This window comes from Streptomyces sp. NPDC002701 (assembly GCF_042889045.1).
GTDB lineage: Bacteria > Actinomycetota > Actinomycetes > Streptomycetales > Streptomycetaceae > Streptomyces.
In genome coordinates, this window is record NZ_JBIAQL010000007.1 from 115344 (window position 1) to 170835 (window position 55492).

Consider the following 55492-nt stretch of genomic DNA (forward strand, 5'->3'; position numbering starts at 1 on the left):
TGCCGCGCCAGCATGGTCAGGCCCAGGCGGAACCGGGCGAGGTTGCGCTCGCCGATGGCGGCGGAGTCGCCGAACTGCCGGTCGGCGCAGAGCATGGTGTCGGCCTGTGCCACCCGGTCGGTGACCGGCTCGGCGGCGGAAGGTGAAGCGGGCAACGGCAAACCGTCCTTCGGGGGCGGGCAGCGGACAGGGACGTGACGCGACGGCGCCGGGCCCGTGCAGGGCCCGGTGCCGCGTCGGACGCGTCGCGGTCAGGCGGTCCGGACCGCCTGGTACGACGGGAGCCAGGCGCGCTCCTCCGGTGCGTCGACGGCAACGTCCGGTGCCTCGTCGTCGAGGTACGTCTGCGGAGCCAGCTCGGGGGTCTCTATGAGGTCTACCAGCATGTCCGGTCCCTTCGGTCGTCATGGGGCGAAGCGGGCCCGGCAGGAGGACACCCGGCCCGGAACATCATCTTCCGCTGCTCCCCGTCCCGCACCGATGGGACCGATGTCCCGAATTTTGTCCCACACCCCGTCAGGACGTGCGGAAATCCGGCCGGTCTCGTCCGACCGGTCCCCCGGTCCGGCCGTGGGGCCTGCCGAGCTGCGTGCTGCCTGTCACCACCGGTCCCCCGTGGCCAGTGGTGTACGGACACCGTAGGTCCGCCGGTCGGCCCGCGGTCCCCGACATAGGTCAGGGGGCTCAAGGCGCCCCACGGCGGGAGCCGCCGCGTACCCCGTCACCGGTGCCTGTCGCCCAGTTCCTCCGGGCGGATCCCGGCCCGGTCGGCGCATCCGCCGACCCGCAGGCCGGACCGCGGGAACGGCGCGGCCACGGGTGGCCGCGTCCGCGTGCGACCGGGCCAGCCGGCAGGTTTCGTACCCTGGTGGCATGCGCACGCGTCCCACTCTGAGCTGGACCCCGACCAAGGACCTGCCGCCCGGCACCACGGATCCGCAGCCGGTCGCCGACGCGCTGCGCACCGGCGGTGTGCTGGTGCTCAGCGGGGCCGGCATCTCCACCGAGTCGGGCATCCCCGACTACCGGGGCGAGGGCGGAAGCCTGAGCCGGCACACGCCGATGACGTACCAGGACTTCACCGGCGGCCCCGGGGCGCGGCGCCGGTACTGGGCGCGCAGCCATCTCGGCTGGCGTACCTTCGGCCGCGCCCGTCCCAATGCCGGACACCGGGCGGTGGCCGCACTCGGAAGGCACGGCCTGCTCGCGGGTGTGATCACCCAGAACGTCGACGGCCTGCACCAGGCGGCCGGCAGTGCGGACGTCGTGGAACTGCACGGGGCCCTGGACCGGGTGGTCTGCCTCGGCTGCGGCGCCCGCAGCCCGCGCCGCGAACTCGCCCGTCGTCTGGAGGAGGCCAACGCGGGGTTCGAACCGGTGGCCGCCGGCCTCAACCCCGACGGTGACGCCGACCTCACCGACGAACAGGTCGAGGGCTTCCGCGTGGTGCCGTGCACGCTCTGCGGCGGCATCCTCAAACCGGACGTGGTGTTCTTCGGCGAGACCGTGCCCGCGGCGCGGGTCGAGCACTGCCGCGAACTGGTCCGGGAGGCGGCCTCACTGCTGATCCTGGGGTCCTCGCTGACCGTGATGTCCGGACTCCGGTTCGTCCGCCAGGCGGCCCAGGCCGGTAAGCCGGTACTGATCGTCAACCGTGACCCGACCCGGGGCGACGAGTACGCCGTCACCCGGGTCGCGCTCCCCCTGGGACAGACCCTCACCACCGTGGCCGGCCTGCTGGGCGTCCCCCTCGATCACGCCGGCTCCTCGCTCTCGTCACCCTGAGCGGTGGGGCCGGCGGTCACGCGAGGGCCGGCCTGCCCCGCACGGTCGTCAGCCGGCGGGCCGCCGGCCGCGCCGGCTCCTCGGTCGCGCTCCACGTGCCCAGGGTGATCTCGGCGGTGATACCGGGGCCGAACCCCGCGATGACCCCCTGCGCCGCGTGGTCGGCACCGCCGTCGTCGAAGAAACGCTCCAGGGCGTCGAAGATGACCGCGCTCGCGATGTTGCCCCGCTCGGTGAGGGTGGCCCTGCTGTAGCGGAACATCGCCGGCGGCAGGTTCAGATGCGTACACAGGTCGTCCAGGATCCTGGGGCCGCCGGCGTGCACGATGTAGAAGTCGAGCTCGGAGATGTTCCACTTGCGCAGGGAGGCCATGTCGCGCAGGGCGGGGGCGAGGTCGGCCATGGTGCCCGGGACTCTCTTGTCGAGCATGAAGTGGAAGCCGGTGTCGCGGACCGCGTAGGAGATCCAGTCCTCGGTGCCGGGCACCAGGTGTGAGCCGTTGTGGTCCAGTCGTACGCCCGTGCCGCCCCGTCCGCGCACGACCGCGGCGGCGATGGCGTCGCCGAACAGGCCGTTCGACAGCAGGTTGCCCACCGCCAGGTCCGTCGGCTGGTAGCACAGCGAACAGAACTCGCAGCACACGATCAGCACGTTCGCCTGCGGATAGGCGGTGCAGAAGTCGTGGGCCCGGTTGATCGCGGCGCCTCCCGCGGCGCAGCCGAGCTGTGCGATCGGCAGTTGTCTGGTCTGCGGCCGGAAGCCCATCGTGTTGATGAGCCAGGCGGTCATCGACGGCATCATGAACCCGGTGCAGGACACGTAGACGATCATGTCGATGTCCCGGGGGGTGAGTTCGGCGTGGGCCAGTGCGCGGCACACGGCCTCGGGCACCCGGGTCTTGGCCTCCGACTCGTACCGGGCGTTGCGGGCGGTGAAGCCGGGGTGGCGCAGGGTCTCCTCGATGGGCCGCACCAGATGGCGGGTCTGTACGCCGGTGTTGGCGATCAGGCGCAGGGCGAGCGGTAGTTGGGGGTGGTCCGCGTGCAGTTCCCTCGCCAGGTCGAGGGTCTGCTCGCAGGTGATGACGTGTTCGGGCACGGCGATGGCCGGCCGGCACAGCGTGGCCATGTCCGCTCCCTACCAGCTCACCGGGAGGGCGAGTGGATAGCGCCAGATCGACACGGTGTTCCACCGCACCTCGTCCTTGGGCACGGCCAGCCGCAGGGTGGGGAACCGGGTGAGGAGCGTGCCGACGGACACCTGCAGGACCATGCGGGCGAGGTGGGAGCCGAGGCAGTGGTGGCTGCCGTACCCGAAGGCCATGTGTCCCGCGGGCGCCTGCCGTTCGAAGTCCAGCTCGTCGGGCCGGTCGTACACCAGACCGTCGCGGTTCGCGGTCAGGTACGACACCTGCACGGTGTCGCCCGCCCTGATGATCCGGCCGCCCAGTTCCACGTCCTCCAGGGCCACTCTGGGAATGCCGACGCCCTGCCGGAAGGGGATGTACCGCAGCAGTTCCTCCAGGGCCTGGGGCAACAGCTCGGGCCGTGCGCGCAGTTGGGCCAGGTGGGAGGGGTGGGTCAGCAGGGTGTAGACGATGTTGCTGATGTCGTAGGTGGTGGTGTCGTGTCCGGTGACCACCAGGAGCATGGCGAGTACGGCCAGTTCTCCCTCCTCCAGCATCTCGTCGCCGATGCGGGCGGTGGCCATCGCGCTGATCAGATCGTCACCCGGCGCGCGGCGCCGCGCCGTGGTCAGTGCCGTGAAGTAGGCGCGCAGCGCCGACTTGGCCTCGACGGCCGAGGACCGGTCGTCGGCGCTCATCGACATCATGGCCATCGCCCAGCGGCGCAGCTGCGGGCGGTCGGCCTGCGGTACGTCCATCAGCTGGCTGATGGTCATCAGGGGCAGTTCGTTGGCCAGGTGGGCGGCGACGTCGGCCGGCGCACCGTGCTCGGCCATCGCGTCGAGGAGCGTGTCGGCGGTCCGTTGGGTCCACGGGCGCAACGCCTCGACCTGGGGAGTGGTGAACGCCTTGATGACCAGCCGGCGCACCCGGTTGAGCGCGGGCGCGTCCATCAGGTTGATGGCCTCGGACTGCGCGATGGGCACCGGAGTGATCCGGGGGAAGTCCCGTCCGACCAGCGCGGCCCGGCTGAACCGCCGGTCCGAGGTCACCTTCTGCACGTCCTCGTAGCGGGTCACCAGCCAGCAGGGACCCGTCCCGTACGGCATGCGGACTCGGGCCACGGGCTCCTCGGTCCGCATCCGCGTCATGAACGGATCGGGCTCCAGAGCGTCGTCGTGGCGAAACGGACACACCTTCTCGGTGTCGGTATCCGCAATGGTCATCGCGGTGCTTCCCCCTCTGTCGCGAGGCCCGCCGTGGCGCGTGCCTCCCGAGCCGATACCCGCCCCGGCACGGGACGACCTCGACAGGGGGTAAACCCGCTCTTATGAGGGTTTTTCACCCCCCTGCGACACCTCACTCGGAGGGGCCACCAGCCGCCGGGCCCGGCCGTCGCCGTCCCGTTCGATCTCCCTCAGCGCGACGACCGCACCGCGGTTCACGGGTCCGCGGATCCGCGGCACCAGCACCGCGGACGAGGGCGCGCCGACGGCCGCCTCCCAGCTGACCGGCGCGTCGAGCCTCGTCTCGTCGATGAGCAACGCCAGGAGCGGGCCGTCCACTTGCCTGAGGAACCGGGACACGACGGCCAGCAACGCCTCTTCGCTGGCGGAACAGTGCACGGTCCCGTCGGTGCGCAACGTCGCGGCGCTGTAGGGCCGGTGCGGTTCGGCGAGCCAGTTCTGCAAGGAGACCGCGTGATAGAGCATGCGCCCGTTATAGCGGGGTGGCGCGAAGACCGGACACGGCCAAACGGGTGATCGGACGTCGGCTGCCGCCTCAGGCCGGTGTCGCACCACCGTGCTGGACGCTCACACCGCCCGTTGCATGGCGTGCCGCACCCGGTCGACGGACCGTGGCGGTGCCGTGGGTTGCTGCGCCCCGGCGGGCTGGTGTCCCTGGAGCAGGGCCTGACCCAGCGGAGTCACCGTGTGCCGCACGGTGTTGGCGACGCGGTGGGTGGAGATCAGGCCGGTGCTGCGCAGGACCGCGGCGTGCTCGCTCGTCGACGCGGCCGACATACCGAGTCGTTGGGCCACCCCGCCGCCGGTCGTGGGGCCGGACACGGCGATGTCCTGGAGGACGGCCGCTCGGCTGCGTCCCAGTAATCGGGCCAGTCCCGTGCTCGCGAGGTGCTCCGACGCGGTGGGCGGCACCAGCGGCAGCAGACCGCGGTTGGCGGGGTAGACCAGCACCGGCGGCAGCTGCGGGTCGCGCAGCGTGATGGGATTGCCCCAGCAGAAGTACGAGGGGATCAGCAGCAGTCCCCGGCCTTCGAGACGTATCTCGTGCCGCACCGGATAGGCGACCTTCAGCACCGGCGCTTCCCACCGGATCCCGGGATGGATGCTGCCGAGGAGTCGCTCGACGCCGCCTTCGAGGAGATCGCGGACCCGCATGGCCTGTTCCGCCATGGTGATCGTCCGGATGCGGCCCCAGTGACGGACCAGCGCCTGCTGGTGGTACCGGCGCAGGGCCGCGCCGAGGTGGCGCAGGGAGTCCAGGTCGCCGTCCGCGAGCGACCGCATCCAGGTGGGGGGCCTGCGGGCGCCGGCCAGCAGCGCCAGTTCGGTACGGATCCGGTCGCGGTCGGTGCCCAGGACGGCGTCGGTGAGTGAGGACGCGTCGCCGACGCCCGCCGGGGTGAGGAAGTCCGGTGAGTAGCCCCGCGGTGGGGCCAGGGCGAGCAGGTGGCGGGTGGCGGGGTCGGGGCTCCTCGCGTGCTGGTCACGCCAGGAGCCGAACACGGCGTGTTCGGAGGGAGCCCGCAGGGCGTGCAGGCTCAACAGGAGTTCCCAGGCCGGATCGGGCTCCGCCGCCACGCGTACCCGGCCGATATCAGCTGCGGAGAAGTGGATGTGCAGCACAGACAGCCCCCTTGATCAACCCGCTGTCCATAAAGGGTCCCATGAGTCCCACTTGAGGCAGCCGTCTCTTTTGCGCCGTGCCGGAAGTGGCGCGCCTTTTTCGGCTGAGCCCGAAAGTGACTGCGCGCTCCACCCCGGTCGACGAACCTGGGGAGCGCAGCGGATGTGGCCTGCGAAGCGGCTTCCCGGCCGTCAGGGACGGGAGTACATCCCGGTCGGCCGCGAAGGCATTCCCGCCTGGAGTGGCGAACTCCGCTTTTCCGGCTCATTACTTCCTTCTTCGCAGTGAACCAGTTGTCCGTTGACCACGTCCTCAGTGGCGTCAGGAAACCCTTCGGCACCTCGTTGCCAGCCGTAACGGAACACATGAAAGAGGATTTGTGAAATATCGTATGCGTGTCATGGCACCGGCAGCACTTCTCGGTACCGGCGCGGCTGCGGCGCTGTCGTCGCCGGCCGCCCACGCTCTGGGCGCCGGCTCCCCCGCCAAAAGTGGCCCCGGCGGGGGCAGTCTGGGCGACCCCGTCTTCCCGGTCCTGGGCAACACGGGCTATCGGGTGTCCGCGTACGCACTCGACTTCACCTATCTCGCCGACACGAAGCTCGTGGAGGCGAAGGCGGCCGTCACCATCCGGACCACCCAGGACCTGTCCAGCTTCTCGCTCGACCTGCTCGGCCCGGAAGTGCACGAGGTGTGGGTGGGCAAGAGAAGGGCGGCCTTCGAGCAGCAGCCGGAGAAGCTGGTCGTCACTCCACGGACCACCCTGTACGACGGAACGCGGGTCACCGTACGCGTCCACTACAGTGCCGACCCGCGCAAGCTGAGCTTCCCCTACAACGGCTGGGTACCGACCGACAACGGTTTCGCCACCGCCCCGCAGCCCGACCTCGCCCGGACGATCTTCCCTTGCAACGACCACCCCAGCGACAAGGCGGATTTCACGATCCGCGTCACCGCCCCGGACGGTCTGCTGGGTGTGGCCACCGGCTCACTGGTCCGCACGGACAACAACGCCGGCACCACCACGTACACGTACCGCTCGAAGCATCCGGTCGCCACCGAACTGATCCAGGTCACCGTGGGCGACTACAAGGTGGTCCAGAGAACGGGCCCCGGCGGGATGCCGCTGCGTGACGTCGTACCGGTCGCGCGCGCCGAAGCACTGGAACCGGCCCTGTCCCTGACGCCCGGCCAACTGGGCTGGATAGAGCGCCATCTGGGCCGCTTCCCGTTCGAGACCTACGGCATCCTGCCGGCCGACACCGATGCCGCGGACGCCTTCGACTTCACCGGCCTCGAGACGCAGACGCTGACCATCTACAAGCCGAACTACCTCCTGCAGAAGGAGAGCGCGATCGGCTCGCACATGATGCACGAACTGGTCCACAGCTGGTTCGGCAACCTGGTCTCCCCCGCCACCTGGGCCGACCTGTGGCTCAACGAGGGCCACGCCGACTACTACGGTCTGCTCTACCGCTACGAGCGCGGCTGGCCGGACAGCCTCGGCCTGACCAGCCTGGAAGCACGGATGAAGGACGTGTACTCGCGCGGCGACCAGTGGCGCAAGGACGGGGGCCCGGTCGCCTCCCCCACCGCCGCGAACCTCTTCCACGGCCAGCGCTACACCGGCGGCGTACTGGTTCTGTACGCGCTGCGGTCCCTGGTGGGCGAAGAGGTCTTCCAGCGCATCGAGCGCGCCTTCCTGGACCGCTACCGCCACTCCTCCGCCTCCACGAGGGACTACATAGCGCTGGCCACGGAGGTCTCCGGCCAGGATCTGTCCGGCTTCCTCACCGAGTGGCTGTACGGCACGAAGACCCCGCGGATGCCCGGTCACCCGGACTGGACCGTGACCCCGCCGACCCAGGCCGCCCGCCGCGAGGCGTCCGGCGCGAAGGACGGGGCGAGCGCGACCCTGTGCTGCTCCTCCCACGCCTGACGGCACCGGGTGTGCGAGGCGGAGGGCGTGCGGGGTCGAGGGGGGCCTGAGCGGGCGCACCCCTCGTCATGAGGACCGCCGGCCGGGGGCGTCGCCCCCGGCCGGCGGGAATGTCTCGCCCTGCGGGTCAGCAGGCGATGGCGTACCAGACCGGGGTCCAGTTCACCTCGCCCTGGACGGGTGCGTTGATGGAGAACATCCAGTAGCCGTCCTCGTCGTAGAAGTGCGCCCAGGTACCCGGCGTCTGGTTGTTGTTGACGGGGCCCCAGCCGACGAGGTTGGGCAGCGTGTAGACCGTGTCGCACACGGTGTAGTCGAACCTGTTGCCGTTGCCGCCCTGTCCGCACACGTAGGTGTAAGAACAGTTCAGCGCGGCGGCGGACTTGGCGCCGGACCTGGCTTCCTTCGGCTTGACCGCGTTCCGCATCTGAGCCTTCGTCAGGGGTGCCTGCCGGGCCTCCTCCGAGGTGACGATCGTGCCGGTGGCGTCGGGTCCCGCGGCACCCGCGGGCGAGGGAGCGAGTCCCACTCCCGCGGCGGCGAGGACGGCCACCGTCGCGCTGGTCAACGTTGCTCTCATGCTTCGTCGCATTGTCTCCCCCTGGTTCGGTCATCGGTCCGGTTCGGTCGTCGAACCGGACGAAGGCCGGCGGGCGCAGCTGCCGAGGGCGGTTCCGTCGTAGGCCCGAACTCGGCGACGAGCGCTGCCTGGCCCTTCATTGCAGTGTGCCGACCGGCCAGAGTATTCGCACACCCTTTCGGGCTGAGCCGAAATCACGGCGCGGGACCGGGTCCCGCCGCCGACGAGGGGGCGAGTCCGTGCGCCGTAACGGCGCCCTCCGCACAACCGCGGTGTGCGAGCGTCCGGCGCACTCCCGCCTGCGGAAAGGTGGGGTACTTCGGCTTCTCGCGGGTACTTGCGTCCGCGGCGGCCGGCCACGGCTCGCCCGGGGCATCCGTCCCTTGACGTTGACGCGGTGGGAGAGGGAATGAGGCTTCGTGAGTCGGCCCGGGCCGTGGTTTCCCGGTCTTCCACAGAGATACTGGGCGGCCGGTACCGGCTGGACGCTCTCCTCGGTTCGGGCGGCGCCGCGGACGTCCATCGCGGGTTCGACCTGAGGATGCGGCGACCGGTGGCGGTCAAGTTCTTCCGGCCGGACACCGGCTTCGATCTTGAGGAGAATCTGCACAGCGAGGCCGTGATCCAGGCCCGGCTGCACCACCCCGGGCTCGTCACGGCCTATGACACCGGGCGGCACGACGGACGCGCGTTCCTGGTCATGCAGCTGGTCGAGGGCAACACGCTGCGGGACCTCATAGCCGGCGGCCCTCTGTCACCCGGCACGACTGCCGCGCTCGGCGCCGATCTCGCCCAGGCGCTGGCGCACGCGCACGACGCGGGAATAGTCCACCGGGACGTCAAGCCGTCCAACATCCTCCTCGACGCCTCCCGGCGCCCCTACCTGACCGACTTCGGCATCTCCCAGGTGCTCGACGCCACCACGCGCACCGCCACCGGCACACTCATCGGTACCGCCGCCTACCTCTCCCCCGAGCAGGTCCTCGGCCGACCGGTCGGGCGGCCCGCCGACGTCTACGCCCTCGGCCTGGTGCTCCTGGAATGCCTCACGGGCAGGCTCGAGTACGACGGCGGTCCCCTGGAGGCCGCGATCGCGCGACTGCACCGCCGACCCGTCGTGCCGGACGGCCTGCCGGGACAACTGACCGGCCTGCTGCGGGACATGACGGCGCTGGACGAGCAGATCCGCCCGACGGCCCACGACTGCGCCCGCGTCCTGGCGGCGTCGGTGGAGGCGGCGGGCGAGGCGGCCGGCGGCGAAGTCGGCCCCTCCGTGCCCGCGACGAGCCTCGTCGTCCCCGTCGGCTCGTCGCGGACGGCCGGCCGCACGCACCTGAAACCGCTGTCCCACCATGGACGAGCCGCTTCCCGCAGCATGCCCGCGCGAGGCCGCACCCTCGTGCTCGGCGCGAGTGCCGCCCTCGTCGCCGTCGTGGCGACCGGCCTCGCCCTCGACGACAGTTCCACCTCGCCGGGTGACGACCGCAACGCGACCCGGGCGACCAGCGCCCCCACCGTGGAGGAGACCGACTCTCCTGACGACGCGGGGCGGCGGAGGGCGCCGGCGACATCCGCGACTGCGCCGTCCTCGGCCCATGACGCCTCTGTCGGCACGCTCTCCGACGACGCGTCCGGGCGGGGCGCCCACCCCGCCCCCGGTCACCCGAACCGTCGGTCGACCGTCGATACGGCCACGACGGCACAGGCCGCACCCGTCGACAGGGGTACGTCCGCCCCGCCCTCCGCGGCACCGCGGAACGGAACGGCGCCCACCACACCTGCCCTGCCGCCCGGCCTGTCGGAGAAGACGGAGCCGGCCGAGAAGGCGAAGAAGGCGAAGGACCAGGCTCAGCAGAAGAAGGTCGGCAGGACGATCACGGACCGCTGACCGCTGGCCTCTTGCTCAGCTCCTGGCCTCTGACCCTGACCGGCGGCCTCACGCCTGGACCTGGACGGACGACCGCACAGGTGTGGACTCGCAGGACCGTGTGGGTGGCACCGCCGGCGCGAGGCGTGACGCGGCCGCGTCGCCGGTAGGAAAAGTGCGCGGCACGTCCCGTGTGCCGCCCGGCCCGTGACCGGACCGGCTCCTCCTGCACGAAGGACCTCGTCATGCGCGTCTCCCCGACCACGAAGGCCGCGTCACCGCGCGGGGCCGGCGCTGTCGTCTGTGCTCTTGCCTGCGCTCTCGTCTGTGCCCTTGCCTGCGAAGGACTGCTGTTCGCCGACACCGCGAGGGCCGAAGAGGGGCGGACCTTCGACTGCCGGTTGGTCCACCTTTTCGGCGACGGCTCCATGGAGGGCCACGAGTGCGGCGAGCCCACCACGTACGACGGGCCGGGGACGATCCGGGTCCTCAACGGTGCGGGCGGCTGGACGTGCAGGACCATCAGCGCGCGGCCGGACCCCGAGAAGGGCGGCGCGTCGTCGTTCCTCAAGGCAACAGGCTGCACGTCTGCCCAGGCATCCCACTGAACCGGCGCGACCGGCTCGTGCGCTTCGTGCGGCGCGACCGGCTCGTGCGGCGCGACCGGCTCGTGCGGCGCGACCGGCTCGTGCGGCTCGGTCGGCTCAGCCGGCCGCACGCGTGAACGTCACATGCGTGACTCCGCTGGGTGAGGGGGCGGTCTCGACCGCGTACTCCTTCTCGATGCCCTCCAGCCCGTCCCACAGGCGTACGCCTCGGCCGAGCAGGATCGGGACCACCACGACATGCATGCGGTCGATGAGCCCGGCGGCCAGGAAGTCGCGGACCACGGTGGGCCCACCGCCGATCCGTACGTCCTTGCCGTCCGCGGCCGCACGGGCCGCCTCCAGCGCCTTGTCCGGCGAGGCGTCGAGGAAGTGGAACGTCGTGCCGCCCTCCATCTCGACCGACGGGCGCGGATGACGGGTCAGGACGAAGGTCGGTGTGTGGAACGGCGGGTTGGGCCCCCACCATCCCTTCCAGTCCGCGTCCTCGTGCCAGCCGGGCGGGCCGAACTTCCCGGAGCCCATGATCTCGGCACCGATCCCGGGCTCGAACCGCCGCGCGAAGGCGTCGTCGAGGCCACCGGTCCCGCCGGGCCGGCCGGTCATCTCGTGCCAGAACCCGGTGGTGAACATCCATTCGTGCAACCGTTCGCCCGCGTGGCCGAAGGGCGCGTCACGGCTCAGACCGTCACCGGTGCCGAAACCGTCGAGGGAGACGGAGAAGTTGTGGACGCGGGCGAGTGACATGGCTGGCGTTCCCTTCCACCGGCCGAGCTCCGTCGGATGGGCTCGGTCATGAGGTGATGATGGGCGTCCCGATGTCATGACGTCCAATGCCAATCCCGCGTGTGTCCCATAGATAAAATCGATCGATGCTGAACCTGACGCACCTCAGAGTCCTGGAGGCGGTCGCCCGCCATGGATCGGTGACCTCGGCGGCGAAGGAACTGCACTACTCCCAGCCGTCGGTCAGCCACCATCTGGGACGGCTGGAAGCGGCCACCGGAGCCCAGCTCGTCCAACGGGTGGGCCGCGGCATCCGGCTCACCCCCGAAGGCGAACTCCTGGCGCAGCGGGCCACGGAGATACTCGGGCGAGTGGACGCCGCCTCCGTCGAACTGGCCGCCCGCGTGGGACTTCGGGCCGGGCGCGTGCGACTCGCCGGTTTCCAGACCGTCCTCAGCACCCTGGTGCCGAAGGCGGCCGTCGAGCTGTCCAGGACGTACCCGGGAATCGAGTTGAACCTCGTCGACGCCCACCCGGTCGAGGGCCTGCAGATGCTGCGTTCCGGGCACGTCGACATCGCGTTGGTCTTCCGGCACGCCGACACTCCGCTGGAGGAGGAGGGTGTGCGTCTCACCCATCTGCTGGACGACCCCCTCCACCTCGTCAGCGACCGGCCCGGTCAGCGTCTCGAGGACCACCGTGACTCCGCCTGGGTGGGCGGTTGCGAGCGCTGCCGGGCCGCCACGACCACGGCGTGCGAACGCGCCGGCTTCGCACCACGCATCGCGTACTCCTGCGACGACACGGTGGTGGCCCAGGCGCTGGTGGCCGCCGGTATGGGGGTCGCCATCCTCAACGGCCTGGCGCTGCGGGCCCACCGGGCACCGGGCATCCACACCACACAGCTCGCGGGCAACGTCCGCCGGATCTACGCCGCCACCTACGGCAACCCGCCGGACCCGCCCGCCACGACCGCACTGCTCGGCATCCTGGCAGCACAGTCCCGTGGGTCCGGACGGGAGTGACGCCCGTCCAGGTCGTCGGCCGGGACCCGGCGGAACCCCGTCGTCCCCGGATCCTGCGGACCGGCGCCGCCGCGCGGTGGCACGCGGGACGGCCGCCGCCCGGCACACATGCCGGGCGGCGGCCGCCGTGAACGGAGGTGCGGTGGGTCAGCGGGTGAAGGTGACCCGGTTCTCCTTCAGCGCGGCGCAGTTGGAGCCCGTCACCTGTACGTACGTGTTGTTGATGTGGCCGCCCCAGTCGACGCAGTGGCCCTTGCCGTACACGTAGGCCGGGCCCGCGAACGACGTGTACTGCCCGTAGTCCTCGGCGCCCTCGTCCGTGTCCGGGATGTAGATCCAGGTGGACATGTCCACGGCCGTGCCCGGGTTCTTGCGGATGGTCGCGACGCAGTTCTCGCCGTTCGAGGCGTTGTACGTCAGGTAGACCGTGCCCAGCGAGCCGACGGGAGTCGAGTTCACGGTCTTGTAGGCGCTTCCGCAGACCTTCTGCGGCGTGGTGTTGGGCGCGGCGGAGGCGGGCGCCGCCAGGGCGGTCGTGGCCCCCACCGCCAGCGCGGCGAAGGCGGCGGCGGTCAGGACAGATCGGTTGAATCTCATATTTCCCCCTTGTGATCTTTGGAGTCGGTTGCTCCTGTCTGGTGTGACACGCGGGACGCCGGAACGGTTGTGCTCGTCCGTAGAAGTGATGTGGCCCGAGAAGCCGGGCGGCACGGTGGGCACGGGCCGTCCGGCGAACCGCCTCCGGGGCACAGCGGAGAAGGCCCCGCCGTCCCCCGGGTGATCCGGGTGACGGCGGGGCCTTCGCGCGATCAGGTGCCGGTGATCGCGGCCTGCGAGGGCTGCTCGGGTGGTCAGTACGAGGAGCGGTCGCCCTGGAAGTAACCCTTCCAGTGGGCCTCCGCGCAGCTGGCGCCGTAGTTGGCCTCGCCGTCGCCGGCGCTGGCGGACTCGGCGCACACCCGGAAGCCGCCCTCGTGGCGGTTCTCGTCGTGGTCGTCGGCGAGCGCCGAGCCGGCGCCGCCCAGGACGGCGGTGACGGCGAAGACGCCGGCGGCAAGAGTGGTACGCATACGCATGGTTGCTCCCGATGAAGAGGTGATGGAGACATGAGCGGGAGATTCGGCCACGCGATCGCGTACCCTCGCCGCCCTTGCACTCATGATCACGGCGGTCGGCGTCGTCGGCGAGCGGTCATCACCCATCCGTGGGTGCCGCGCGGGATGCCCTCGCGGCAGCCCCTCACGTACGGCTTCTCGTTACTCCGGTTGTGTCACGGTCAACGACCACCGGATCTCCTCGGAGGAGGCGTCGACCCCGATGGTGAACGAGCCGGGCCGTACCACGCCGGGATCCATGGTCACCGAGCCCACTCCGGCACTCCCCACCGGGCACTCGACCGGGAACGCGGCCACCTCCGTCCCCTGCGACTGCATCGTCACCCGCACGGCGCCTCCGCCCTCACAGGCCACCGTGAGGACGGTCGGCAGCCTGTCCCATGCGCCTCCCGACGCGACTCCGCCGTCACCGGTCCGTTCCTCCACCCACACCAGTCCGTCCGGGCCCGGGTGGGGCAGCAGCAGCTCTCCCGTCGCGGCGGCGGTCCCCGCTCCGGCGCCCGCCAGCACACAGGCCGTCAGTACGGTGACGGCCAGGGTTCTTCTCGTCCGGTCCACGTCTGCTCCTCGCTGGTCTGTCATGGACGCCACAGTCTGCCGGGGTGATCGTCCCCGGACCTGAGTACGCGTACTCACGACGGCCGGTTCGGCCGAAAGCCGTCCGGAACGGCTGCGGGCGGCGCCCACGCGAGCGCGGGCCGTGCGCCGTTCGAGTCGCGCTCGATCGGGCGAGGAGACGATGGGAGGTGCGGCGGAACTCCTGCTCCACACCACGTCACCGAAGAGGAGGCTGTCCCATGGCCGCACTTCCCCTGTGCAAGCATCAGCCGCTGTGCCCGTCGGCGGACCGTCCCGACCACGAGGCCGCGCAGATCGTCGCCCACCACCCCGAGCAGGGCTGGTCGCTGCTGTGCAACGGCGTCCTGGCCTTCGAGGACACCGGCGAGCTGCTGCCGGACGGCCGCGCCATCGCGCCGCACCGGATGCTCGGCACCGAGTACGTCACCACCGCCGCCTGACCCTCGCCGACTCCCGCTGCGTCGGCGTCCTGAACCTTCTTTCGGCGTTTCCGTCATCTCCGGGGCCGTACCGCGTACGCCCCGGCCGGTGACCGGGCAGGACCCGGGCGGCGGGTCGTGCGCCCGGCAGGCAGAGACGTGAGCGACAGGGCGGCCGGCTGCGTCGTACGACGGCCGGCGGGCACAATCGCCCTTGCACACCGCCGCTCGCACGGAAGGCCCCCATGCCCCACATGACGCTGCGCCCCCACCAGGCCGAAGCCGTGGACAGCGTGGTCAGGCACCTTCAGTCCCCCGTCGACGGCCGCCTTCCCACCGAGGGCCTGCGAACGCAGGTGATCGCCGCCACCGGGTCCGGGAAGACCCTGATCGCCGTGGCGGCGGCACGCCGTCTGTCCGCGCGGCGCGTGCTGGTCCTGGTGCCGACCCTGGACCTGTTGACGCAGATGGCCGGCGCCTGGCGCGAGGGGGGCCGGCGGGGAGCGATGGTGGGGGTGTGCTCGCTGCGGCCGGAGGACAGCGAGGGCCTCCCCTGCACGACCGATCCGGACGAACTGGTCGCGCTGACACAGGATCTGGAGACGGTGACGGTCTTCGCGACGTACGCCTCGGTCGGGTCGGGCATCCTGCAGCGGGCGCACGAGCGTGGCCTGCGGGTGTGGGACCTCATGGTGATCGACGAGGCACACAGGACCAGTGGGGACGGGGCGAAGCCGTGGGCCGCCGTGCACGACCAGGAGCGGGTGCCCGCGGCGCGCAGGCTGTACATGACCGCCACCGCCCGGATCTGGGAGGCCGGGGGGAACCGGCCGCGGCTGGTGGCGAGCATGGACGAGGACAGTGCGGTCTTCGGGCCGGTCGCCTACCGGCTGAAGCTCAGTGAGGCGATTCGGCGGGGTCTGGTCGCGCCGTACCAGGTCGTCTGCCTCGACATCCGCGATCCCGAGCTGTGCGCGGCCATGGCGACGGAGTCGGGGGCCTCGGACACGGTACGGGGGGCGCGGCTGGCGGCCCTGCAGACGGGGTTGCTGACCGCGGCCGCCGACGAACGCCTGCGCCGCGTCCTCGCCTTCCACAGCAGGGTGAGTGAGGCCGAGGCCATGGCCGCGGGTGTGCGGGGCGTGGCGGCGGAGCTCGCGCGGGCCGAGCCGGAGCGGTTCCCGCCGGCGTCGCGGGTGTGGGCGGACTGGTTGTGCGGCGAGCACTCCGCCGGTCACCGCAGGCGGGTGCTGGCGGAGTTCGCGTCCGATTTCCTCGGTGGTCCCGATTCCGAGGTCCCGGCCGCGGTGCGGGTCCTGGGATCCGTGCGCGTACTCGGAGAGGGGGTGGACACCGCGCGGTGTGACGCGGTCGCCTTCTGTGACGCGCGGGGTTCGATGGTGGACATCGTGCAGATGGTGGGCCGCGCCCTGCGGATGCGCCCCGGCGAGGGGAAACTGGCCTCGCTGGTGGTGCCGGTGTTCCTCGGCCCGGACGGGGACCCGGACGAGATGCTGACCTCGCCTGCGTACGGGGCTCTGGCGAAGATCCTGGCGGCGTTGCACGCGCACGACTCGGACACGATCGAGGCGCTCGCCGATCCGCGGCTCCGCAGCGGCCGCCCCGACCCCGGCGAGGAAGGCGGACCGGATAGGGCCGACGGGGAGTACGGGGACCGGGAACGGGGTGCGCACGGCGCCGAAGCGGTGAGCCGGCCGGCCGCCGGGCTGCTGCGGTTCAGTGCGGACCGCGATCCCGCGGTGCTGGCGCGGTTCGTGCGGCTGCGGGTCATCGACCCGGAGAACGCGTACTGGCGGCGCGGCCTGGAGGCCGCCACGCGCTGGCTGCGCGAGACCGGGAGCGGTGAACTGCGCGTGCCCTTCACGTACGTGGTGCCGGCCGACCGGCCGGGCGGCGTGGGCGGGTATCCCCTGGGGGTGTGGCTGGCCGACCAGCGGCGCCACTACAACGCCGGGACTCTCGGGGCGGACCGCGTGAAGGAGCTGGACGCGCTCGGCATGGTGTGGTCCGCCCACGACAACGCGTTCGAGGAGGGGCTCGCCGTCGCGCGGGCGTGGGCGGCCTCCCACGGCGGCATGTTCCTGCCACCGGCCACCGCCGTCGGCGAGGGCGGGTTCCCGGTCGGTGTCTGGGCGAAGAACCAGCGGGCCGCGGCCCGGCGCACACTGCAGAACGCCGAGCGACGTGCGGCCGGGGAGAGCGTGCCCAGTACCGGGGAGCTGCCGGAGAGTCGCATGGAAGCCCTGGAGGCCATCGATCCCGGCTGGTGCCCGCTCGGCTGGGACGTCGCCTGGCAGCGCGCGTTCCGTCTCGCCCTGGCCCATGTCCGGGCCGGCGGAACGCTGCCCACGGACGCGGGCGAACACGTCGTCCAGGGCGAGGACCTCGGCGCCTGGACGACGGCACAGCGGCTGAACTGGGACAACCTCCTGCCCGCCCAGCAGTGGCTCCTGGAGAGCGCACTCGGGCTCGGGCCCGGCGGGGCGGAGCGGCCCGTGCGGCGCACCCAGGACGACAAGTGGGCCCTCAACCTGCTGGCGGCCCGCCAGTTCCACTCCCGCGAAGGACATCTGACGGTGCCACGCAAGCACGTCGAGACGATCACCCTGGACGCGGGCGACGGCGGCGAGGAGATGTCCGTGAAGCTGGGGTCGTTCGTGGACAACGCACGCCGCCGCGCCGCCAGGCTGAACGCGCGGCGCCGCGCGGACCTCGACGCCCTCGGCATGCGCTGGTAGGACCGTGTCGGACTCGCGCCAGAACCTGTCCGGGGGATCGGTCGTGCGCGCGACAGCGCACGCTCTAATGTCCTCGCTCATGACGGAACCTCTCTCGCACCTCAGTCCGACGGCGGACGCCTACGACTCCGTGGCCGTCCTCTACGCCGACCTCGCCCGCGACGCGCTCGACGCCTTTCCGCTCGACCGCGCGGTGCTGAGCGCGTTCGCGGAACTGGTGCGGACCACCGGTGCCGGGCGCGTCGCCGATCTGGGCTGCGGTCCCGGTCAGGGCACCGCGCACCTCAGGGACCTGGGGCTGGACGTCTTCGGCGTCGACCTGTCGCCGGTGATGATCGGTCTCGCCCGCGAGACCTACCCGGACCTGCGGTTCGAGCTCGGCTCGATGGACGCCCTGAACCTGCCCGACGGCGAACTGCGGGGCATCGTGTCCTGGTACTCGATCATCCACACCCCGCCGGAGAACCTGCTCCCGTACTTCGAGGAGTTCGGGCGGGTGCTCGCGCCCGGCGGCCATCTCCTGCTCGGGTTCTTCGAGTCGGAGGGCGGACCGGTCACGGCGTTCGACCACAGAGTGGTGACCGCCTACCGCTGGCCCGTCGACGACCTCGCGAGGCTGGCCGGCGAGGCCGGATTCGTCGAGATCGGCAGGATGCTGCGGGAGCCGGGCGAGGACGAACGGTTCCGCCGCGGGCACCTGCTGATGCGTCTGCGCCCCGCGGACGCATCGGCCACAGAGGACGCCGAAGCGGCCGAGGACGCCGAAGACGCCGTCGGAGCAGTCGGCTGACGCACCGTGAGCGTGCGGCCCCCGTGTTCGTCACGGGGGCCGCACGGACCGGCGGTGGATCGCCGCCGGGCGCCCCGGCCGCGGAGGCCGTCAGGCCGTCAGGCCGTCAGGCCGTCAGGGCCGGATCACCGGCCTGCCGTGTGTGAAGTCGAGGCCGGCGAGGTGCATCGGGCGTCCGGTACGGTCCGCGTTCCAGGCGTGGAAGACCATACGGTCCCGGCCGTCCGGACCCCTGACGACGTCCTGGCCACCGGGGCCGATCACCTGCCCGCCGAAGAAGGCGGTGGTCATCAGCGGTTCGGCCGCCTTGGTGTACGGACCCTGGAGATCCTTGGCCACGGCGTAGCCGGTCTTGTACCTTGTGCCGTCCTCGATCTCCCTCGCGTAGGCGTCGGCGGAGTAGAGGAGTACGTACCGGCCGTCCCGCTTGACGAGTGTGGGTGCCTCGATGAGGTCGCCCTCCCAGTCACGGTCCTGCTTGATCAGGCCGACGGCTGGTCCGGTGAGGGAGGTGCCGTCCGAGGAGATGGGCTGCAGATGGATCCAGGTGTCCATGCGACAGCAGTTCCCGTCGCTCTTCCACAACAGGTGGCGGCGGCCGTTCTCCGTGTAGCCGGCCGCGTCGATGGCCCCGCCCTGTTCGGTGGGACAGACCAGCGGACCGTCGCCGACCGGCCTGAACGGTCCGTCCGCCGAGGCCGCCAGCGCGACGCCGATGCACTGCTTGCCGCTGGCCCGGTCGTGCGCGGTGTAGTGCAGGGTGTATCCCCGACCGTTGTCGTACACCTCGGGAGCCCACACCCGCGGGCGCTCCGAGTCGACCCAGGCACCGAGCTCGGGCAGTGGGTCCGTCGCCGCGACCGACCAGTGCGTCAGGTCGGTCGAGGTCGCGTGCTGCACGTTCCTGCCGATGTCGCTGGTCGCGTAGGCGTGATAGGTCCTGCCCACTTTCACGATGTCCGGGTCGGGGAAGTTGCGGTCCAGGACCGGGGCCCGGGCCGGGGCCCGCACGGCGGCACCGGTGGGAGCGCCGGCCGCCGGGGCGGCGAGATCGCTCTGGATCCCTGTCGAGATGACGACCGCGAGAAGGCATCCGAGCAGACTCGCGATGCGCGTGTTACGCATGAAGCGGTACTCCTTGTCGGCAGGTCAGCGGTTGGTCCACAGGACCCAGAACGATTCCGGCACGCACTGGTACTGGTCCCAGTCGTCCCGTTCGATCCCGCGTGGGCCGGCCTGTCGGCAGGCCCACGCGGAGACGTAGGTGCCGCGCCGGACACCGTCGGCCGCCGTCGCCGCGGCACCGGCACCGGCGTCGAGGACGGAAGCGGAGACGGCCTCGGAAGCGGCGACGGCCGCGGTCGCGACGGCCGGAACCACCGGCTCCAGACCGACGCCCGCCACGGCTGCGGCGGCGAGCGCGGTGAGGGCGGTGCGTGCACGGGACATGAGGGGCCTTTCGACGTGTGGGTCCTGCTGGTCCACGTCGGCCGCACGCGGCTGCGCCGCAGGCCGGACGGTGACCGGAGCGCTCACCGATGACGGTGGGGAGCGGGCCGGTGACAGGAGCTTGCGCCGGGGCCGGAGCGCGGCGCAATCGCGTCCCGGCCGCTTCACCGAGGACGGGACGGACACCTCGCTGACCTGCGGGGACGCGGCTGTCCCGGGACGGATCGAAGCAGCGGCGGGACGCGGTGGCGGGCACCGCGGCCGGAGCGTCGCCCGGGGCCCGCGTCAGGGCTCGGCGGACGCGGCGGATTCAGGGGTCAGCGGACGCGGCGGATACGGATCGGTCCGCGGGCCTGTGCCGGCTCGACGGGTACGCCGCCCTGGGTGATCTCCACTTCGCCGGCCGTCACCAGCCGCCGGGCGGCGCGGCGGGCCGGTTCCATGAGGGCGCGCCAGCCGTCGTCGTCCCCCGTGTACACCGCCCGTGCGGCGTCGGAGGGACAGATCGTCGCGGTCGGGCCACGGCGGTCGAGCAGTTCCAGGATGGTTCGCTCCAGGCGCCGGTCCGTCTGCCGTTCACTGTCCGTCACTCCGCCAGTGTCGCACCGGCGGAGTGACCGGGCCGAGCACACTCCGCGGCCCCGGTGCCCCGGGCCGTCGGTAGGACTCGCAGTACCACTCTCTTCGCCGGTGCGGCGGCGATACTGCGGGAGTGACCAGGGAATCGAACCAACTGGGTACGGCACTGCGCCGCTGGCGTGACCGGCTCGCACCGGCCGACGCGGGCCTGCCGAGCACGGGGATCCGCCGTACCGCCGGCCTGCGGCGCGAAGAGCTGGCCACGCTGGCCGGGCTCTCCGTCGACTATCTCGTCCGCCTGGAACAGGGACGGGCCAGCCGCCCGTCCGAGCAGGTCGCCGCGGCGCTGGCCCGTGCGCTGCATCTGGAGGCGTCGGAGCGGGACCACCTGTACCGTCTCGCGCACCTTCCGCTGCCGGGTGCCGGACACGTCGCGACCCACGTTCCGCCCAGCGTGCAACGGCTGATCGCCGCCCTGACCGATCAGGCGGTGGCCGTCTTCGCCGCGGACTGGACGCTGATCACCTGGACTCCGCTGTGGTCCTCGCTGGTGGGGGACCCCGCCCTGCTGCCGGCGGACCGGCGCAACCTGGTGCTGGACACCTTCCTGTCCGACTCCCCCGTCGGCAGGTGGGCCGTCCGGGCGGAGCGCGGGCAGGACGCCATGGAGGCCGCGCTCGTCGCCGACCTGCGCGCGACCCGCGGTGTGTTCCCGGACGACCCGCGCCTGCACGCGCTCATCCAGGAATGCACGACCCGCAGTGAGCGCTTCGCGCGGCTCTGGTCTCAGGACGCCGCCGCGGGAGTGCTCGGGCACGACCGCAAGACCGTGGCGCACCCGCTCGCCGGGGACATCACGCTCGACTGCGACATTCTCACCGTCCCCGGATCGGATCTCAGGATCGTCGCCTTCACGGCGGCCGCCGGGACACGGTCCGCGCGGCAGCTGGACTTCCTCAAGGTGAGCGCGATACGCGCGCCCTTTTCGGCCGGCCCCCCTCACCGTCCCGGCACGGGCTCGTAGCCCTGTCCTTCCAGGATGCCCCCGTGACCACGGTGCAGGAAGGTGGACACTGGGGACAGGGGCACTCTGTGCGGGAGCAGCGTGCGGACCCTTCGATGAGGACGGGACGCTGTCGATGAGTGACCGATGCCGGGACGCGCAGGGCCGGCGGATGCTGGCGGGGCTGCTGACCGCGAGCCATCTGATGCCGCTGGAACTGCTGCCGTCCAAGGCTGCTGAGCACGCGTCAGCCGTGGGCTTCAGCCAGGTGCTCATCTACCTGGCGGACCTCCAGCGCAATGTGCTGCGCCTGCTGACCGGTGAGGGCATGGACGCCGGCCGGCACGCGGCCGGCGAGGAGGCCGAGCTGAACATCGAGGGCAGCGTGGCGGGACGCGCCTACCAGCACGGCCGGATCGTCGCCGGAGCGCCGGCCGGTGAGGAGGGACAGCACTGGTGGGTGCCCCTCCTCGACGGCACGGAACGCGTGGGCGTGTTACGCGTCACCACCACGGAGGCCGACGCGCGGGCCTGGGAGGACATGAACCTGCTGGCCGCCATGATCGCTTTGATCGTCGACAGCAAGCGGCGCAGCAGCGACTCCCATGCGCGGCTCACGCGGACCCGGCCGTTGAACATCGCGGCCGAGATGCAGTGGCACCTGATGCCGCCGCGTACCTACGCCGACGGCCGGGTGGTGATCTCCGCGGCGATGGAGCCCGCCTACACGATCAGCGGGGACGCGTACGACTACGCCACCGCCGGGGATGTGGTGCATCTGTCGATCTTCGACGCGATGGGCCACGACACCGCCGCCGGGCTGACCGCCAACCTCGCCATGGGTGCCTGCCGCAACTCCCGCCGTCAGGGCGCCGGGCTCGTCGAGATCACCGAGACGATCGAGGAGGTGTTGATCGAGCAGTACGCGCGGCGGCGCTACACCACGGGCATCCTCGCCGCACTGGACACCCGCACCGGTGTGCTGACCTGGGTGAACCGGGGTCACCATCCGCCGGTGATCATCCGCGGTGGGCGCTGGCACACCCATCTGAACTGCCGCCCCGCGCATCCGATGGGTACCGGCCTGGGGCTGCCCGTCACGCTGTGCCGCGATCAGCTCGAACCCGGGGACCGGCTCGTGCTGTACACCGACGGCATCACGGAGGCCCGTGGGGCGAACGACGAGGAGTTCGGCCTGGAGCGCTTCAGCGACTTCCTCATCCGTTGGCACGCGGACGGGCTGCCCGTGCCCGAGACGCTGCGCCGCCTCGTCCACGCCGTGCTCGACCATCACGACGGCCGGTTGCAGGACGACGCCACCGTGCTGTTCTGCGAATGGCTCGGACCGGTGGCCGCCCCCACCGGCCAGGCCGCCGCCCTGGCCGGATTGCCGCCCGACGAGCCCACCGGACCGACCCACGAAGGCAGGAGCGTCAGCCGATGAGCACCGACCTACAGGTGACCGTCCGTGACGACCACGAGGACCTCGTGGTGGTCACGGTGGCCGGCGCCCTCGACTTCCGTACGATCGCCACCCTGCGGGAGCGGGCGACCGACGCCGCCACCGGGCACCGGCACCTGGTGCTGGACATGTCCCGGGTCACCTTCTGCGACTCCTCGGGCCTCAACACCCTGCTGCGCCTGCTCCGGCACGTCCGGGACAACGGCGCCACCCTCACGCTGACCGGCGTCCCCGCCCAGACGAAGAGGCTGCTGACGATCACCGGTGCGGACGCCGTCTTCACCATCCGCGACAACCTCGGCGAGGCCCTTGAGGCCCTCGGCGGGACAGAGCACCGACAGCCCCCGCCCGCGCCCACCGCCTAGGAGCGGGTGACGTGGACGACGGGGGCGCTGCTGCTCGCGCCGTCGGTGGGCTCTCCGGCGTGCCGGTGGTACGCGACTCCACACGATTGACATGAACACGACTTGAACCGGGAATGCATGCACCGGCCGCCCGCGCAGATCCAGGCCGTCGGAGCGGCACACCTGCGCGCGCTCTTTCCCCAGAGAGGCGATACGTCATGGCAGCACGCCACCACCCCCTCCTCGGCGGACTCCTGGCCCTGTTCCTGGCACTGACCGGCCTCGTCGCCCTTCCCACCCCCGCCCGTGCCGCACCAGCGGTCTGCGCCCTGGCCTGCGACACCCTCGACCCCGCGAAGGCGCGACAGGAGACGTTCCCGGTGCCGGACCGGACCATCGGCGGCAGGACCCTGCGCCTGCACGTCTCCGACCCGGACAGCATGGCCTGGGCGAGCATCGACGACGGCGTGGCCGGCGACTCCGTCTGGCTGGACCGCTCCTGGGACCGTGGCGCCACCTGGGAAGGGCTCCTCGGCAGGGCGAGCGTCCCCGGTTCGTGGACCGGCACCCGCACCCTCATGTACAACATCACCGACCCGGTCGGGCACCGGCGCGGCTGGATCCGCGCCTGCGCCGACGCGGGCGCTGTGGCCTGCACCGACTGGGTCCATCCGCGGGTGTGCGACGGCACGTCCTGCGACGGCGCCGATCCCGCCACCGCGGCCGGCGACGCCACCCCGGTCCCCTCCACCACCCTCTTCGGACGCACCATCAGTCTGCACGTCGACCAGCGGGGCGGCATGGCCTGGGGCGTCATCGCGGGCGGCGGCGCGGGCGACGAGATCTGGCTGGACCGTTCCTGGGACGGCGGCGCGAGCCATCCCGAGGGCTCCTCCCTCGGCCGTACGAGTGTGCCGGCCGGGGCCGCCTCCACCCGGACCGCGATGTTCGCCACCCGGGATCCGCGCGGCCTGCTGTACGGCGGGGCCGTGCGCGCCTGCGGCCGCGAGGCCGCACACCAGGAGGGCAGCTGCACGGCCTGGGCCAGGCCCGCGCCGACCCGGGCCCGCGCCGCGGCGGACGCGCTGATGGCCTCGTACCACACGAACGAGGGCTGGTGGCGCAGCAGTTGGTGGAACTCCGCCGTCGCGCTCACCTCGGTCATCGACTTCGCCGAGCGCAGCGGCCGGCACGACTACGACTGGGTGATCGCCCGTACCTTCGAACAGAACCGGGGTGTCTTCCCCGCGGGCGGGCGCGGCTCGGACCCCATCGAGGGCCACTTCATCAGCCGGGCGATCGACGACGCGGCCTGGTGGGCGGTGGCCTGGCTGGCGGCGTACGACCACACGGGCGAGCGGCGTTACCTGGAGGAGGCGGTCACCATCACCGACTACGTCCACCGGTACTGGGACACCGGTACCTGCGGTGGCGGTGTGTGGTGGGACCGGGAGCGCACGTACAAGAACGCGGTGACCAACGGGCTCTATCTGTGGCTCACGACCTCGCTGCACCAGCGGATCGGCGGCGACACCGTCTGGGGCGGCCGCGCGGACACGGCGGCCACCTGGTACCTCGGCAGTGGAATGATCAACTCCTCGGGTCTGGTGAACGACGGGATCACCGCCGGCTGCGCCAACAACGGCCAGACCGTGTGGAGTTACAACCAGGGTCTCGCCATCGGTGCCTTCACCCAGTTGTGGCGGTCGACCGGGAACAGCCGGTACCTGGACACGGCCGAGCGGCTGGCCGACACCGCGATCTCCTCACCGGCCCTGACCCGTGGCGGTGTACTGACCGAGTCCTGCGACGTCGGCACCGCCTCCTGCGACGACAACCAGAAGCAGTTCAAGGGCATCTTCGTGCGGCACCTCGCCGATCTGGCCGACGCCACCGACTCCGCCGCCTACCGGGCGTACCTGGCCCGGCAGGCCGACTCGATCTGGACGAGCGACCGGGACCCGCTCAACCGCCTCGGACAACGCTGGTCCGGCACCGGACCCAACCCCTCGGACTGGCGTACGCAGGCCAGCGCGCTGGAGGCTCTCACCGCTGCTTCACAGCCGCTCGCCGAGCCGGACGTCCGCTCCCGGCGCGTCCGTGTCCCGACTTCACCGTGAGCGAGCGAACCCTTACCCTGCACATTCCTCCTGGCCACGACTCTTCGAACCGGGGCGACGGGTTACTCGGACCACATGACAAAACGGCACCTTCCTGGACGAAACCCGCATCCGACGGCGCAATCGGCCGATGATCACCCGCCGCCGCCGCCGTCGCCGTCGGAGCGGGCGGGTCCGGAACCGGAGGTCGAACGGGCGGCCCCGGACTCACCCACGAAGCTCCCCTCCGGCTCGTGGGGCGCGGTGCTCAAGGGCAGCCTGCGCGAGTTCAAGGACGACGACCTCACCGACCGCGCGGCGGCACTGACGTACTACACCGTCCTGGCGCTGTTCCCGGCGCTGCTGGTCCTGGTGTCCTTGCTGAGCCTGACGGGCCGGTCCACCACGGACAAGCTGCTGGAGAACGTCGGCCAACTCGCGCCCGGGGCGAGCCGGGACATCATCACCAGGGCCGTCGAGCAGTTGCAGAACAGCGCCGGCACCGGCTCGATCATGGCGATCGTCGGCGTGGTGCTGGCCCTGTGGTCCGCCTCGGGGTACGTGGCGGCGTTCATCCGGGCGGCCAACGCGGTCTACGACATGCCGGAGGGCCGGCCGGTGTGGAAGATCCTGCCGATCAGGCTGGCGGTGACCGTCGTACTGATGGTGCTGGCCGTCGTCAGCGCGCTGATCGTGGTCTTCTCCGGCGGACTGGCCAGGCGCGCCGGAGACGTCCTGGGGCTCGGGGACACCGCTCTGACGGTGTGGTCGATCGCCAAGTGGCCCGTCCTGGTCGTCCTCGTCGTCCTGATGATCGCGATCCTGTACTGGGCGACCCCCAACGCCAAGGTGCGCGGCTGGCGGTGGGTCACCCCGGGCAGTTTCCTGGCCCTGGTCATCTGGCTGCTCGCCTCCGCGGGCTTCGCGTTCTACGTCGCCAACTTCGGCTCGTACAACAAGACGTACGGCGCCATGGCGGGCGTGATCATCTTCCTGATCTGGCTGTGGATCACGAACCTGGCGATCCTGCTCGGTTTGGAGTTCGACGCCGAGACCGCACGTCAGCGCGCCATCGCGGGCGGGCACCCGCCGACGGCGGAACCGTACACGCAGCCGCGCGACACCCGCACGTGGGACGAGCAGGACCTGCGCCGGCTGGACCGGACGGACGGGACCTGAGCGGGTGCGGCGCGGTCCTCGGGCCACCGTCCGCAACGGACGCCGCCCGTTCGGCGAACTTCGCCCATATCGGGGTACTCGCGCTCATCAGATGGTCGGGCTCCACCGGGGAGGCCCGGCCGGCACACGTACGAGACGGGTTGAAGGTGGTGATCGCTGTGTCGAGTCAGCAGCCGTACCTCACAGGTTCCAGCCGCAGCCACAGCGCCGGGGACGAGCCGGTGGGCGAGCTGGTGCAGCGCGCCTCGCAGCAGCTGACGGAGCTGGTGCGCGGTGAGATGCGCCTGGCGCAGGCGGAGATGAAGGAGAAGGGCAAGCGTTACGGCAAGGGCGGCGGTCTGTTCGGCGGCGCCGGCCTGGTCGGATGCCTCGCCCTGCAGGCACTGGTCGCGACCGCGATCGCCGCGCTGGCGGTGCCGCTGCCGGTGTGGGCGGCGGCGCTCATCGTCACCGTGGTGCTGGGTGTAATCGCCGCGGTGCTGGCCATACGGGGAAAGAAGCAGGTCAAACAGGCCACACCGCCGGCACCTGAGCGGACCATCGACAGCGTGAAGGCCGATGTGGCCGAGATCAAGGAGAGTGCGAAGCGATGACCCAGCCGCCCCACGACGATCCCCCCGCGGAGAGCCCCGAGCAGTTGCGGGAGCAGATCGAGCAGACCCGTCAGGAGCTCGGCGACACCGTTCAGGCGCTCGCCGAGAAGACCGATGTCAAGGCGCGTGCCCAGGAGAAGGCGGTCGCCCTCAAGGACCAGACGGCCGCGAAGGCCGCTGAGCTGGGCGGACAGGCGAAGGACAAGGCGTCCCAGGCCGCCCAGCTGGTCCAGGAGAAGCTGCCGGACCCGGTCAAGGAGAAGGCCGCCGTGGCCGCCGAGCAGGTCAGGGCGAAGGCCGGGCAGGCCGGACAGCTGTGGCAGGACAAGGCACCCGAGCCCGTGCGCGACAACCGCAAGGCGCTCCTCGCCGCCGGCGCGGCGCTGCTGGTGGTCTGTGTGCTGCTGCGCCGCAGGAACAAGTAGGTGATGCCGGCAGTGGTCGTGCGGGGCGTGAGATCCGCCGAGGCATAGGCCGTGGCCGACCCGGGCGGTGCGCCGTCGCACGCCGGCCGACCGGCGTCCGGCGCGGACGCGGCGGCCGCGCCGGACGCCGCTGCCGCCACCGCGCGAAGGAGAGAACCCATGCCCGCTCGCCATGTGACACCCGCCCTGATAGCGGGCGGGACCACCGGCCTGGTCCTCCTGTTGCGCTGGACCGCCACCCGTTCCGCGCGCCGCGGGAGCCGACGCCAGGACGCGAGTTCGGCCCGTGCCCCGTGGCGCCGGACGGCGGCCGTCTGTGAACCGCTGTCACCGCACTTCTCCGTGCACGAGCGCGCCGCTCTGGAAGAGGCGGAGAAGCACGTGTACCGGTACTGGAACCGGCTCCGCAGACAGCTTCCGCCCAGCACCTGAGGGCCGCGGCCACACCGCGTGAGGGGCGGGGGGGCCCCCCGCCCCCGGGGGGGCCCCCCCCCCCCCCCCCCCCCACCCGGCCCCCCCCCCCCCCCGGGGGCCGGCGGCCCCCCGGGGGGGGGGGGGGGGCCCCCCCCGCTCCGGGGGGCCCCCCCGCCCCTCACGCGTTCCCTCAGGTGTCCTCCTGCCGCGGGGGCGACGCCGTCCGCAGCCGGTCGAGGCGACCCACCACCGGTCCCGCCGTGACACCGTGCAGGACCACCGAGACCAGCACGGTGAACGTCACCACCGCCCACAACTCCCGCTCCGGTACCGGGAAGTCGTGCTGTCCCAGCGCGTACGCGAGGTAGTACAGCGAACCGATGCCGCGGATGCCGTACCCCGCGACCACCCAGCGCTCCCACTTGCCCAGGCGGCTCCCCAGCAGCCCGGTCCACCCGGACAGCGGCCGGATCACCAGGAGCACCACCAGTGCGGTGACGGCACCCTGCCACGTCAGGGCCGCGAGGCCCCCGAGAGCGATGAAGGCGCCCAGCAGGAACAGCACCGCCGCGGTGAACAGGCGCTCTATCTGCTCCACGAAGTCGTGCAGGATGTTGTGGAAACCGTGGGCACGTTCGGCCGCCCGGATCGTGCACGCCGTGGTGAACACGGCGAGGAAACCGTAGCCTCCGGCCAGCTCGGTCATCCCGTACGACAGGAAGGTGGCGCCCAGGGCGACGAAGCCCTCCCGGTGCTCGGACAGGCGCAGCTCCGGCGAGCGGGGCCGGAAGAACAGCCAGCCCAGCAGGCGGCCGGCGAGCAGCCCGCCCAGCACACCGACGACGCACTTGAACACGACGTCCTCCAGCACCCAGGAGCCGGCCCAGTCGGTCGACCAGCCGCTTCCCGCGGCGGCGGCCAGCGCCACCGCCGCGTACGTCAGGGGGAACGCGAGCCCGTCGTTGAGTCCCGCCTCGCTGGTGAGGGCGAAGCGCACCTCGTCCTCGTCGTGCTCGTCCTCGGTGGGCTCGCCCACCCGTACCTCCGAGGCGAGCACCGGATCGGTGGGGGCGAGGACGGCGGCCAGCAGCAGGGCGGCGGCCGGCGGCCAGTCCAGCAGCCACCAGGCCACGAGTGCGGTGACCACGACGGTCAGGGGCATGGTGATGCCCAGCAGCCGCCAGGTCGTGCCCCATCTGCGCCGTCCGACGGGCCGGTTGAGGGCCAGCCCGGCACCCATCAGCGCGATGATCACGCCGATCTCGGTGACGTGCTCCGTCAGCAGCCGGTCGTCCACCGGGTCGACCTCGGGCAACGGCAGGGGCAACAGATACACACAGATGCCTCCCACCAGGAACACCAGCGGCAGCGAGAGCGGCCGTCCGGCCACCAGCCGCGGCAGCACCGCCGCGCCCAGCGCGCCCACTCCCACACACGCGAACAGTCCATCGCCTATCGTCACTGCGCTGCGCCCGTCCTTCCACCCACCACCGAAGGGCTCCGCACGCGCCGCGCGGAGCCACGGCCAGCACCGCAGGAGCGATCTTGGCTCACGCCCGCGTACCCGTCGGCGGCCCGGTGATGCGAAGCCGGCACAGTCGGCATGGCCACACGACGGTTCAGGTGCGTGCCAGCGCCCGGCGCCAGTGTCCGGTGACGTGCGTCCGCAGCACCTCCGTGTCGACGCGCCCGGGGTCGACCAGTCGCTGCATGCCGACTCCGCGGAGCTGCGCGACGATGGCGAGCGCGGTCGGGTCGGGTGCCACGTCGTCGCGGATCGTGCCGTCGGCGATACCGGCGGCGAGGTCTTCCCGCAGGTCCGCGAGGAACGCCTCGTCGCGCTCGCGGAAGATCGGGGTCAGGTCCGACGGTGTCGCGGCCTCGGTCCACAGTTTGAGGAAGACCCTGTTCGGCACGCCCATGCGGCCCAGTTCCCCGATGTACCCGTCGATCAGGCGCAGGAGACGGTCCAGTCCGGGCGGCAGGCCGTCGAGGCCGGGCACGAAGCCGGCCTGGGCCGCGCGCGCCAGGCGTTCGACGAGGGCCCGCTTGGAGCCGAAGTAGTGGGTCACGAGCCCTCGGCTGTAACCGGCGCGCTCCCCCACGCGGGCCAGCGTCAGCGCCCCCGCTCCCTGTTCGTCGACCAGCTCGGCGGCGGCGGCCAGCAGCGCGGCCTCGGCTTCGTCACGGCGCTGCTTCTGGGTGCGGCGAACGGTGGTCATGGGACGGACCCTATCAACAAACTTGTCAGCCGACCAACAAGTGCACAAGAATGGCGGCGTCGGCGGCGCGGTTCCGCGTCACCCCTGCGGTGACGGCCGCGGCGTGCGCGGACGCGCCCGGCCGGCATACCGCGGGACCGGAACGGAAGGCATCGGATGCGATCTCCTCGACGTGCCCCGCGATCGGACGCCCAGGAGAACCGCGCCCGCATCATCGAGACCGCGCGTGCCGCCTTCACCGCCGAACCCGCGGTGAGCCTCCAGGCGATCGCGAAGGCGGCCGGCGTCGGCCAGGGGACGATGTACCGCCACTTCCCGCACCGTGAGGCCCTGCTGCTGGCCGTCTACGAGGAGGAACTGGACGCACTGGTCGCACGCGCCGCGCGCCTGCTGGACGAGCACGGCCCCCTGGAAGCGCTCCGGCTCTGGTTCGAGCAGGTCGCCGCGGACGGCCGCAGCACCCGCGGAGCGGCCCAGGCCGTGGACGCCGCCACCCGCGCGGGCCGCCACCACCCGCCGGTCGTCGCCGCGCTGGACCTGCTGCTCCGGGCGGGAAAGGAGGCGCGGCAGGTGCGACCGGACGCCGAAGCCGACGAGATCCTGCTCCTGGGGACCTGCCTCTGGAGGGCGGACGGCGGCCCCGTCGGCCCGGACCGCAGCCGGCGCCTGCTCACCGTGATCATCGACGGCCTGCGCGCACCCTGAAGCGGCCGCCGGCCGCCCGGTCCCGGCCGGCGCGTCGCGGGCACCCGGACCCACGACCTGCCGGGCCGGGCCGGACTCACCGGTTCTCGGCGCCCCCGTCCGGCAGCGTGCCGGTACGGGCCACGTCGGCGTACCACCGCGCGCTGGCCTTGGGGATGCGCCGGCCCGTCGGGTAGTCGACGTAGACGGCGCCGAAGCGCTTGCTGTAGCCGTAGCCCCACTCGAAGTTGTCCAGCAGCGACCACAGGAAGTAGCCCCGCACGTCGGCGCCGGCACGGATCGCCCGCTGAACGGCCGACAGGTGGCCGTGGAGGTAGGCGATGCGCTCGGGATCGGCCACCTCGCCCTCCGGGTTGACGTAGTCGTCGAACGCGGCCCCGTTCTCGGTGATCATCAGGGGCATCGCGGGGAAGTCCGCCTTGAGCCGCATCAGCAGGTCGTACAGACCGCTGGGGTCGACCGCCCAGCCCATCGCGGTGGTACTGCCCGCGGGGCGGTGGAAGGCCACCTCGTCGGCGCCGGGCCAGGGGGTGTGCTCGCTCACCCCGTGGCCGTCGGAGCCGTGGCTCGCCTCGCCGTCGGTGGCGGAGACGACGGTGGGCGTGTAGTAGTTGACGCCCAGGAAGTCCAGCGGCTGGTGGATCGTGGCGAGGTCGCCGTCCTGCACGAAGGACCAGTCGGTGAGCCCTGCCGTGTCCTGGAGGAGATCCTGCGGGTACCGGCCCTCCAGCATCGGGCCGGTGAAGACGCGGTTGGCCAGGGCGTCGATCCGGCGGGCCGCGTCCAGGTCCTCGGCGGCCTCGGTCAGCGCGCGGACGTGGTGGATGTTCAGGGTGACGGACGCCTGCGCGCGGGCGGGCAGTTCGGCACGCAGCGCCTGAACGGCCTTACCGTGGGCGAGGTTGAGGTGATGGGCCGCGCGCAGGGCCGCGACCGGGTCGGTGCGCCCGGGGGCGTGCACACCGGAACCGTAACCGAGGAAGGCGCTGCACCAGGGCTCGTTGAGGGTGATCCAGGTCTTCACCCGGTCCCCCAGCGCCCGGGCCGCCAGGGTGGCGTAGTCGGCGAACCGGTCGGCGGTGCCGCGCTCCGGCCAGCCGCCCGCGTCCTCCAGATGCTGCGGCAGGTCCCAGTGGTAGAGCGTGACGACCGGTTCGATGCCCTTCTCCAGCAGGGCGTCGGCCAGGGCCCGGTAGAAGTCGAGCCCCTTCTGGACGGCCGGGCCGCGGCCGGTCGGCTGCACCCGCGGCCACGACAGGGAGAAGCGGTACGCGCTCACGCCGAGGTCGGCCATGATCGCGACGTCCTCGCGCCAGCGGTGGTAGTGGTCGGTGGCCACGTCACCGGTGTCGCCGTTGCGCACCCTGCCGGGCGTGTGCGAGTAGGTGTCCCAGATCGAAGGGGTGCGTCCGTCCGCGGCGGCGGCCCCCTCGATCTGGTAGGCGGCGGTCGCCGTGCCCCAGGTGAAACCCTGCGGGAACCGGACGGCGGTGGTGTTTTCCGGGGCGGGCGCGACACGTCGGGTAACGGTGGTCACGAGAGTCCTTCCAGAGGTACTGCGGGGCGGGGAGGCGAGGTGAAGAGGCGGCGGACGTCGGAGGGCCGCGGCAGACGGAGGCCGGCGGGCCACTCATCCCTTGACCGCTCCCTGCATGATGCCGCCGACGATCTGACGGCCGAAGACGATGAACATGACGAGCAGGGGCAGCGTGCCGAGCAGTGCGCCCGCCATGATCAGCGACTGGTCGCGTACGTATCCCGCGCTGAGCTGGGTGAGCGCGACGGGGACCGTCGGATTGGTCATGTCGAGCACGATGAACGGCCAGAAGAAGTCGTTCCAGGCGTGCACGAAAGTGATCATGAACAGTACGGCCATCGGCGGGCGGGCGATCGGCAGCACGATGCTCCAGAAGATGCGCAGGGAATGCGCGCCGTCCACCCGTCCGGCCTCGACGAGTTCGTCGGGCAGCGCCTCGCTCAGGTACTGCCGCATGAAGAACACGCCGACGGCGCTGACGAGCGTGGGGAAGATGACGGCGGGCAGCTTCTGGCCCCAGCCCAGTTCCGTCATCATCATGAACAGCGGGACGACACCGAGCTGCGGCGGCACCATCATCGTGCCGATCACCAGCATGAGCAGGATGTTGCGTCCCTTGAAGCGGAGTTTCGCGAAGGCGAAGCCGGCGAGGGTCGCGAACAGCACGGTGGACAGCGCGATCACGCCGGCCACGATCAGGCTGTTGAGCATCGCCTTGCCCAGCGCGGCGTCCTGCCATGCCTTGCCGAGGTTGTCCAGCAGGTGCGGCCCCGGCAGGAACGGGGGAGGCGTCTGGGTGACCCGCGTGTTGTCGCTCGACGCCGCCACCATCGTCCAGTACAGCGGGAACAGCGAGAACAGCGCGGCGATCCCCAGCAGGATGTAGGCCACGGGGCCGGCGTGGTGCTGGCGGCCGGCACCGGGGTGCCGGAACAGCTGCTTGCTGCGCTTGCCGGGCGGCGGGCTCTTGCGTGCCGTGTGCGCGGCCTCGGGACCGGCGTCCTCGGTCCGGACCGGGATGCTGTCTGTGGTCATGGGGATCTCCCGGTCAGGCCCGGCGCGCCAGGACGCGCTTGACGACTTGTTGGACGACGAACACGACGATGAGCAGCAGGAACATGGCCCAGGCGACCGTGGCGGCCCGGCCCATCTGGTAGTTCTTCCAGCCCTCCTCGTACAGCAGCAGTCCCAGCGTCTGGTACTGGTTGTCCGCTCCCCCGGTGATGCCGTTCGGGCCCTGGCCGAAGATCAGGGGCTCACCGAAGAGCTGGGTGGCGCCGATCGTGGACAGGACGATGGTGAACACGATGGTGGAGCGGATGCCCGGAACGGTGACCTTCAGGAACTGCTGCCACCGCGAGGCGCCGTCGATGGCCGCGGCCTCGTAACGATCGCGCGGGATCGCCTGCATCGCCGCGAGGTACAGCAGGGCGTTGTAGCCGGTCCAGCGCCAGATGACGATCGTCGAGATGGCCGTCTGCGCGGCCCACTTGTTGTTCTCCCAGTCGATGTTCTCCACGCCGACCAGGCTCAGCATCCAGTTGATCATGCCGAAGTCGCGCTCGAAGAGCATCGTGAACACCAGGGCCGCGGCACCCACCGACGTGGCGTAGGGCGTCAGGGCGGCGACGCGGAAGAACGTCGAGCCGCGCAGCTGGTAGTTGAGCAGGTGCGCGAGGCCGAGCGCCATCAGCAGCTGCGGCACGGTCGACAGGACACCGATGGTGAACGTGTTGAGCAGCGCGTTCCAGAAGCGCTCGTCCTCCCACAGAGCCGTGTAGTTGTCGAACCCGACCCACTCCATGAGGTTCAGGGTCGACAGCTCGACGCGGTGCAGAGAGATCCACGAGGTGTAGATCAGCGGGTAGAAGCTGAAGGCGGCGAAGACGACGAAGAACGGGGCGACGAAGGCGTAGGGGGCGCCGCGCACGTCGAGACGGTGCAGCAGCGCGCTGCGGCGCCGGCGCTCCGCGCCGGTACCGGTCCCGTCCGACGGGGCGGGGCCGGGGCCGCCGCTGGGGGGTGTCGAGGTGGAGATGGCCACCGGAAGGGGTCCTTCCTGGAGGGTGGGAGGGGCGGGCAGGGGCCCGGCGGCCCCGCACGGGCGGTGTGCGGGGCCGCCGGGCTGCCGCGGAGGAGGGCGACGGGGCCCAGGTCAGCCGGCGGCCTTCTCGATGCGCTTGTCCGTGGTCTTCCACGCCTCGTTCGGGCTCTTGTTCTGCGCCTCGATCAAGGTCAGACCCTGCGAGAAGATGTCCTTGATCGTGCCGTCCTTACGGCCGAGGACCTGCTCGTCGGGAATCTCCTTGGCCGCGGCCCCGAAGATCTGTCCGATGGGTGCGCCGCTGAAGTAGTCGGACTTGGCGTCCACCACCTCGGGCGTCTCCAGCGCGGTCTGCGACGACGGGAAGTTGCCGATCTCCTTGAAGAGGAACGCCTGCTGCTCGGGAGCGGTCAGCCAGGCGACGAGCTCCTGCGCCTCCTTCTTGACCGGGCTCTTCTCCATCACACCGAGGAACGATCCGCCCCAGTTGGCACCCTGGGGCGCCTTGGCGACGTCCCACTTGCCCTTGTTCTTCGGCCCCGCCTTCTCACTGATGTGCGCGAGCATCCACGCCGGGCAGACGGTGGTGGCGAAGGTGCTGTTGGCCAGGCCGGGGTCCCAGCCGGGCTGGAACTGGCGGAGCTTGGCGGTCAGATCGGACGTGGCGGCTTCGGAGGCCAGCTTCCACGCGTCCTTCACCACAGGGTTGGTCTCGTAGATGAGCTCGCCCTGCTTGTCGTAGAACTGCTGGGAGTTGCCGTAGATCATGGCGTTGAACAGCCCGCTGGAGCTGTCCATGTAGGCCACCTTGTCGGCCTTGGAGTTCTGCTTGAACCGCTTGCCCGCGGCGACGTACTTCGACCAGTCGCCCTCCCACAGCTTGGCGACCTCCTCGCGGTCGGTGGGCAGACCTGCCTGCTCGAACAGGTCCTTGCGGTAACAGACCGCCATCGGGCCGATGTCGGTGCCGAGGCCGATGACCTTCTTGTCCGAGGTGGTGACCTGGTTCTGCTTCCACGGAAGGAAGTGGTCGGTCCCGGCCGCGCCGGACAGATCGACGAACTTGTCCTTCTGCGTGTCGGACAGCTCCTTGGCCCTGCCGATCTCTATGCCCTGGATGTCCTTCAGCCCGCTGCCGGCGGCCAGGTGGGTCTGCAGGGCGGTGTAGTAGGTCTGCTCGTCGCCCGCGACGTCCGCCTTGATGACGATGTCCGGGTGCTCCTTCATGTACTTGTCGAGCAGACCGGTCTCCTTGAAGCCCATGACGCCGAAGAGCCCCATGGTGATGGTGGTCTTGCCGTCCTTCTTCCCCCCGCCGGTCCCGCCGTCGTCACTGCCTCCGCAGCCCACGACCAGGCCGAGAGCCGACACGGCCGATACGACGGCCACGGCTCGTGTGCGCAACTTCCTTCGGGCCTTGCCCATTTCGTCCTCCTAGCGGCGGCGCTGACGCACCGGAGTTCGAGCCCCCACGGTCCGCTCCGTAGGTCACGATTTGTCTGTTGGGTACGTTCCCAAATGATGATGGGAACGTACCCATTCAGAGGCCCGAAGCCTGACCGCCGCGAAAGGGTCCTGTCAAGAAGTTGAAACGACTTCGTTGCCGGAAGATGTCACGTCCCGGTGCCGGACGGGGTCGCGCCCGCGCACTCGGCCGCTGCGGACGCTCCGCGGAGGTCTGGCACAATGCGCAGGTGGCAGCCGTCGGGGCACCGCACAGGCGAGGAGGCGTCATGGGGGGCAGGCAGCGCCCGACCATCAAGACCGTGGCCGCGCGCGCCGGTGTCGGACGGACCACGGTTTCACGAGTCATCAACGGGTCGGAGCTGGTCAGCGAGAAGGCCAGGACCGCCGTGCTCGCCGCCATCGCCGAGCTGAACTACGTGCCGAACTCGGTCGCCCGCGGACTCGTGACGAGCCGCACGAACTCCGTCGCCCTGGTGATCCCCGAGTCGGAGAGCCGGCTGGGCTCCGAGCCCTACTTCTCCGCGGTGATCCGCGGGGTCAGCACCGCGCTGGCGACGACCCGCATGCAGCTCCAGCTCGTGCTCGTACGCGACCAGGCCGAGCGGGACCAGCTCACCGCGTCGGTGGCGGAACGACGCGTCGACGGAGTGCTCCTGGTCTCGGTGCACGAACACGACCCGCTGCCGGGCCTGCTGGAGGACATGGGACTGCCGACGGTACTGGCCGGGCGCCGCTCCCCCGCCGAGTCGCTCAGCCACGTGCACTCCGACAACACGGGCGGAGCCACGACGGCCGTCGAGCACCTGCTCGCGCGCGGGCGGCGCACCATCGCCACGATCACCGGACCCATCGACATGGACGTGTCGCACAGCCGGCTCCAGGGGTGGCGCGAGGCCCTCGAGAAGGCGGACCGCGACGCGGCGGACCACCTCGTGGCCTCGGGTGACTTCACCGAGGAGGGCGGAGAGGCCGCGATGCGTTCACTCCTTGAACAAGTCCCCTCGCTGGACGCCGTGTTCGTCGCCTCGGACGTCATGGCGGCGGGGGCACTGGTGGAGTTGCGCAGACAGGGTCGCAGTGTCCCCGGCGATGTGGCGGTGGTCGGGTTCGACGACTCCATCATCGCCCGGCACACCAACCCGTCCCTCACCAGCGTGCGCCAGCCCGTGGAGGAGATCGGCAACATGATCGCCCACATCCTCCTGGAGGAGATCGGCAACCCGGAGGAGCCGCGTCAGCACGTGGTCCTGCCCACCGAACTCGTGGTGCGCGAATCGTCGTAGTGTCGTCGCAGTGCGTACGCGTGGGTGCCGCTCAGGGGCGTTCTGTCCGGATGCGTTCTGCTCGCGTGGCTCTCTGCCGGGGTGCGTCCCGCCCGTGGGCGTTGTGCGGTGGGAGCCGATGGTCAGGAGACGCGCAGGAGTGCGGCGGCGGGGCCGATCACGCCCGGTCCGAACTTGTCGCGGATGCGGTCGCTGACGGCCTCGGCGGCCAGGCGGTCCTCGCGGGCCCGGTCGAGGCTGATCTGCTCGGCCACGCGGTCCGCGTCGACGAGATCCTCGCCCTTGAGAACGAGGCCGGTCAGGCGGCCGCGCTGCAGGCCCGCGGCGTCGATCAGCCGGTAGGCCGTGGTGCGCAGGTCGTCGTCGTGGGCGGATGCCTCCGGCATGCGGCGCGTCTTCTCCCATGCGGTGCCGCCTGCGAACCGCAGGGTCAGCGTCAGGCCGCGCGCCACCTGACCGTGCCGGCGCAGCCGGAGACCGAGCCGCACGACCAGGTCGAGCAGGGCCGCACGGACCACCGCGCCGTCCAGGGTGTGGTCGGCGAACGCGTGGCGCACGGCCGCGGAGGCGGGCAGGGCGCGCGGGGCGACGGGCCGGGGGTCGATCCCGCGAGCCCGTTCCGCGGCGGTCCGTCCGGCGCGACCGCCCAGCAGACGCTGCACGGTGGCGGGCGGAACTGCGGCGAGCAAGCCGACACTGTGCACGCCGTAGTCGCGCAGCGCCGCCGCCTGTTTCGGGCCGATGCCGTGCAGGGCCTCGACGGGCAGTGGTCCGAGCCAGTCGCCGACCCGGTCGGGATCGACGGCGAGGATGCCGCCGGGGGCGTCGACCTGCCCTGAGGCGGTGGCCGCGACCGTGATGGTCGGCCCGATCCCGACCCGTACGTCGACGCCGAGGCGCGAGATGGTCCGCACGCGCAGCACCTCCCCCAGCCGACGGGCGTCGCTGCCGTGGTACCGCAGAGCACCCCTCAGCTCGACCAGCGCCGCGGACGGGGGCAGCGCCTGGACGACCGGGGACAGCTCCGCGAGCTCTTCCAGGACCTGCCGGAAGGTGTCCTCCGGCAACCGGTCCGGGCAGCGCACATGCATCACACTCGCGCTCGCCATCCCTGCCTCCTCTTCCGCCGCCATGGCAACCACCTCCACCTCACTCACATTATCGAACTATTATTCGAACACGCGAATGAGGCGTCGGCCCGGCGGAAGCGGCGGCGGGTGGGCCCCGACGTGCCGATCGAAGACGTGGCGGGCACCGTCGGGGAGCTGGCGCGGGCCGGGAGGGTGCGGCACTTCGGGCTGTCCGAAGCGGCGGCGGCGATCCGGCGGGCACACGCGGTCCACCCGGTGACCGCGGTGCAGAGCGAATACTCGCTGTGGACCACGTCGAGGCCCTGGCAGGGGCGAAGAACGCCGGCCCGGGTCAGGTCGCGCCGGCCTGGCTGCTCGCCCAGCACCCGTCGATCGTGCCGATCCCCGGCACCCGCCGTATCGAGCAGGTCGAGGAGAACGCCGCTGCCACACACGTGGCTCTGTCCGCGGACGAGCGGGCGGATCCGGATGCCGCAGCAGGCCGTCCGGGCGTCCACGGCGACCGCTACGGCGAGACCCATATGGGCCTGGCCGGCAGGTGAGCAGGCCACCGGTCGCCACCCGCCGCCGCCTGCCCGCTACGTCAGGTCGCGGTGGAACAGCGACGTGGACCAGACGTAGCCGAGCACGGCCAGGGCCAGGCACCATCCCACGGCCAGCCACCCGTTGTGGCCGATCTCGCTGCCGAGGAGCAGCCCGCGCAGGGTCTCGATGGCCGGGGTGAAGGGCTGGTACTCGGCGACGGGCCGGAACCAGCCCGGCATCGCGTCGACCGGGACGAAGGCGCTGGAGATGAGCGGCAGGAAGATCAGCGGCAGGGCGTTGTTGCTGGCCGCCTCGGCGTTCGGGCTGACCAGGCCCATCCCGACCGCGATCCAGGTGAGGGCCAGGGCGAACAGCACGAGCAGCCCGAACGCGGCGAGCCACTCCAGGACGGTGGCATCCGTGGACCGGAAGCCGATGGCCACCCCCACGGCCCCGACGAGCAGCACGCTCATGACGCACTGCAGGACGCTGCCGACGACATGCCCGAAGAGCACCGAACCGCGGTGGATGGCCATCGTGCGGAAGCGGGCGACGATGCCCTCGGCCATGTCCATGGAGACGGAGACCGCGGTGCCCACCACGGTGCCGCCGATGGTCATCAGCAGGATGCCGGGGACCAGATACGCGACGTAGGCGGCCCGGTCCGCCCCGCCGTCCCCGATGCCGGCACTCATCGCGTCCCCGAAGATGTAGACGAAGAGCAGCAACAGCATGACCGGCGTGAGCAGCAGGTTCAGGGTGAGGGACGGGTAGCGCCGGGCGTGCAGGAGGTTGCGGCGCAGCATGGTGTTCGCGTCGCGCACGGCGAGGGAGACGGAGCTCATCGGACGTTCTCCTCGGACTGGTCGGGCCGGCTGGAGGGGCTGGGTCGGCCGGGCGTGTCGGCGCCGGCGGTCAGGGCGAAGAAGACGTCGTCGAGGTCGGGGGTGTGCACGGTCAGTTCGTCGGCCTCGATGCCGGTGGCGTCCAGCCAGTCGAGGAGGGAACGCAGTTCGCGCTGGCTGCCGTCCGAGGGGATCTGCAGGGCGAGGGAGTCGTCGTCCCGCGTGCTTTCGTGCAGGGCGAGGGTGGCGGACCGGTAGGCGTCGGGGTCGGAGAAGCGGAGCCGTACGTGTCCGCCGGGGATGAGCCGTTTCAGTTCTTCGGCGGTGCCTTCGGCGGCGATCGTGCCGTTGTTGAGGACGGCGATGCGGTCGGCGAGCTGGTCGGCCTCTTCGAGGTACTGGGTGGTGAGGAAGACGGTGACGCCGCCGGTGACGAGTTCGCGGATGATCTGCCACATGGTGTGGCGGCTGCGGGGGTCGAGGCCGGTGGTGGGCTCGTCGAGGAAGATGATGCGCGGGTCGCCGACGAGGGTCATGGCGATGTCGAGGCGGCGCTTCATGCCGCCGGAGTAGCTCTGGGCGGGCTTCTTCGCGGCGTCGCTCAGGTCGAAGCGTTCCAGGAGTTCGGCGGTGACCCGCCGTCCCTCCGTTTTGGACAGGTGGTGCAGGTCGGCCATGAGGAGCATGTTCTCCTCGCCGGTGATCAGGCCGTCGACGGCGGAGAACTGGCCGGTGACACCGATGGCGGCGCGCACGGCCTGTGGGTCGGTGGCGAGGTCGTGGCCGCCGACCCGGACGGTGCCGGCGTCGGCGGTGACGAGGGTGGAGAGGATCTTGACGGCGGTGGTCTTGCCGGCGCCGTTCGGACCGAGCAGCGCGAAGACGGACCCGGCCGGGATACGCAGGTCGACGCCGTCGAGGACGACCTTGTCCCTGTACGACTTGCGCAGACCGACGGCGGAGATGGCGGCCGGTGACGCGGGACCGTCACCCTGTTTGGATGTGAGCATGACAGAAGACGACATGTAACCCTCCCATGCGGGGGATCGAGTGAATGGCCGAGGAGTGAGGGGCCGAGGAGTACGTGACAGGTGGATGAGTGGCAGGTGAGCGAGCTGAGAGGTGCGTCCGGGGTCAGGTCCTGGCGCGGCGGACGTCGATGTTGCCGTGCCGGGTACGGGCTCGGATCCTGACGCTGTCCTCGGTCACCTCCGGGGGCTCGGACGAGGCGAGCGTGTTGCGCACCTGGCCGAAGTTCGAGCTGATGTCGAGCCAGGCGGCCGTGCCCTTGCGGACTCCGACCTCGATGGCGCCGTAGGAGGTCTCCAACTGGACGGTGCCTCGCGCCACTTCGTCCACGTGCAGGGCGCCGTGGGCGGTGGTGGCGGTGACCGAGTCCTCGGCGCGCCGGATATCGATGTCGCCGTTGGCTCCGCGCACGCGCAGTTCACCGGTCGCGGCGCCGACGGTCGTGGTGCCGTGCGAGTTCTTGAGGACGGCGGGGCCGTCGACGAGACCGATGCGCAGGCTGCCGGAGCTGGTGGTGATCTCGGCCATGCCCTCGACCCGGTCCACGGTGATCGAGCCGTGCGACGCGGTCAGTTGCAGTGGACCGGTGGTGTCGAGACGGACGTCGCCGGACGAGGTCTTCACCCGGACCTCACCGAGCCGGCCCTCACCGAGCACCTGGGCCCAGGAGCCGGTCACGTCGACGCGTGAACGCGTGGGCAGTTCGACCGTCACATCGACGGTACCGGTGCGGCCCAGCAGATTCGCCTTGGGCGTCCTGACGGTCAGCGCGCCGTTCGCGTACGTGACATCGGTCTGGTCCGCGGTCCGCACGTCCAGATCCTTTTTCGGGTCGCGTGGCCGCACCTCGACGACGGTGTCGGCGCGGTCGCCCGCGGTGAACCGGATGGAACCGGCCTGCACGTGCGCCGTGGCCGCGATCGGTTCGGGAGTGTCGAAAGAAGGCATGGCTGTCCCGTCCTCATGGGTCCTGGGGCCGTCCCCGCTGGTGGGACGCGGTGGGTGTGGAGTGGTGCGGGCAGGGGCAGGGGCGACCGGGTGTTGCCGGTGCGTTCCCGGACGACAGGGGTCAACGCACCCAGCCGGTGATGCTCCGTCCGATGCTCTGGGTCTTCTCCGTCGTACGCGGCGGGGACCCGCCTTCGACCGCGGCCGACACGACACGGACCAGCCACGCGTTGACCGACAGACCCTCGTGGGTCGCGGCCCCTTCGGCGCGGACCTTGAGGTGGGACGGCAGGCGCAGGTTGACGCGGGCGGTGCCACCCTCGTCGCCGTCGGCCGGTACCGCTGTCCTGAGCGGTTCGGCCGGCGCGACCGGCTCCGCGGGGGCGCCACCCTCGGTGGGCGGCAGTGTCACCACGAAGTCGGGGTCGAGCCCGCGCAGCCGCACGTCGACGGAGCCGGGGGCGAGTTCACGGGTGACCTCGTCCATCGCGGCGGACAGCACGTTGAGCATGGTCAGCCGGGTGGCCGACTCCAACGGGGCGGTGAGCCGCTCCGCGAGCGCGCGGGCCTCGTCACCACCGGCCTCGGCGGCCACCGCGAGTTCGCGGCGAAGGATGTCGACATACGGAGTGAGGTCCATGGCGTCATCATGGCACCACAATGGCGCCACACGCAAGGTGCGCCGACACCTCGCGTGCCGTGGATACGCGATGACTGCCCTGAACTGCGAGAACAGCACGGGAGCACCCGCCGCGCCTGCGTCGGCGAAAGCGGCCGAGCCGCTCCGAAGACATGAAATGGCACCGAGTGGCGCCAACCGGAGCCACGCGGCGCCGGACGGTGCCATGCGGTGCCGTACGGCAGCATGCGGCGCCATCGACTACGACTCAGCACCACCGGCGCCGACGCCACCCCCACCCATGCCGTCACATCGATCGCTCGTCACATCGATCGCGTCGTCACATCGATTTTGTCATGTACCTGTACAGACGTTCCTCGCCGTGCTGTCATGCCAACTACCGTCCTTTCCAACGTTGTACAGCCCGAGGCGGCCAGCCGCCAGCCTTCCCGCCCTCCGGTCGGCGGCGTCCCTCGGCCGGCCCTCTCCGTACGTGCGCGTCCTTGCCCGCACCCACGACGTTCCCCCGACGTTCCCCGACGTTCCAAGGAGTCACGATGCGCAGAACCCCGGTGCCACGCCCCTGGGCGGCTTGGCCGAGACGGCGGGCGAGGCGGATCACCACCGCGCTCGTCACCCTCGCGCTGGTGTGCACGGCCGCCCTGACCGCCACGGGCACCGTCCAGGCCGCTCCGGCCGCGTGGACCCCCAAGCCCTCCCCCATGACCACCCCGTGGACGAACCAGGTCCCGGTCGACAATCCGCTGCCGGAGTATCCCCGCCCCCAGCTCACCCGTCCCGACTGGGCCAATCTCAACGGCATCTGGGACTTCGCGGTCACCTCGGCGGACGCGGGCCAGCCCTCCTCGTTCTCCGAGCAGATCCGGGTGCCCTTCGTCGCCGAGTCCGCGCTCTCCGGCATCCAGCGCAAGATCACCCAGAACGACAAGCTCTGGTACAAGCGCACGTTCACGGTCCCGGCGAACTGGAACGGCCGCCGCGTCCAGCTCAACTTCGGTGCCAGCGACTGGCGTACGACCGTCTGGGTCAACGGCACGCAGGCCGGCGGCACGCACAGCGGCGGTTACGACTCCTTCTCGTACGACATCACCGGCCTGCTCAACGGTGGTACCAACACGGTCGTCGTGTCCGTGTGGGACCCCACCCAGACGGGCGGCCAGGCGGTCGGCAAGCAGCGCATCAACGACGTGACGCCGCATCCGGGGGGCGGCATCTTCTACACCGCCGCCTCCGGCATATGGCAGACGGTGTGGCTGGAGCCGACGGCCCCGGCGCACATCACCCGGCTGGACATGGTGCCCGACCTCACGAACAACACCCTGAAGGTCACCGTCAGGGGCAGCGGCATCTCCGGGCAGAGCGCCAGGGTGACCGTGTCCTCGGGCTCGACCACGGTGGGCAGCGCGACCGGCGCGGTCGGCGGCACGATCACGGTGCCGATACCGAACCCGCGCCTGTGGACGCCCGAGGACCCGTTCCTGTACGACGTGCGGGCGGACCTGCTCTCCGGTTCGGCCGTGGTCGACTCCGTGGGCAGCTACACCGGTATGCGCTCCGTGGGCATCGCCCGGGTCGACGGCGTCCTGCGCCCCGTCCTCAACGGCAAGTTCGTCTTCCAGACCGGCACCCTCGACCAGGGCTACTGGCCGGACGGCATCTACACCGCGCCGAGCGACGACGCGCTCAAGTACGACCTGCAGAAGCACAAGGACCTCGGCTTCAACATGGTGCGCAAGCACATCAAGGTCGAGCCGCAGCGATGGTTCTACTGGGCGGACCGGCTCGGGCTCCTCGTCTGGCAGGACATGCCGTCGATGGACACCCGCACCCCGGACGCCGCCGCCCGGACGCAGTGGGAGGCCGAGTACGACCGCATCATCGACCAGCACCGCAGCTCACCGTCCGTGGTCATGTGGGTCAACCAGAACGAGGGCTGGGGGCAGTACGACCAGGCCCGCATCGCCGACCGGGTGAAGGCGTACGACCCCTCGCGGCTGGTGAACAACATGAGCGGCATCAACTGCTGCGGCGCGGTCGACGGCGGCAACGGCGACGTCATCGACCACCATGTCTATGTCGGTCCCGGGACCACCGTGCCCAGCGCCACCCGCGCCGCGGTCCTCGGCGAGTACGGCGGCCTGGGGTACAAGGTCGCCGGCCACGAGTGGTATCCGGGCGGCGGCTTCAGTTACGAGGACCAGCCCAGCCAGGCCCATCTGAACAACCGCTTCATCGGTCTCCTCGACGCCCTGCGCGAGGTGCGGATGCCGGCCGGTCTCTCGGCGTCCGTCTACACGGAGATCACCGACGTCGAGAACGAGGCGAACGGCCTCCTCACCTATGACCGCCAGGTCGTGAAGGTGGACACCGCCCGTGTCCAGGCCGCCAACCGCGCGCTCATCGACACCTCACGGGCTCCGGTCACCCCGGTCACCCTGCCGGCCGGTCAGTTCAGGTCCCTCAGGGTGACCACCCCCGGCCACACGAACCGCTATCTGCGGCACCGGGACGGGGCGGCCTACACCGACGTGGTCGACGCGAACAGCGCCGGTCTGCTCAAGAGCGACGCCACCTGGAAGGTCGTGCCGGGCCTCGCCAACAGCGCCTGCTACTCCTTCGAGTCCCGCAACTACCCCGGTCAGTACCTGCGGCACCGCGACTTCCGCGTCTACAAGGAGTCCGGCAGCGGGGCCGTGTTCCATGCCGACGCGACCTTCTGTGCCGTGCGCGGCGCGGGCGGCGGCGTACGGCTGTCCGCGTCGAACTTCCCCGAGCAGTATCTGCGGCACTACAACGCCGAGTTGTGGCTGGCCACCCCGGGCGGCGCCCACGCCTGGGACAACCCCTCCTCGTTCACGGAGGACACCACCTGGGCCGTCGATGCACCCTGGGCACCCTGACGACCCCAGGTGACCCGATCGCGTGACTGCGCGATACGCCATCACGGGCGAGGGACGGCACCCACCAGGGGGCCGTCCCTCGCTCTTCGTTCCTCGCTTCTCCTGCGCGGCCAGGACGCGGGCCCGGGCGTGGGCCCGGGCCCGTCGCACTCAGGCGGTCGCGCTGTCGTCGGACCGGAAGGTGAAGACCTGGTCCAGGCCGACGATGCGCAGGATGCGCAGGGTGTCGGCGGGGACGTCGACCAGGACCGCCTCGGCACCGGCGCCCTGGGCGCGCTGGCGGGCGGCCAGCAGCACGCTGATGCCCGTCGAGTCGCAGAACTCCAGCCGGGACAGGTCGAGGAGCAGGCTCTGACCAGGGTGCAGGACGAGACGTTCGAGGCACTCCCGCAGGCCGGCGGCGTGCTCGTAGTCGAGATCGCCGGATACGTGCAGTACGGGTCCGGCGGCGGTGTCGCTCCGGGTGATGTTCAACGGGCTCGTCATGCGTGATCCGTGGCCGGGTGGGCTGGGACGCCCAGTGCGAGCAGGGCGGTGTCGTCGTCCAGGCCGTCGCCGAAGCTCTCCAGCAGCCCGGTCAGCCTGGCGATCGTCTCGTGGGACGTGGCGGGAGCGTTCTCGTTGGCGAAGGCGTGCAGGGCGTCCTCGCCGAAGAGGCTCTCGCGGGTGGGGCCGGTACGGGCCTCGGTGAGACCGTCGGTGTAGAGCAGGAGGGTGTCACCGGGGGCGAGGGTGGTCTCCGCGGTGCTGAACGGTACGGCGGGCAGGGCACCGACGAGCAGCCCGCCGGGAGTGCGGAGGTAGTCGGCGTGACCGTCGGCCCGCATGATCAACGCCGGTGGGTGACCACCGGAGGCGAGCCGCACGGTGACGTGCCCGTGGTCGGCGCCGGGTTGCACGACACCGAAGATGACCGTGCAGTAGCGGGGGTCACCGCTCGCGGCGTACCGCTCGTGCAGGACGGAGTTCAGTGTGGTCAGGGCCACGGCCGGCTCGGCGTCGTGGAGCGCCGCGGCCCGCAGGGTGTAGCGGGTCAGGGAGGTGAGGGACGCCGCTTGGGGACCCTTTCCGCACACGTCCCCGAGGAAGAAGGCCCACCGGCCGTCGCCGAGGGCGAACAGGTCGTAGAAGTCGCCGCCCAGGCGGTCGGGGGACGCGGTGTGGTAGTAGACGGCCGCCTCAAGGCCCGGCACGGCGGGCAGCGAGGTGGGGACGAGGGACTGCTGCAGCACGGCGAGCGAGTCCGCCAGCCGTGCCCGGTCGGCCTCGGCCCGCCGGTGTGCCCGTTCCGCCTCCGCCCGCGCACGCTCGGCCTCCGCTCGCGCGCGTTCGGCCTCGGCGCGTGCCCGCTCGGCCTCCTTGCGGCGGCGCAGGAGTTCCTGCTCGTAGGCCCGCCGGTCGGAGGCGTCGAAGACGGTCGTGCGGATCAGCAGGGGTTCGCCCTCGCTGCTGTGCTTGATCGCGGAGGAGACCATCACCGGCAGACGGCGTCCGTCGGCGTCCTTCATCTCCAGCGCGATACCGCGCAGTTCCCCCTGCATGCGCAGCAGTGGGGCGAAGTGTGTCTCGTGATAGAGCTTTCCACCGACGGTGAGCAGGTCGGCGAAGCGGACCCTGCCCACCACGTCTTCGCGCCGCAGGCCGAGCCAGTTCAGCAGCGTGGCGTTCACCTTCGCGACGGTGCCGTCCATCAGCGTCGACAGGTACCCGCAGGGGGCCGCCTCGTACAGTTCCTCGGCGCTGTCCTCCAGCAGTGCGGTGAACGCGGCGTCCATGCCCGCGGCGTCCCCGATCCCCATCGGCTCCGGCTCGTCGCCGGGGTGGCACATCACCGGCGCGCCGCCAGGAAGTCGAGGATCGCCCCGTTGGTGGCCTCCGGCGCGCTCAGCTGCGGGCAGTGCCCCGTGGCGTCCAGGGTGACCAGGCGGGACGAGGGGATCGCGGCGTGCACGTACGCGCCGACCTCGCGGGGCGCGATGACGTCCTGGGAGCACTCCAGCACCAGGGTCGGTACCGTCACGCTCTTCAGGTCCTCGCGGCTGTCGGACAGGAACGTGGTGCGGGCGAAGACCCGGGCGATGTCCGGGTCGGTGGCGCAGAAACTGTTGGTCAGCTCCTGCCCCAGCTCCGGCCGCTCCGGGTTGCCCATGATCACCGGGGCCATCGTGGAGGACCAGCCCAGATAGTTCGACTCCAGCGAGTCCAGCAGCTCGTCGATGTCCTCCGCCGTGAAGCCGCCCCGGTAGCCGTCGTCGTCGACGTAGCAGGGCGAGGGGGCCACCATCACGAGCGCGCCGATCCGCTCCGGTGCCGTCCGTGCCGCCAGCACACCCACCATCGCGCTGACCGAGTGCCCGACGAACACCGCCTTCCGCAGATCCAGTTCCTCGAGGACGTCCACCACGTCCTGGGCATAGCCCTGGAGCGAGGAGTAGCGCTCCTGGTCCCAGGCCGACAGGTCCGAACCGCCGGAACCCACGTAGTCGAAGAGCACCACCCGGTACTGCTTCGCCAGGTCCGGCACGGTCAGCCGCCACATGTTCTGGTCACAGCCGAATCCGTGGGCGAGCACCACCACCGGTGCTTCCTCCGGACCTATGACCGTCACATTGTTCCTGCTGCGGATATCCATACCGGCCATCCTCCCACCCGCCCCAGGAGACTCGGACGCGGTACCGGCGGCGCGGTCCTCGCAGGCCGGAGCACACCATGACGGGGGGCGGCGTGCTCCGCGACGAGGCGCCGTGCCGCACGACGGGGCGCCGTGTCCGCACGCGCCGCCCGCCCCGGCCATGGCACCGCCCGCCCGGACCATGGCACGGTCCGGGCGGGCGGCAATGCGGGTCAGCGGGTCAGGGAGTGATCCGCCACTGCTTGATGTAGCCCACGTCGATCGCCGCCACGTCACGCACCCGCAGCTTCCAGGTGCCGTCGACGGGCTGGGCCGAGGCGTCCACCGTGAAGGTCTGGTTCACGTTGTCGGCTCCGCCCCCGCTGCGGTTCAGCAGCACGTACACGGTCCCGTCGGGGCCCACCAGGTCGACCGTCAGGTCTCCGCGGTAGGTGTGGACGATGTCGACGTACACCTCCGTGGTCGCCGAGGCGTTGCCCGGGCGGCCCGTGATGGTGACGGGTGACTCGACCGCGGCGCCGTTGTCGGGGATGTCGACGCGGGTGGAGTTGGCGTAGATGTACGCCACCCGCCACTCGAACGTGTCCGACACGCTGGAGCCCGTGCTGTCGGTGACCTTCACGGTCACCTCGCCGGTCCCGGTGGTGGTCGGGATCCCGGATATCAGTCCGCCCTCGCCGAGGGTCAGCCCGTCGGGCAGGCCGGTGGCCTCGTAGGTCAGGGTCGCGTCCGCGTTGGTGGTGTACGCCTCGATCTGCAGGGACACCTCCTGGCCGACGCCCGAGGTCTGGTCGGCGATCGGGGCGAGGTTGGCGCCCACCGCGATGCGGTCACCCACGTTGATGCCGGCCCAGGCCGCGGCGACGGCGAGGTAGGTGTCGCTGTAGGCCCCGAAGAGGTCGCTCGCGGCCTGCAGGGTGGCGACCCTGGCACCCGCGTAGTTGGTCGACGAGGTCATGTACGTCGTCAGCGCGCGGTACCAGATGCTCGCCGCGTTCTCGATGCCGATGCCCGTCACCGGCACGCCGTCGACGGTCGGGCTGTCGTAGTCGACCCCGTTGACGGTCTTCGCTCCGCTGCCCTCGGACAGCAGGTAGAAGAAGTGGTTCGCCGGGCCCGAGGAGTAGTGGACGTCGATGCTGCCCAGCGAGGCGTCCCAGTAGTCGCGGGACCGGTTGTCCTTGGAGGGCTTGTCCATGTACCGCAGCGGGGTGCCGTTGCCGTTGATGTCGATCTTCTCGCCGACCAGGTAGTCGGGGACGTCCGCGGCCAGGTCGGCCTCGAACTCCACCGCCGCGGCGAAGATGTCCGAGGTCGCCTCGTTGAGGCCGCCCGACTCCCCCGAGTACGTCAGGTTGGCGGTGGCGCTGGTGACGCCGTGGCTCATCTCGTGGGCCGCCACGTCGAGCGACGTCAGCGGCTTGGCGTTGCCTGAGCCGTCGCCGTACGTCATGCAGAAGCAGGAGTCCTGCCAGAAGGCGTTGACGTAGTTGTTGCCGTAGTGGGCGCGGCTGTAGGCGGCGACGCCGTCGTTGCGGATGCCGTTGCGGCCGTGCACGTCCTTGTAGTAGTCCCAGGTGGCCGCCGCGCCGAAGGCGACGTCCACGCCGGCGGTCTGCCGGTTGCCCGGAGTGCCGTCACCCCAGACATCGTTGTCATCGGTGAACAGTGTGCCGGTGCCGGAGGTCCCCTGGTTCAGGTCGTACGTCCGCTGGCCGGCGCGGTCGCCGTCGACGAGCTGGTACGACGAACCGGACGGCGTGCTGCCGACGGACACCTCGCCGTTGTACTGGCCGGTGCCCGTACCGGTGTGCACGCCCTCGTACCGGGAGGCGACCTTTCCGGTGGTGGCGTCGGTGACGACGTGCAGTTCGCTGGGGGTGCCGTCGTCCTGGAAGCCCTCGACGACGGTGTCCCAGGCCAGGACCGGCTTGCCCGAGGCGGCCCAGACGACGAGACGGGGCTTGCCCTCGACCTCGGACTTGGCCACGTCGGCCGCCTTGCCGATCGCCAGCGCCCGGTCGGCGGCCCGGGCGGCCGAGATCTTCGGCGTGGTGGTCGGGACCGTGAGGGTGGCGCGGGTGCCCTTGGTGGTCGTGCTCCGGCCGTTCTTGCGGTGCAGCACGAGGTCGCCGCCCAGGACCGGGAGCCCCGCGTAGGTGCGCTCGTACCGGGTGTGCGTCGTGCCGTCGGCGTCCTTGACGACGTCCTTGACGAGGAGTTTCTCCCGCGATCCGAGACCGAGTTCCTTCGCGGTGTCACCGGAGTCGGCGGTGGCGCTCTTGATGAGCGCGGTCCGCGCGGCGGGCGACAGGGCGGGCTGGGCGGCCCCTGCGCGCGGTGTGGCGACGATCTTCGAGGGGCCGGGGTCGGCGGGCGCGGCGGACACGGGTCCGCCCTGGACTCCGAGGGCGAGCAGCGAGCTCGCGGTCGTGAGGGCCAGGACTGCGGCGCGTCTGCGGCGGCGGGCGGAGCGTTGGTGCCGGGACAAGGTCTTCTCCTCCTGCGACGGCCGGCCCCTGGTGGGGGCCGACGGTGGGCGGGCCGGCCGGGTGGGGCGGGTCCGCGACGGGGTGGAGCGGCAAGGAGCGCAGCACGAGGTGGCACGCGAAGGCGCCGGAGGACTCGGCGGCGCGTGAGACGTGAGGATGCGGGGGATGTGTGAGTGGGAGGGGTGGCGCGTGAATGAAGAGTGAACGTTCGACAGCAGAGTGACACCGGGCACACTGGGTTGTCATGGATATGACAAGACAACGGCTTGAATTGACCATTGCCTGCTGCGGGTTCGGCACGAGCGGCACATGTTTTCGGCCGTCGTGCCCTGTGGGGCGGCCCGGTGGCACCGAGCCGTCATGGGGGCCGTCCTCGGTCCCGGGGAGGGTGTCCGTCTGAGAGGGTGTCCGTCCGCGGGCATGGCGGACCGGGCTGTCCTTTTGGGGCATGACAGATCGTCATCGGCGTGGTTACGATGCGCGGGATGAAGAACTTCTCCTCTTTCGGAACGGGGGAATCTTTCGCGCAAGGTGAGTGCTGATGGCACCTCACTTCGCGAACGCGATTCCGGCCCATCTGTCGATGTGGCAGCGCGTACGTGCGTACGCCGTGCCACCGTCCATGATCGAGAAGGCGTCCGCACGGCGTGCCGTCGGTGACTGGGCGGGGGCCTGCGCCGCCGCCCGTGTCTACGTCGATCTCGATCTCCGCGCCGTGCGCCTGCGCCACGGCACCGAAGTCACCACCCGGCTCCGGGCGGATCTGCGCCGGCTGGCGCCGGATCTGCTCCGCTGGCACATGCCCCGGATCGCCCCGGACGGACGGCTCCGCCCCGGACTCACCCTCTCGCTGGCCCGTTACGGGACCGGTCAGGGGAGTTCAGCCGGTCCGCCGCTGCACCTGGTGGTGCGGACACCACCGGCCTGGGCGGACGCGGGGCAGCACTTGTCCCTGGCCCTGTGGGAGGGGCCGCGGGACGCGGTCCGCGGACACCACCCGCATCCGCATCCCGACCGGCGGTTCCGGCTCGACCTCCACCGGCATCTGTGGGACGCCGACCGGAGCGGCGAGCTGGCATCCCGGTGCGGTGCGCGGGGGGCGCCGGCCCTGACACCGTCCGACCAGAGCTCCGTGATCCCCCAGCCTGTCCCGCCGGGCGAGGCGGGCCGGCCCGCCGAACCGGTCCTGCCCGACGGGGTGGCACGGCTCGCCTGCCACAACACACCCTTCGCCGTGGGGAATTGGGCCGTCGAGGCGGAGTTGCTGCTGCGGGCGCAGGGCCTCTCCCGCGGGGCCTTCACCGTGCGGCTCGGCGCACGCAGGCGCGCCCTGCTCGAACTCGTCGCCCCCGACGACCGTCATGTCCCCACCCTGCGGCCACTGGACGAGGACGTACTGCCGGCGCAGGAGATCGCGGCGCTCCCCGTGCTGCCGGAGGCCGCGACCCGGGTCCTGGCGGACCTGGAGCTGCTGCGGACGGGACTCGTCCCGCCCGAGCGGCTGCATCCGCTCGTGGCGGCGGCACTGAGGGCCGCACTGGAGGTGGCCGGGCCGGCACCGGTGCCCGGTCCTGTCTCCGCGTCAAGTGATCCGCACCGCGTGGAGTGCCGGGGCGAGAGCCACCGGATCGCGCTGCGGGACGGAGTGCTGACGGCGGTCGACCACGACCCCGCCCAACTGCGGCGGGAGGAACTGCTCGTGGCACTCGGCGGGCCCGCGCTGCCCTGCCTGCGCGCCATCGACGCGGTGCACCGCGATCCGGAGGCGCTCCCCGCGGTCCGGGAGCGGCTCCGGCACGGGGACGTCACCGGGGCGCTGGCCGTGGTCGAAGGACTGCTCGGTCCCGCCGCGGTCCTGCGCGACGGGCCGCTCCGCGACGAACTGGAGTCGGCCACGGCCCGCCGCGTCGACCACGGCCTCTTCCGCTCGGGGCTGAGCACCGTGCGATCCGGTATCGGTGCGGGGACGGTCGAGGGTGAGAACACCTCGGACGTGGGGCGCGCGAAGGCGAGCCGTCGTCCCCGGATCGACCGCCTCACACCTGTCCCGGTACGACGCAAGCTGAGCAGCCGGTCCCGGCCGCGCACCGGTCTGGCCTGCTGACCGGCGATCCGCCCCCTCTCCTCGCCTTCCTGGGATCCGCCGGGATCCCTTCCTTCCCGGAATCCGCAGAGGGCTCCCGCCCTCCTGGGATCCGAGACTTCTTTCCTTCCCGCAAGGCGCGTTGCGCGCCATCTCCCCTGCCCTCCGGGACCGGTTCCGCCGTTCCCCCCTCCTCCTTGACAGGTGATGCCCATGACCACCAGCACGCTCCCGTCCGCCACCCCGGCCCCGAGTTCGGCCCCGGCCGCAGCCCCGCCCGTGTCCCTTCGCGCGCCCGGAACGGGTGCGGACCTCGCCCTCGCCGACGACCTGCTGTCCCTCCTGCGGACGACCACCACCGAGCCACGCCCCGACGAGCAGCTCGAAGCGCTCACCCTGGCCGTGGCGGCGGACCTGCCCGTGCTGCTCTGGGGTGAGCCGGGCATCGGCAAGACCGCGGCCCTGACACAGCTCGCCGCCTCCCTCGGCCTGCCGCTCACGACCGTGATCGCCAGCGTCCACGAGCCGTCCGACTTCTCGGGGCTGCCCATCGTGGGCGAGGACCCCGCGGTGCAGGGGGTGCCGATGGCGCCGCCGCAGTGGGCCGTGGAACTCGTCCGGGCGGGACGCGGGCTGCTCTTCCTGGACGAACTCTCCACCGCCACCCCGGCCGTCCAGGCCGCACTGCTCCGGGTCGTCCTGGAGCGGCGGGTGGGTGCGCTGCAACTGCCGCCGGGCGTACGGATCGTGGCCGCCGCCAATCCGCGCGCTTCCGCGGCGGACGGCTGGGAACTGAGCCCGCCGCTGGCCAACCGGTTCGTGCACCTGTACTGGGTGCACGACCAGGAGGTGGTGGTGCGCGGGCTGGGCGGTGTCTGGCCGAGGGCGGAGCTGCCCCGGCTGATGCCGGAACGGCTGCCGGAGGCGGTGGCGTTCGCCCGGCGCGCGGTCTGCGGTTTCCTGACCGCCCGGCCCACCCTGATCCACCGGCTGCCGAACAGTGAGACACGGCGGGGCGGTGCCTGGCCCTCGCCCCGGAGCTGGGAGGCCGCGTTGACGCTGCTGGCCTTCGGCACGGCGGCCGAGGTCTCGCGCGAGGTGCTGGCCCTGCTCGTACGGGGCGCGGTGGGCGACGGGCCGGGACTCGAGCTCCTCGCCCATCTGGACCGGATGGAGCTGCCGGACCCGGAGTCGCTGCTCGCCGATCCGGCCGCGGCCGACCTGCCGCAGCGCGGTGACCTGCGGCAGGCGACGCTTGAGGCGGTGGTCGCCGCCGTGGGTGCCCGTCCGGAGCGGGAGCGGTGGGAGGCGGGCTGGGCCGTGCTGGTCCGGGCGCTGGAGACCGGTACCGCGGACCTGCTGGTCGCCCCGGCGACGGCGCTGGCCGCGCTGCGGCGCGACGCCTGGGAGGTGCCGGAGACGATGGAGCGGCTGGCCGGGGTGATCGGTCTCGCCCGGCAGGCGGACCGGTCGGTGGGGCGGGTCACGGCCGCGACCGCCGCCAGGCGTGCGGGCAGGGTGCACCCGTGACGGGGCCCCAGGAACGCCGGGCGCCGCACCCGCTGCCGCGTCCGGTCCCGCGCCCGCTGCCCCGGCTCGCGCCGCCGCGCCCGGTGCGGGCCACCCTGCCGCAGCCGCCGGCCGGTTCCGGCGAGACGGTCCCTGGGCCCGTACTCCCGCTGGACATGGAGAAGTTGCTGGCCGCCCGGCTGCACGCGGTGAAGGTACGTCCCTACCTCGCCGGCGCGCTCTTCGCCCTGCACGTGGTGGAGGACCGGTCGGTGCCGACGATGGCGGTCGACGCGCACTGGCGCTGCTACGTCTCCCCCGCGTTCGTGGCGCGCACCCCGGTCGGGGACCTGGCCGGCGTCTGGGTGCACGAGGTCTCCCACCTGCTCCGGGACCACCACGGGCGGGGTGAGCGGTACGCGCGGCAGCACGAGGAGGACGGGCCGGGCGAGCGGCTGCGGCGGAACATCGCGGCGGACTTCGAGATCAACGACGACATCTACGGGGACGGGTTGCCGCGGCCTGCCGGGGCGGTGCTTCCGTCCCTGCTGCGGCTGCCCGAAGGGCTGCTGATGGAGGAGTACCTGCGCCGGGCGTCCATGTCCGGACTCGCCGCCGATCTGGCCTGGCTGGACTGCGGCAGTGGTGCCGACGGGCAGCACCGGCCGTGGGAGCTGGGGCCCGACGGCGCGCACGGGCTGACCCCGCAGCAGCGCGACGCCGTCCGCTTCCGGGTCGCGGAGGCGATCAAGGGCCGGCCGGGCGACGCCCCGGAGGGCTGGCGCCGGTGGGCGGACGAGGCGTTCCATCCGCCGCAGCCGTGGCGGCAGTTGCTGGGGGCGGCGGTCCGCTCGGCGGCGGGGGCGCCGGGCGCCGGCGAGAACCACAGCTACCGGCGCCCGTCCCGGCGCTCGGCGAGTGTCCCCGGGGTGCTGCTGCCCAGCCTGCGGCGTACACCGCCCAGGGTCTGCGTCGTGATCGACACCTCCGGGTCGGTGAGCGACGCCGAACTGGGCGGCGCGCTGCTGGAGGTGGCGGCGGTCTCGCGGGCGGTGGGCGGTCGCCGCGACCTGGTCTCGGTGATCTCCTGCGACGCGGCGGCCGGGATCGCGGTACCGCTCTGCCGCGCCGAGCAGATCGAGCTGGTCGGCGGCGGGGGCACGGACCTGCGCTCCGGTTTCGCCCGGGCGCTCCGCTCCCGGCCGCGCCCGGACGTGATCGTCGCCCTGACGGACGGCCAGACGCCCTGGCCCTCCGCCGCACCGCCCTGCCGTACGGTCGTCGGGCTGTTTCCCCGGCCCGCCCATGGTGGGGACTCGGGGGACCCCGACTACGTCCCGGACGCTCCGCCGCACTGGGCGCGCGTGGTCACCATCGGGTGAGGGCCCGGTCCGGTCGCCGGGGAGGTGGCGCGGCTCCGGTGGGTTCGCCGGACGACGGCACGGTCTTGCGCAGCATGTCGGCGAGGGTGGTCTCGCGCAACGACCGGCACAGGGCGTCGGTCGCCTCCCGGTAGACGTCCGACAGCGCGGACTCGATGCCGGCACCGACGTCGCACTCCGGGTCGGGGGCCGAGGCGGGCATCCCGAAGACCGGTTCGTCGGGGAGCGACCGGTAGACGTCCAGGAGCGTGATGTCCGCCGCGGGGCGGGCGAGGTTCCAGCCGCCGCTCCTGCCATGGGTGACCGTCACCAGTCCGCCGTCCTTGAGCTGCCCGAGGCAGCGGCGGATGACCACCGGGTTCGTGTTCACGCTGGCCGCGATGCGCTGGGACGTCGCGGCCTCCTTGCCGGTCCCCCGGCAGTT

53 protein-coding genes and 1 pseudogene (2 of these 54 only partly in view) are annotated in these 55492 nt (G+C 71.6%); 24 read left to right on the forward strand and 30 right to left on the reverse strand.

Translation table 11 applies throughout. From position 1 onward, the window contains the following. Together ACFYXC_RS20920 and ACFYXC_RS20925 are read right to left on the reverse strand one after the other, a co-directional pair. On the reverse strand, positions 1-155 hold the 5' portion of the coding sequence (locus ACFYXC_RS20920; protein ID WP_389553580.1) for an aKG-HExxH-type peptide beta-hydroxylase. 1363 nt of this gene lie to the left of the window's left edge; 155 of the gene's 1518 nt are visible here — the first part of the coding sequence; its start codon is at positions 153-155; the stop codon falls past the left edge of the window. A gap of 96 nt (positions 156-251) precedes the next feature. Continuing rightward, complete coding sequence (locus tag ACFYXC_RS20925; RefSeq protein ID WP_389553581.1) at positions 252-386, reverse strand: hypothetical protein; 135 nt, start codon at positions 384-386, stop codon at positions 252-254. Positions 387-873: 487 nt separating this feature from the next. Here ACFYXC_RS20925 and ACFYXC_RS20930 point away from each other — a divergent pair, with 487 nt between their 5' ends. After that, complete coding sequence (locus tag ACFYXC_RS20930) at positions 874-1785, forward strand: NAD-dependent protein deacetylase (protein WP_389553582.1); 912 nt, start codon at positions 874-876, stop codon at positions 1783-1785. Between the two features lie 16 nt (positions 1786-1801). On the opposite strand, the gene ACFYXC_RS20935 is transcribed toward ACFYXC_RS20930, so the two are convergent. The 4 genes from ACFYXC_RS20935 to ACFYXC_RS20950 all read right to left on the reverse strand — a co-directional run bounded on the left by ACFYXC_RS20935 (position 1802) and on the right by ACFYXC_RS20950 (position 5782). Next, positions 1802-2914, reverse strand: coding sequence for a type III polyketide synthase (locus ACFYXC_RS20935; RefSeq protein ID WP_389553583.1), 1113 nt, complete (start codon positions 2912-2914; stop codon positions 1802-1804). A 9-nt stretch (positions 2915-2923) separates the two neighbouring features. Continuing rightward, positions 2924-4138: a cytochrome P450 gene (locus ACFYXC_RS20940; protein WP_389553584.1), complete on the reverse strand. Its 1215-nt coding sequence runs from the start codon at positions 4136-4138 to the stop codon at positions 2924-2926. A 102-nt stretch (positions 4139-4240) separates the two neighbouring features. Continuing rightward, positions 4241-4624 carry a DUF952 domain-containing protein gene (locus tag ACFYXC_RS20945; RefSeq protein WP_389553585.1) on the reverse strand — a complete coding sequence of 128 codons (384 nt, stop codon included), beginning with the start codon at positions 4622-4624 and terminating at the stop codon, positions 4241-4243. A 102-nt stretch (positions 4625-4726) separates the two neighbouring features. Further along, positions 4727-5782, reverse strand: coding sequence for an ArsR family transcriptional regulator (locus ACFYXC_RS20950; RefSeq protein ID WP_389553586.1), 1056 nt, complete (start codon positions 5780-5782; stop codon positions 4727-4729). A 401-nt stretch (positions 5783-6183) separates the two neighbouring features. Here ACFYXC_RS20950 and ACFYXC_RS20955 point away from each other — a divergent pair, with 401 nt between their 5' ends. Continuing rightward, the gene (locus tag ACFYXC_RS20955; RefSeq protein ID WP_389553587.1) at positions 6184-7722 is read left to right on the forward strand and encodes a M1 family metallopeptidase; all 1539 of its coding nucleotides are present in this window, start codon (positions 6184-6186) and stop codon (positions 7720-7722) included. A gap of 127 nt (positions 7723-7849) precedes the next feature. Here the strand turns inward: ACFYXC_RS20955 and ACFYXC_RS20960 are convergent, their stop codons facing one another. Further along, complete coding sequence (locus ACFYXC_RS20960; protein ID WP_388919198.1) at positions 7850-8302, reverse strand: hypothetical protein; 453 nt, start codon at positions 8300-8302, stop codon at positions 7850-7852. A gap of 409 nt (positions 8303-8711) precedes the next feature. Here ACFYXC_RS20960 and ACFYXC_RS20965 point away from each other — a divergent pair, with 409 nt between their 5' ends. Together ACFYXC_RS20965 and ACFYXC_RS20970 are read left to right on the forward strand one after the other, a co-directional pair. Beyond that, on the forward strand, positions 8712-10190 hold the full coding sequence (locus tag ACFYXC_RS20965; RefSeq protein WP_389553588.1) for a protein kinase: 1479 nt from the start codon (positions 8712-8714) through the stop codon (positions 10188-10190). A gap of 224 nt (positions 10191-10414) precedes the next feature. Further along, the gene (locus tag ACFYXC_RS20970) at positions 10415-10777 is read left to right on the forward strand and encodes a hypothetical protein (RefSeq protein ID WP_389553589.1); all 363 of its coding nucleotides are present in this window, start codon (positions 10415-10417) and stop codon (positions 10775-10777) included. A 96-nt stretch (positions 10778-10873) separates the two neighbouring features. On the opposite strand, the gene ACFYXC_RS20975 is transcribed toward ACFYXC_RS20970, so the two are convergent. Further along, on the reverse strand, positions 10874-11521 hold the full coding sequence (locus ACFYXC_RS20975) for a dihydrofolate reductase family protein (RefSeq protein ID WP_389553590.1): 648 nt from the start codon (positions 11519-11521) through the stop codon (positions 10874-10876). Positions 11522-11646: 125 nt separating this feature from the next. Here ACFYXC_RS20975 and ACFYXC_RS20980 point away from each other — a divergent pair, with 125 nt between their 5' ends. Beyond that, the gene (locus tag ACFYXC_RS20980; RefSeq protein WP_389553591.1) at positions 11647-12525 is read left to right on the forward strand and encodes a LysR family transcriptional regulator; all 879 of its coding nucleotides are present in this window, start codon (positions 11647-11649) and stop codon (positions 12523-12525) included. Between the two features lie 147 nt (positions 12526-12672). Here the strand turns inward: ACFYXC_RS20980 and ACFYXC_RS20985 are convergent, their stop codons facing one another. The 3 genes from ACFYXC_RS20985 to ACFYXC_RS20995 form a co-directional block, all read right to left on the reverse strand. Then, positions 12673-13122 carry a spore-associated protein gene (locus ACFYXC_RS20985; RefSeq protein WP_388919183.1) on the reverse strand — a complete coding sequence of 150 codons (450 nt, stop codon included), beginning with the start codon at positions 13120-13122 and terminating at the stop codon, positions 12673-12675. Positions 13123-13376: 254 nt separating this feature from the next. Next, positions 13377-13595, reverse strand: a complete 219-nt coding sequence (locus ACFYXC_RS20990) for a hypothetical protein (RefSeq protein ID WP_388919180.1) — start codon at positions 13593-13595, stop codon at positions 13377-13379. 186 nt (positions 13596-13781) lie between these two features. Beyond that, on the reverse strand, positions 13782-14222 hold the full coding sequence (locus ACFYXC_RS20995) for a hypothetical protein (protein WP_389553592.1): 441 nt from the start codon (positions 14220-14222) through the stop codon (positions 13782-13784). Between the two features lie 230 nt (positions 14223-14452). On the opposite strand from ACFYXC_RS20995, the gene ACFYXC_RS21000 reads away from it, so the two are divergent. The 3 genes from ACFYXC_RS21000 to ACFYXC_RS21010 all read left to right on the forward strand — a co-directional run bounded on the left by ACFYXC_RS21000 (position 14453) and on the right by ACFYXC_RS21010 (position 18187). Continuing rightward, on the forward strand, positions 14453-14659 hold the full coding sequence (locus ACFYXC_RS21000) for a DUF5999 family protein (protein ID WP_388919458.1): 207 nt from the start codon (positions 14453-14455) through the stop codon (positions 14657-14659). 224 nt (positions 14660-14883) lie between these two features. Further along, positions 14884-17397 (forward strand): Helicase associated domain protein, encoded by a 2514-nt coding sequence (locus ACFYXC_RS21005; protein WP_389553593.1) that lies wholly within the window; start codon positions 14884-14886, stop codon positions 17395-17397. Positions 17398-17476: 79 nt separating this feature from the next. Then, a complete protein-coding gene (locus ACFYXC_RS21010) occupies positions 17477-18187 on the forward strand; it encodes a class I SAM-dependent DNA methyltransferase (protein ID WP_389553594.1) in 711 nt (236 codons plus the stop codon). Between the two features lie 114 nt (positions 18188-18301). On the opposite strand, the gene ACFYXC_RS21015 is transcribed toward ACFYXC_RS21010, so the two are convergent. The 3 genes from ACFYXC_RS21015 to ACFYXC_RS21025 all read right to left on the reverse strand — a co-directional run bounded on the left by ACFYXC_RS21015 (position 18302) and on the right by ACFYXC_RS21025 (position 20226). Continuing rightward, positions 18302-19312 carry a glycoside hydrolase family 43 protein gene (locus ACFYXC_RS21015; protein ID WP_389553595.1) on the reverse strand — a complete coding sequence of 337 codons (1011 nt, stop codon included), beginning with the start codon at positions 19310-19312 and terminating at the stop codon, positions 18302-18304. Between the two features lie 24 nt (positions 19313-19336). After that, positions 19337-19636 carry a hypothetical protein gene (locus tag ACFYXC_RS21020; RefSeq protein ID WP_388919162.1) on the reverse strand — a complete coding sequence of 100 codons (300 nt, stop codon included), beginning with the start codon at positions 19634-19636 and terminating at the stop codon, positions 19337-19339. Positions 19637-19953: 317 nt separating this feature from the next. After that, positions 19954-20226: a DUF3253 domain-containing protein gene (locus ACFYXC_RS21025; RefSeq protein ID WP_388919159.1), complete on the reverse strand. Its 273-nt coding sequence runs from the start codon at positions 20224-20226 to the stop codon at positions 19954-19956. 122 nt (positions 20227-20348) lie between these two features. On the opposite strand from ACFYXC_RS21025, the gene ACFYXC_RS21030 reads away from it, so the two are divergent. The 8 genes from ACFYXC_RS21030 (at position 20349) to ACFYXC_RS21065 (ending at position 27752) form a co-directional block, all read left to right on the forward strand. After that, a complete protein-coding gene (locus tag ACFYXC_RS21030; protein ID WP_389553596.1) occupies positions 20349-21239 on the forward strand; it encodes a helix-turn-helix domain-containing protein in 891 nt (296 codons plus the stop codon). Between the two features lie 115 nt (positions 21240-21354). Next, the gene (locus tag ACFYXC_RS21035) at positions 21355-22662 is read left to right on the forward strand and encodes a PP2C family protein-serine/threonine phosphatase (RefSeq protein ID WP_389553597.1); all 1308 of its coding nucleotides are present in this window, start codon (positions 21355-21357) and stop codon (positions 22660-22662) included. Further along, the gene (locus ACFYXC_RS21040) at positions 22659-23045 is read left to right on the forward strand and encodes an STAS domain-containing protein (protein ID WP_389553598.1); all 387 of its coding nucleotides are present in this window, start codon (positions 22659-22661) and stop codon (positions 23043-23045) included. The genes ACFYXC_RS21035 and ACFYXC_RS21040 overlap by 4 nt, the downstream gene beginning before the upstream one ends. 197 nt (positions 23046-23242) lie before the next feature. Further along, positions 23243-25144, forward strand: a complete 1902-nt coding sequence (locus tag ACFYXC_RS21045) for a glycoside hydrolase family 76 protein (RefSeq protein ID WP_389553599.1) — start codon at positions 23243-23245, stop codon at positions 25142-25144. A gap of 75 nt (positions 25145-25219) precedes the next feature. Further along, positions 25220-26302, forward strand: a complete 1083-nt coding sequence (locus tag ACFYXC_RS21050; RefSeq protein ID WP_389553600.1) for a YihY/virulence factor BrkB family protein — start codon at positions 25220-25222, stop codon at positions 26300-26302. 221 nt (positions 26303-26523) lie between these two features. Beyond that, positions 26524-26895 (forward strand): phage holin family protein, encoded by a 372-nt coding sequence (locus ACFYXC_RS21055; RefSeq protein ID WP_389553740.1) that lies wholly within the window; start codon positions 26524-26526, stop codon positions 26893-26895. After that, positions 26892-27320, forward strand: coding sequence for a DUF3618 domain-containing protein (locus ACFYXC_RS21060; protein WP_389553601.1), 429 nt, complete (start codon positions 26892-26894; stop codon positions 27318-27320). Before ACFYXC_RS21055 ends, ACFYXC_RS21060 begins: the two co-directional genes overlap by 4 nt. A gap of 159 nt (positions 27321-27479) precedes the next feature. After that, positions 27480-27752: a hypothetical protein gene (locus tag ACFYXC_RS21065; protein ID WP_388919136.1), complete on the forward strand. Its 273-nt coding sequence runs from the start codon at positions 27480-27482 to the stop codon at positions 27750-27752. A gap of 172 nt (positions 27753-27924) precedes the next feature. Here ACFYXC_RS21065 and ACFYXC_RS21070 read toward each other — a convergent pair whose 3' ends face one another. Both ACFYXC_RS21070 and ACFYXC_RS21075 read right to left on the reverse strand, forming a co-directional pair. Then, entirely contained in the window at positions 27925-29196 is a 1272-nt protein-coding gene (locus tag ACFYXC_RS21070; protein ID WP_389553602.1) for a cation:proton antiporter, read from the reverse strand. 157 nt (positions 29197-29353) lie between these two features. Further along, the gene (locus ACFYXC_RS21075; protein WP_389553603.1) at positions 29354-29956 is read right to left on the reverse strand and encodes a TetR/AcrR family transcriptional regulator; all 603 of its coding nucleotides are present in this window, start codon (positions 29954-29956) and stop codon (positions 29354-29356) included. Between the two features lie 156 nt (positions 29957-30112). Here ACFYXC_RS21075 and ACFYXC_RS21080 point away from each other — a divergent pair, with 156 nt between their 5' ends. Beyond that, positions 30113-30661, forward strand: a complete 549-nt coding sequence (locus ACFYXC_RS21080; protein WP_389553604.1) for a TetR/AcrR family transcriptional regulator — start codon at positions 30113-30115, stop codon at positions 30659-30661. 76 nt (positions 30662-30737) lie between these two features. On the opposite strand, the gene ACFYXC_RS21085 is transcribed toward ACFYXC_RS21080, so the two are convergent. From ACFYXC_RS21085 to ACFYXC_RS21100, 4 genes are all read right to left on the reverse strand, one after another. Further along, on the reverse strand, positions 30738-32198 hold the full coding sequence (locus tag ACFYXC_RS21085; protein ID WP_388919124.1) for a GH1 family beta-glucosidase: 1461 nt from the start codon (positions 32196-32198) through the stop codon (positions 30738-30740). 93 nt (positions 32199-32291) lie between these two features. Beyond that, positions 32292-33233 carry a carbohydrate ABC transporter permease gene (locus tag ACFYXC_RS21090; RefSeq protein WP_389553605.1) on the reverse strand — a complete coding sequence of 314 codons (942 nt, stop codon included), beginning with the start codon at positions 33231-33233 and terminating at the stop codon, positions 32292-32294. A gap of 13 nt (positions 33234-33246) precedes the next feature. Continuing rightward, positions 33247-34242 (reverse strand): carbohydrate ABC transporter permease, encoded by a 996-nt coding sequence (locus ACFYXC_RS21095; RefSeq protein WP_389553606.1) that lies wholly within the window; start codon positions 34240-34242, stop codon positions 33247-33249. 111 nt (positions 34243-34353) lie between these two features. Continuing rightward, complete coding sequence (locus ACFYXC_RS21100) at positions 34354-35667, reverse strand: extracellular solute-binding protein (RefSeq protein WP_389553607.1); 1314 nt, start codon at positions 35665-35667, stop codon at positions 34354-34356. 308 nt (positions 35668-35975) lie between these two features. On the opposite strand from ACFYXC_RS21100, the gene ACFYXC_RS21105 reads away from it, so the two are divergent. Next, positions 35976-36992 (forward strand): LacI family DNA-binding transcriptional regulator, encoded by a 1017-nt coding sequence (locus ACFYXC_RS21105; RefSeq protein ID WP_388919112.1) that lies wholly within the window; start codon positions 35976-35978, stop codon positions 36990-36992. A gap of 122 nt (positions 36993-37114) precedes the next feature. Here ACFYXC_RS21105 and ACFYXC_RS21110 read toward each other — a convergent pair whose 3' ends face one another. Continuing rightward, positions 37115-38101 carry a hypothetical protein gene (locus ACFYXC_RS21110; protein ID WP_389553608.1) on the reverse strand — a complete coding sequence of 329 codons (987 nt, stop codon included), beginning with the start codon at positions 38099-38101 and terminating at the stop codon, positions 37115-37117. Here ACFYXC_RS21110 and ACFYXC_RS21115 point away from each other — a divergent pair. Then, a pseudogene (locus ACFYXC_RS21115) lies at positions 38078-38292 on the forward strand (hypothetical protein); the annotation flags it as partial. The gene ACFYXC_RS21110 and the pseudogene ACFYXC_RS21115 overlap by 24 nt on opposite strands. 75 nt (positions 38293-38367) lie before the next feature. Then, positions 38368-38625, forward strand: a complete 258-nt coding sequence (locus ACFYXC_RS21120) for an aldo/keto reductase (RefSeq protein WP_389553609.1) — start codon at positions 38368-38370, stop codon at positions 38623-38625. A gap of 36 nt (positions 38626-38661) precedes the next feature. On the opposite strand, the gene ACFYXC_RS21125 is transcribed toward ACFYXC_RS21120, so the two are convergent. From ACFYXC_RS21125 to ACFYXC_RS21140, 4 genes are all read right to left on the reverse strand, one after another. Then, the gene (locus ACFYXC_RS21125) at positions 38662-39453 is read right to left on the reverse strand and encodes an ABC transporter permease (RefSeq protein ID WP_389553610.1); all 792 of its coding nucleotides are present in this window, start codon (positions 39451-39453) and stop codon (positions 38662-38664) included. Then, a complete protein-coding gene (locus ACFYXC_RS21130) occupies positions 39450-40478 on the reverse strand; it encodes an ATP-binding cassette domain-containing protein (protein ID WP_389553611.1) in 1029 nt (342 codons plus the stop codon). The genes ACFYXC_RS21125 and ACFYXC_RS21130 overlap by 4 nt, the downstream gene beginning before the upstream one ends. Positions 40479-40587: 109 nt before the next feature. Continuing rightward, positions 40588-41430, reverse strand: a complete 843-nt coding sequence (locus tag ACFYXC_RS21135; protein WP_389553612.1) for a DUF4097 domain-containing protein — start codon at positions 41428-41430, stop codon at positions 40588-40590. 121 nt (positions 41431-41551) lie between these two features. Beyond that, positions 41552-42070 (reverse strand): hypothetical protein, encoded by a 519-nt coding sequence (locus ACFYXC_RS21140; RefSeq protein ID WP_389553613.1) that lies wholly within the window; start codon positions 42068-42070, stop codon positions 41552-41554. A 536-nt stretch (positions 42071-42606) separates the two neighbouring features. Between ACFYXC_RS21140 and ACFYXC_RS21145 the strand changes: the two genes are divergently transcribed. Then, positions 42607-44970, forward strand: coding sequence for an AbfB domain-containing protein (locus ACFYXC_RS21145; protein WP_389553614.1), 2364 nt, complete (start codon positions 42607-42609; stop codon positions 44968-44970). A gap of 150 nt (positions 44971-45120) precedes the next feature. Here ACFYXC_RS21145 and ACFYXC_RS21150 read toward each other — a convergent pair whose 3' ends face one another. From ACFYXC_RS21150 to ACFYXC_RS21165, 4 genes are all read right to left on the reverse strand, one after another. Further along, positions 45121-45456: an STAS domain-containing protein gene (locus ACFYXC_RS21150; RefSeq protein WP_388906331.1), complete on the reverse strand. Its 336-nt coding sequence runs from the start codon at positions 45454-45456 to the stop codon at positions 45121-45123. Beyond that, positions 45453-46799 carry a PP2C family protein-serine/threonine phosphatase gene (locus ACFYXC_RS21155; protein ID WP_389553741.1) on the reverse strand — a complete coding sequence of 449 codons (1347 nt, stop codon included), beginning with the start codon at positions 46797-46799 and terminating at the stop codon, positions 45453-45455. Before ACFYXC_RS21155 ends, ACFYXC_RS21150 begins: the two co-directional genes overlap by 4 nt. Continuing rightward, the gene (locus ACFYXC_RS21160) at positions 46799-47602 is read right to left on the reverse strand and encodes an alpha/beta fold hydrolase (protein WP_389553615.1); all 804 of its coding nucleotides are present in this window, start codon (positions 47600-47602) and stop codon (positions 46799-46801) included. Before ACFYXC_RS21160 ends, ACFYXC_RS21155 begins: the two co-directional genes overlap by 1 nt. 220 nt (positions 47603-47822) lie before the next feature. Then, positions 47823-50093: a M4 family metallopeptidase gene (locus ACFYXC_RS21165; protein WP_389553616.1), complete on the reverse strand. Its 2271-nt coding sequence runs from the start codon at positions 50091-50093 to the stop codon at positions 47823-47825. A gap of 542 nt (positions 50094-50635) precedes the next feature. On the opposite strand from ACFYXC_RS21165, the gene ACFYXC_RS21170 reads away from it, so the two are divergent. The 3 genes from ACFYXC_RS21170 to ACFYXC_RS21180 all read left to right on the forward strand — a co-directional run bounded on the left by ACFYXC_RS21170 (position 50636) and on the right by ACFYXC_RS21180 (position 55068). Then, positions 50636-52198, forward strand: coding sequence for a hypothetical protein (locus tag ACFYXC_RS21170; RefSeq protein WP_389553617.1), 1563 nt, complete (start codon positions 50636-50638; stop codon positions 52196-52198). Positions 52199-52390: 192 nt separating this feature from the next. Beyond that, on the forward strand, positions 52391-53707 hold the full coding sequence (locus ACFYXC_RS21175) for an AAA family ATPase (protein WP_389553618.1): 1317 nt from the start codon (positions 52391-52393) through the stop codon (positions 53705-53707). Positions 53708-53862: 155 nt separating this feature from the next. Further along, positions 53863-55068, forward strand: a complete 1206-nt coding sequence (locus tag ACFYXC_RS21180; protein WP_389553742.1) for a VWA-like domain-containing protein — start codon at positions 53863-53865, stop codon at positions 55066-55068. Here the strand turns inward: ACFYXC_RS21180 and ACFYXC_RS21185 are convergent. Beyond that, positions 55055-55492 carry the 3' portion of an Rrf2 family transcriptional regulator gene (locus tag ACFYXC_RS21185; RefSeq protein ID WP_389553619.1) on the reverse strand. It continues 57 nt past the right edge of the window, so 438 of the gene's 495 nt are visible here — the last part of the coding sequence; its start codon lies beyond the right edge, outside the window; its stop codon occupies positions 55055-55057. The genes ACFYXC_RS21180 and ACFYXC_RS21185 overlap by 14 nt on opposite strands.

Coding starts and splice junctions, on each gene's coding strand:
- ACFYXC_RS20925 (WP_389553581.1), bottom strand. CDS start 386: ATGCTGGTAGACCTCATAGAGACCCCCGAGCTGGCTCCGCAGACGTAC.
- ACFYXC_RS20930 (WP_389553582.1), top strand. CDS start 874: ATGCGCACGCGTCCCACTCTGAGCTGGACCCCGACCAAGGACCTGCCG.
- ACFYXC_RS20935 (WP_389553583.1), bottom strand. CDS start 2,914: ATGGCCACGCTGTGCCGGCCGGCCATCGCCGTGCCCGAACACGTCATC.
- ACFYXC_RS20940 (WP_389553584.1), bottom strand. CDS start 4,138: ATGACCATTGCGGATACCGACACCGAGAAGGTGTGTCCGTTTCGCCAC.
- ACFYXC_RS20945 (WP_389553585.1), bottom strand. CDS start 4,624: ATGCTCTATCACGCGGTCTCCTTGCAGAACTGGCTCGCCGAACCGCAC.
- ACFYXC_RS20955 (WP_389553587.1), top strand. CDS start 6,184: ATGGCACCGGCAGCACTTCTCGGTACCGGCGCGGCTGCGGCGCTGTCG.
- ACFYXC_RS20960 (WP_388919198.1), bottom strand. CDS start 8,302: ATGAGAGCAACGTTGACCAGCGCGACGGTGGCCGTCCTCGCCGCCGCG.
- ACFYXC_RS20965 (WP_389553588.1), top strand. CDS start 8,712: ATGAGGCTTCGTGAGTCGGCCCGGGCCGTGGTTTCCCGGTCTTCCACA.
- ACFYXC_RS20970 (WP_389553589.1), top strand. CDS start 10,415: ATGCGCGTCTCCCCGACCACGAAGGCCGCGTCACCGCGCGGGGCCGGC.
- ACFYXC_RS20975 (WP_389553590.1), bottom strand. CDS start 11,521: ATGTCACTCGCCCGCGTCCACAACTTCTCCGTCTCCCTCGACGGTTTC.
- ACFYXC_RS20980 (WP_389553591.1), top strand. CDS start 11,647: ATGCTGAACCTGACGCACCTCAGAGTCCTGGAGGCGGTCGCCCGCCAT.
- ACFYXC_RS20985 (WP_388919183.1), bottom strand. CDS start 13,122: ATGAGATTCAACCGATCTGTCCTGACCGCCGCCGCCTTCGCCGCGCTG.
- ACFYXC_RS20990 (WP_388919180.1), bottom strand. CDS start 13,595: ATGCGTACCACTCTTGCCGCCGGCGTCTTCGCCGTCACCGCCGTCCTG.
- ACFYXC_RS20995 (WP_389553592.1), bottom strand. CDS start 14,222: ATGACAGACCAGCGAGGAGCAGACGTGGACCGGACGAGAAGAACCCTG.
- ACFYXC_RS21005 (WP_389553593.1), top strand. CDS start 14,884: ATGCCCCACATGACGCTGCGCCCCCACCAGGCCGAAGCCGTGGACAGC.
- ACFYXC_RS21010 (WP_389553594.1), top strand. CDS start 17,477: ATGACGGAACCTCTCTCGCACCTCAGTCCGACGGCGGACGCCTACGAC.
- ACFYXC_RS21015 (WP_389553595.1), bottom strand. CDS start 19,312: ATGCGTAACACGCGCATCGCGAGTCTGCTCGGATGCCTTCTCGCGGTC.
- ACFYXC_RS21020 (WP_388919162.1), bottom strand. CDS start 19,636: ATGTCCCGTGCACGCACCGCCCTCACCGCGCTCGCCGCCGCAGCCGTG.
- ACFYXC_RS21035 (WP_389553597.1), top strand. CDS start 21,355: ATGAGTGACCGATGCCGGGACGCGCAGGGCCGGCGGATGCTGGCGGGG.
- ACFYXC_RS21040 (WP_389553598.1), top strand. CDS start 22,659: ATGAGCACCGACCTACAGGTGACCGTCCGTGACGACCACGAGGACCTC.
- ACFYXC_RS21045 (WP_389553599.1), top strand. CDS start 23,243: ATGGCAGCACGCCACCACCCCCTCCTCGGCGGACTCCTGGCCCTGTTC.
- ACFYXC_RS21050 (WP_389553600.1), top strand. CDS start 25,220: ATGACAAAACGGCACCTTCCTGGACGAAACCCGCATCCGACGGCGCAA.
- ACFYXC_RS21060 (WP_389553601.1), top strand. CDS start 26,892: ATGACCCAGCCGCCCCACGACGATCCCCCCGCGGAGAGCCCCGAGCAG.
- ACFYXC_RS21065 (WP_388919136.1), top strand. CDS start 27,480: ATGCCCGCTCGCCATGTGACACCCGCCCTGATAGCGGGCGGGACCACC.
- ACFYXC_RS21075 (WP_389553603.1), bottom strand. CDS start 29,956: ATGACCACCGTTCGCCGCACCCAGAAGCAGCGCCGTGACGAAGCCGAG.
- ACFYXC_RS21080 (WP_389553604.1), top strand. CDS start 30,113: ATGCGATCTCCTCGACGTGCCCCGCGATCGGACGCCCAGGAGAACCGC.
- ACFYXC_RS21090 (WP_389553605.1), bottom strand. CDS start 33,233: ATGACCACAGACAGCATCCCGGTCCGGACCGAGGACGCCGGTCCCGAG.
- ACFYXC_RS21100 (WP_389553607.1), bottom strand. CDS start 35,667: ATGGGCAAGGCCCGAAGGAAGTTGCGCACACGAGCCGTGGCCGTCGTA.
- ACFYXC_RS21105 (WP_388919112.1), top strand. CDS start 35,976: ATGGGGGGCAGGCAGCGCCCGACCATCAAGACCGTGGCCGCGCGCGCC.
- ACFYXC_RS21110 (WP_389553608.1), bottom strand. CDS start 38,101: ATGGCGAGCGCGAGTGTGATGCATGTGCGCTGCCCGGACCGGTTGCCG.
- ACFYXC_RS21125 (WP_389553610.1), bottom strand. CDS start 39,453: ATGAGCTCCGTCTCCCTCGCCGTGCGCGACGCGAACACCATGCTGCGC.
- ACFYXC_RS21130 (WP_389553611.1), bottom strand. CDS start 40,478: ATGTCGTCTTCTGTCATGCTCACATCCAAACAGGGTGACGGTCCCGCG.
- ACFYXC_RS21135 (WP_389553612.1), bottom strand. CDS start 41,430: ATGCCTTCTTTCGACACTCCCGAACCGATCGCGGCCACGGCGCACGTG.
- ACFYXC_RS21140 (WP_389553613.1), bottom strand. CDS start 42,070: ATGGACCTCACTCCGTATGTCGACATCCTTCGCCGCGAACTCGCGGTG.
- ACFYXC_RS21145 (WP_389553614.1), top strand. CDS start 42,607: ATGCGCAGAACCCCGGTGCCACGCCCCTGGGCGGCTTGGCCGAGACGG.
- ACFYXC_RS21150 (WP_388906331.1), bottom strand. CDS start 45,456: ATGACGAGCCCGTTGAACATCACCCGGAGCGACACCGCCGCCGGACCC.
- ACFYXC_RS21155 (WP_389553741.1), bottom strand. CDS start 46,799: ATGTGCCACCCCGGCGACGAGCCGGAGCCGATGGGGATCGGGGACGCC.
- ACFYXC_RS21160 (WP_389553615.1), bottom strand. CDS start 47,602: ATGGATATCCGCAGCAGGAACAATGTGACGGTCATAGGTCCGGAGGAA.
- ACFYXC_RS21170 (WP_389553617.1), top strand. CDS start 50,636: ATGGCACCTCACTTCGCGAACGCGATTCCGGCCCATCTGTCGATGTGG.
- ACFYXC_RS21175 (WP_389553618.1), top strand. CDS start 52,391: ATGACCACCAGCACGCTCCCGTCCGCCACCCCGGCCCCGAGTTCGGCC.
- ACFYXC_RS21180 (WP_389553742.1), top strand. CDS start 53,863: ATGGAGAAGTTGCTGGCCGCCCGGCTGCACGCGGTGAAGGTACGTCCC.